Source organism: Corynebacterium neomassiliense (genome assembly GCF_900626215.1).
GTDB lineage: Bacteria > Actinomycetota > Actinomycetes > Mycobacteriales > Mycobacteriaceae > Corynebacterium > Corynebacterium neomassiliense.
Genome location: NZ_LR131106.1, coordinates 1051508 through 1108843 on the forward strand (window position 1 = coordinate 1051508; position 57336 = coordinate 1108843).

Consider the following 57336-nt stretch of genomic DNA (forward strand, 5'->3'; position numbering starts at 1 on the left):
TACGGCCTGGTGCCGGCGGGCCGGCTGGCGTTCAACAGTCTGCGGACGGAGAAAGGTTACCTGTCCTGGGGAAGCGACATGACCAGGGAGGACACTCCCGGGGACGCCGGGCTCGGCTTCGCGGTGAAGACCTCCCCCGAGGTGAAGCCGGACGGGTTCACGGGTCGTGACGCGCTCCTGGAACGTCCGACCCGGGGACGACGCCTCGTCACCTTCGTCTCGAGGCTCGACGCCGGTGTCCCGGAGGCCGGGGCACCGGTGTGGGCGGGTGAGGTTCCGGACGCAGGTGCGGGAGAAGCCGCGATCGGCCGGGTGACCGGAGCTGACTCCGGGTACGTCACCGGTCAGACGGTCGGTACCGCCTGGGTTCCCACGCAGTATTCGGAACCGGGGACTGTTCTGACGGTCGGCAGATTCGGCAGGGGCGTCAGCGCAGTCGTCGTCGAGGCACCGGTCTACGATCCCGGTGGGCTGAGGATCCGTCGCTGAGGGGCAGTCGCTGAGGGGCCGCTCCGTCACCTTCCCGGTCCGGACCCGCCCCAGGGATCCGGAGCAGGCCCGCCCGCCGGAGCCACGGTCACGCTCACAGTCCTGCGCTCTCGTCTGCGGCCTCCCTGAGAAGCTGCACCGTCTCACGGATCACAGGATGGGATCCGGATCCGCGCCGCAGCATGACCAGCACCCGGCGGCGCGGGGCCGAGGGTCCGTCGAGAGGTTTGCGCACGACCGGACTGTCGGAGCTGAGCTGGACGAGTCTCGGCACCAGTCCGACACCCAGCCCCCGTGAGACGATCTCGACGCTGGAGACCCAGTCAGCGACCTCGTGCACCACCCGTGGTGTCGCCCCTGCCGCGGTGAACGCCGTCGTGAACAACGCTCTGTACGTGGTACCGGGGTGGTCCGCGACCCAGGGGTCGTCCGCCAGTTCCTCCAGGCGTACCGAACTCCTGTCAGCCAGAGGATGATCGACGGGCAGCAGGACGTCGAGAGGGTCGTCGAGCAGCGGGAACTGTTCGATGCGTCGGTTGTCGGCGTCCGGTGCCGCCTGCATCGCCACAGTGACCGCGACGTCGAGCCTTTCGGCGGTCAACAGGTCGATGCACCGGTCAGGTTCCGCCTCCGTGATGGACACGTCCAGCCCGGGGTGGCTGCCGTGGAGACTGGCGGCGACGGAGGACAGCAGTGCACCTGTCGCCGAGGAGAATCCGCCGAGCCTGAGTGCCGCAGGCTCCCTGCCCGGGGCGGCGTCCTCAGCTTCGCCGTGGATACGTTCCCACAGGGTCACCAGTTCATCCGATTTCTCCACCAGGATCCGGCCGGCCGCGGTGAGCCGCAGTCCCCTGCCGTCCCTCTCGACCAGGGCAATTCCCACCGCCCGCTGGTACTCCCGGATCTGGGAGGAGACGGCCGAGGGGGAGTACCCGAGCGCCGACGCGGCCTCGGTGACGGTACCGCAGGTGGCGAAAGTCCTGAGCACGGTGAGGCGGTGATCGATCATGCGGAAATCATACACGATATTGTCTGATTATCTGCGATTTATTTTCATCACCCGGCGATATACATTTGCGCCATGACACTCGCACAGTCCGCTCCGGGCCCCGGCGGCACGTCCACGACCGCACCCCGTACCTCACGCTCATCCACCGCCGACGTGCGGCAGAACATGCTCGAACTGCTCCGGCAACGTCCTCCCCGGACCTCCCTGGAAGCCCCCCTGTACACCGACCCCGCAATGTTCAGCCTCGACATCGAGGGGATCTTCACCACCCAGTGGCTCTTCGCCACCACCGAAGCCGAGATCCCCGACCCCGGCGACTACGTCACCGTCGACTTCGGACCGGTCTCCCTGATCATCGTCCGTGGCGATGACGGGCAGATCAACGCGATGCACAACGTCTGCCGGCACCGCGGCGCCAGGTTCCTCACCGACCGTCACGGCAGTACTGCCCGCCTGACCTGCGCATACCACTCATGGACCTATGCCACCGACGGCACACTCATCCACGCGTCCTCCCCCGGCGAAACCTTCGACCGCACCTGTTTCGCACTGCGCAGGGTACACACCCGGTCAGTCTGCGGCCTCATCTTCGTCTGCGCCGCCGCCGAGCCCCCCACCGACATCGACGACCTCGAGGACACGGTGAAGCCGTACCTCGCCGGCTTCGACATCGCCTCGGCCAAGGTGGCCACCCGCATCGACCTCATGGAGGAGGGCAACTGGAAACTCACGATGGAGAACAACCGGGAGTGCTACCACTGCGGCGGTCACCCCGAGCTCGCCTGCTCCCTCTTCGCGACATGGGGTCTCACCGAGGACACCGTCCCACCGGAACTCTCGGCGGACTGGGACCGGTCCCTGGTCGCCGACGCCACCCTCCAGCAGCGGTGCGACCGCTACGGACTGCCCTGGCAGATCGTCGAACACCTCACCGACCGTGACGTCGGCTACCGCATCTCCAGGGAGGCCCTCGACAAAGCCGGGGAATCCTTCTCCGTCACCGGGCAGCGACTGTCCCAGAAGCTCATGGGCGACCTCCCCGACTTCCGGCTGGGCCGCACCTCACTGCACGTCCAGCCGAACGCCTGGTTCCACGGCCTGTCGGACCACGTCATCACCTTCGCCGCCTTCCCCGTCAGCGCGGAACGGACCCTGGTGCGCACCACCTGGCTCGTCGCCGAGGATGCCGTGGCAGGAGAAGACTACGACGTCGACGAGCTCACCTACGTCTGGCGTCACACCAACGCGCAGGACGCCGACTTCGTCCAGCTCGCCCAGCAGGGGGTCTCCTCACCCGGGTACGTCCCCGGCCCCTACATGCGCAGCGAGGACCAGGTCGAGGCCTTCGTCACCTGGTACACCGCCCACATGGTCGACCACCTCGCCGGAGCAGAGAGCAGGAGGCAGAGTTGAGCAGCGTCATCGTCGAACAGTTCACCCCGGAACCCACCGCCGCACCCCGGAGGCCCCGACGCAGGCTCGACGCCACCGGTCTGGTCATGCCCTGGGCCCGCGACGCCGCCACCGGACACCGCGCCGAAATCCTCGACCGTGACTTCTCCGGCATCGCGCCGCCGGCCCGGCACTCCGAGTTCACCGTCGAAGTCACCGGCATCCGTGACGAGACCCTCACCATGCACACCCTCGTCCTGCGTCGCACGGACGGACTGCCGTTCACCCACAGGGCCGGCCAGTTCGTCCGCCTCAGCGTCCCCGTCGACGGTCCCGGCACCGACCCGGTGGCCCGGTGCTACTCGGTGTCCTCGTCACCGGTGCTGTCGGTCTACGGCGACCCGGCGACCTTCACCGTCTGCGTGAAGAAGGTCCCCGGAGGGAGGGTGTCGACCTGGATCCATGATTCCCTGACCACCGGCACGGTCCTGGAGGCACAGGGGCCGCTGGGTAACTTCCACCTGCCTGACGTCGACCGGCGGGCCCGCTACCTCCTGCTCGCCGGCGGCGCCGGGATCACCCCTGTGCTGTCGATGGTCCGCACCCTCGCCGCACTGCCCGGACCGGTGGACACCGTGGTCATCTACCACTGCAGGCACCCCCGGGAGTTCGCCTTCGCCGAAGAGCTCCTCGACCTCGACGCCCGCACCCCGGGTCTCACAGTCTGCCTGTCACTCGGTTCCCTGACCTCCGGCACCCCGGGATGGAGGGGAGCCACCGGACGCCTCTGCCCCGAAGCTGTCGCGGCCATCGTCGACAACGCCTGCGGACGCCGCGTCTTCGCCTGCGGCCCGCCCGGTTACCTGCAGACAGCCCGGGAGGTCTCCGCCGCAGTCGGCGTCCCTCTCAACGCCTACCGCGAGGAGTCCTTCGACGAGACCACGACCTCGGTGGACACCCGCCCCTGCCTCTCTTCCGTCACCCCGCCTGCCGTCACCCCGACTGTGACTGTCGTACCGGACTGCACCGCCCCGGACCGGGAGCCCCCGGCCGGCACCACCGCCGCCACTGCCACTGCCACCGCCGCCACTGCGGCCCCCGGGACGACGACGGTGACCTTCCTCCGCTCAGGCAGTGTCATCTCCGTCGCCCCCGGGGAAACCCTGCTCGACGCCGGACGCCGTGCCGGGGTACCCCTGCGCTCCAACTGCGGTGCCGGGTTCTGCGGGTCGTGCGCGGTACGGAAAATCTCCGGCACCGTCGACATGTCCGACAACGGGGGCCTCCGGCAGCGGGACATCGACGCCGGCAGGATCCTTCTGTGCTGTTCACGGCCCGCCGGAGACCCGGTGGAACTCGACTGCTGAGAGCACCGGATCCACCGGGTACCCTCGTCACCATGATTCTCATCAACGTCCGATTCCGTCCCCTCCCCGAATACCTCGAGAACTTCCGGGAAGTTGTCCGCGAGTTCACCGACGCCACCCGCGCAGAGGAAGGCAACCTCCTGTTCGAGTGGTACCGCAACACCGACGATCCCTCCGAGTACCTGCTGGTCGAAGCTTTTGCCGACGGTGCCGACGTCGCCCACGTCCAGTCCGACCATTTCAAGGCGTCCTGCGAGCTCTTCCCCACAGTTCTCCGGGAGACCCCGCAGATCATCAACCACAGTCTCCCCGGCAAGACCGGGTGGGACCGGATGGCGGAGTTCCAGGTGCCCGCCACCGACTGACCCCCGAAAGAACATGAGGTGTGAACCGTGACCGTCAGTGTCTTCGACCTGTTCCGTATCGGTGTGGGACCGTCGAGCTCCCACACCGTAGGACCGATGCTGGCGGGCCTGCGGTTCGCCAGGGCCCTGCGTGAACGGCGCCTCTCCGCCTCCTTACCGGTCGCCGTACCTGCCGGAGTGCAGACCGCCGTACCTGCCGGCGTGCAGCCCGGCGTGCAGACCGACTCCGGCGTGACAGCGGACACCACAGTCGCTGCCGGCGGCGAGGACACCGCCGGTATCGCCGGCGGCGCCGTGTCACGTGGCCCGGGCATCACCGTCATCCTCTACGGTTCCCTGGCCGCCACCGGCGCCGGCCACGGTACCCTCGGCGCCTGCCTGCTCGGACTCGACGGCTGCGATCCTGCGACTGTCAGCCCGGACCACATGGTCTCCCGGCTCCGGGAGATCCGCAGCTCCCGCACCATCTCTCTGGCCGGCGACGCGGATTTCCCGGTGACCTGTGGCTTCGAGGACATCATCCTCCGCCCGTCCGTGGTGCGCACCATCCACACCAACGCCGTGACCTTCAGTTTCCTCGACAACTCCGGCGAGACCTTCTCCGAGACCTACTACTCGGTCGGCGGCGGGTTCATCAGGACCGCCGACGAGACCGTGGGAGACAGCCGCCTCACCGGAGAGGGGACCTTCACCTCCGCCGCCGAGCTGACGGCCCTGGCGGAGTCCGCGGGCGGGATTGCCGCCGCCCAACGCAGATGCGAGCGTCTTCGCAGGACAGACAGGGAGATAGATATCCGGCTGGACTCCCTCGTCCAGGCCATGGACGCCTGCGCGGAACGGGGTACGGGCACTGAAGGCGTCCTGCCGGGTGGACTGCTCGTCCGGCGAAGGGCACACCGGTGGTACAACCAGCTGTCCCGCGAGGACCCTGACTGTACCGCCGAATTCTCCGAAGACTGGGTGAATCTCGTCGCACTGGCGGTCAACGAGGAGAACGCCGCCGGCGGCCGCGTCGTGACCGCACCCACCAACGGTGCCGCAGGGATCATCCCCGCGGTCCTCTTCTACGCCCGGACCTGGACCCGCGCCGGACGGACCGACCAGCGCGACACCTGGCGCCGCTTCCTCCTCGCTGCCGGCGCTGTCGGTTCGCTCTACAAGGAACGGGCGTCGATCTCGGGGGCCGAGGTCGGATGCCAGGGCGAGGTCGGGTCCGCCGCCTCCATGGCCGCCGCAGGGCTCGCCGAGGTCCTCGGCGGCACCCCCGCCCAGGTGTGCAATGCCGCAGAGATCGCCATGGAGCATTCACTCGGCCTCACCTGCGACCCGGTGGCCGGACTCGTCCAGGTCCCCTGCATCGAACGCAACGCCATTTCGGCAGGCAAGGCCATCAACGCCGCCAAGATGGCCATGCGCGGGGACGGGAACCACCGGGTGAGCCTCGACGAGGTCATCGAGACGATGCGCCGGACCGGTGCCGACATGTCGGACAGGTACAAGGAGACCGCCGGTGGCGGACTGGCGACCACCGTCGCCGTCAACATCCCGGAGTGCTGACCCCCCTGACCCCGCCGATTCCGTCGCCCCGTCACCCCCTGCTGTCGTTGCCGCCGATCTCCTTCTCCGGCCCCTGGTTCTGCATGGCCGCGGCCAGTTCATCACGCAACCGGTCAACTTCGGCGTCCGAGTAGTTCGCCCCCACAACCGCCGCGAGACCGTCGACGACCGACGCACCGTAGTTGTGCCCGTGGCCGTCAGGGACCTTCGCCGCTCGGGGGAGATCGAGAGTGACCTGCCAGAAGGTGACGAACGGCATCCAGTTCATCGCCGGTGTCCGGTCGAATCCCGGGGGCTCCCTGAGCCAGTCCGGTCTGCGGAAGATCAGGTCCGGTGACCACCACACCACCGGGTCAGAGGGATGCTGGACATAGAGCACCCGGGGACTGCGCCACTCGTCGGCGGAGTCCGGGTCGGACAGTTCGTGCCTCCACCGGGTGATGTCATCCGCATTTTCGGCGAAGCGCACCATCATTCCCCCGGAGTACTCCGGGCTCACCTCGGTGGTCCCCGGGTCTCGGCGCGTGACAAGGTCCCGGTGGAGTTCATTGCTGTTCGGCGGCCCGACGAGCAGCATCCCGTCCACGGCGCCGGCAATGTCCCGGACCCCGGAGAACGCGCCCTCGGCGGCGGTTGTCCCCAGGGACTCCCCGTAGATGTACAGTTTCGGCCGGTGGTCGGCGGGCAGGGTGTGCCACCAGTCGACCACGGTGGACACCAGCGCACGACCGTACTCTGCGACACGGTCCCGGTCTGTGACGAACTGCACGGCACTGGGGACGTCCGAGTACTGGGCGGAGGCGATGGCGGTGTCGCCGTCGAACATCAGCTCGAAGGCCTGGGCGGTGGTGGGGTTGACCCAGCCCGTCCCGGTCGCCGGGGTCACCAGGAGTGCCTTCCGTTCGGACGCCCCGGTCCTTTCGAGCTCACTGACGACATGGCGGGCGCGCTCCACATCGTCGGCACCGTCGTCGATTCCCGCGTAGGCCCGGATAGGTTCCTTCGCGGGGCGTCCGGTGAGTTTCTCCAGGTCCTCCCGGTACAGGCCCAGTGCGGTGAACCGGGTCCCGTATGCACCGAGGTCCTCCCACCTGGTCGGTGACCCCGGTCCCCCGGATCGTTCACTGACATGGGGGCGTACCAGGTCGGGCCTGATCGGTTCCCTGCTCACCGAGAAGAACTGCTCGGTCGCCCTGCGTACGGTACCGGGCAGGACGAAGTCGACGAGGAGCACCGTGACCACCGCTACCGCACCCCAGGACACCATCAGCCGCAGCCCGTACCTTGTACTTCTGCCGGGAACGGCGTCAGCCAGCAGCCCGGCGATCGCGGACACCGCCCGACCGACCGTGTCGAGCAGCACCCACACCGCCAGTCCGGTGGGCAGCACGAGGAGGAACTGGGCCGCCGTATAGGACCTGGCCCCCATGAGGTCGGCGAGTTCACGCTGCCACCTCACCGCCACCAGCACCCACAGCAGCAGGGCCACCGGGATGAGGACGACCAGGGCACGACGGCCCCGGGTCACCCACAGTTCAGGAACCCTGCGTCCCCGGACGGCACTGCGCCACACGGGTTCCACGGTGTCGCGCAGCCACATCCGCCAGTTCCACATCAGCATCAGCCCGATGAGGTGGCCGGTGGCAGCGGACAATCCGCAGGACAGTCCCTGGTAGAGCCAGGTCCTGGGGATCAGCGACGGGGTGAGGGACAGGGCGAACATCACCCCGCCGCAGATCAGTCCCCAGACGTTGGGAGGGGTGGGACGCCGGAACCCGAAGAAGTGGACGAACCGACGGGGCGCGCCGGTCCTGTCCGCCGTGCCGGTGACTGCTGCACCGGTGTTCTCAGACATGCCCCTGCTCCCGGGTCTCCGCCACTTCCAGCCACTGCATCTCGCAGTCCCCGTGCTCCGCCCTGACCTCCTGCAGTTCCCTGTCCAGTGAACTGAGAAGCCCGGTGTCGATCTGTCCGTCGGCGGGGGAAGCCGCAGCAGCGAGTTTCGCGGTGAGGTCGTCGATCTTCCGGCTGAGCTTCTCCATACGGCGTTCGAGTGAATTGAGGGTCTTCTTCAGTTCCCTGTCCTCGCGTGCGGACAGCCCGGACGTTCCGGCGTCCCCGGCGTCCCCGGGGTTCCCGGCGGATGACGCCGCCCCGCCCTTCCCTGCCGCTGTCGTGGACCGCCGGCCGGTTCCGGAGATGCCGGCGAGAAGCTCCCGGCGCCGTTCCAGGTACTGGGCGATACCGCCGGGCAGGTTGGTCAACGTGCCGTCACCGAACAGTGCCCAGGTCGAGTCACATATCCGCTCGATGAGGTACCGGTCGTGGGAGATGACCACCAGCGTCCCCGCCCAACCGTCGAGCAGATTCTCCAGCTCCTGCAGGGTGTCGATGTCGAGGTCGTTGGTCGGTTCGTCGAGCAGCAGCACATTCGGCTCCGCCATGAGCACGCGCGTCAGCTGCAGGCGGCGACGTTCACCGCCGGAGAGGTCCCGGACCGGGGTCCTCTGACGTCGGGCGGAGAATCCGAGGCGTTCCGCCAGCTGGGACGCCGTGAGTTCCTTACCGCCGATCTCGACCCTGGTGGCGACATCCTCCACGGCCTCGATCAGGCGCAGGTCACCGTCAAGGTCCTCAAGTTCCTGTCGCAGCCAGCCGATCTCCACGGTGCGGCCCTGTGTCCTACGTCCCGCAGCCAGGGGATACTCGCCGGCGAGGGCGCGCAGCAGTGTGGTCTTGCCGGATCCGTTGACGCCGACCAGGCCGATGCGCTCACCCGGGGCGAGACGCCAGGTGAGGTCCTCGACCAGGACCCTGGACTCGGGTGGTGGGGTGGTGACCGTGGCGTCCTCCAGTTCGATCACCTTCCTGCCGAGCCGCTTCGCGGCGAACCGCATCAGCTCCACCTGGTCCCGGGGGGCGGGCACATCCCTGATCAGGGCTTCGGCGGCTTCGATGCGGTAGCGGGGCTTGGAGGTGCGGGCCGGGGCCCCCCGACGGAGCCAGGCGAGTTCCCGGCGTGCGAGATTCGCCCGGCGCTGTTCCTCGGCGTCCGCCTGGCGGCTGCGCTCCGCGCGGGCGAAGACCCAGTCGTTGTATCCGCCCTCGTAGACGTCCACGGTACCGTCGTGGACCTCCCATGTCGTGGTGGCGACGGTGTCGAGGAACCACCGGTCGTGGGTGACGACGACGAGCGCGCACCGTCGGGCCAGCAGGTGTGCGGCGAGCCATTCGACACCTTCGACGTCGAGGTGGTTCGTCGGCTCGTCGAGGATGACCAGGTCGACGTCACGCACCAGCGCCGCGGCAATGCCGACCCGCCGGCGTTCACCGCCGGACAGTCCCTCCAGCGGGGTGTCCATTCCCGCGCCGTCGCCGAGACTGTTGACACCGATTCCTTCGAGGACATCCCTGATCCTCGGCACGGACGCCCACTCGTGGGTCTCCAGGGTGCCGTCGTTGTCCCCGGTGAGTCCGGACAGAACCGCTTCACCGACCGTGTCCCCTGTCAGACCACTGTCCTGGGAGACCACCGCCATGCGCAGGCCGTTGTTCCGGGACACCCGACCGGAGTCCGGGGTGTCCGTTCCCGCGAGAATGCGGACCAGTGTCGACTTCCCACCGCCGTTGAGCCCGACAACTCCGATCCGGTCACCGCTGTTGACCCCGAGGCTGACACCGTCGAGAAGTGTACGCAGTCCGTAGGACTTCTCGACGTTCTCCAGGTTGATGAGGTTGTCTGCCGCCCTGGTGCCGGTCGCGGTGCTGGTGCTGCTGCTCATGTCGTGTTCCTGCTTCGTGTCTCGTGTCAGAGGTGGGTGCGGTTCGGGGTGGGGTACGGGAAAGTGGTGTCAGGGGACGGAGCGGACGCCGTGGGGGCTGGACGAGGCGACCAGGGTGGGACCGGCGTGCCCCGACCCCGCGACAGCGGCGGCCACCTCGACCGCGTGGTCACGGTCGGCGCAGAGAACCGCGAGGGTCGGTTCGGCCCCGGACACCACCACCCCCAGAGCTTCCGCCTCCACGGCGACGTTCATGGACAGGCGTAGACCGGGCCGGAAACTGCACACCAGTGCGTGCAGGTCGTTGTCCAGGAACCCTCCCACGACGGTGGGGTCCTCGTCCAGCAGAGCGCGCTGGATATGTGTGACGCTGCCTGCCAGGATGTAGTACACGCGCTCGCCCCGGTTCGCAGCCTCCCTCAGGCTGTCCAGTCCGGCGACGAGCTTCTCCACGGACAGGGGCTCCGCGGCCAGGGACCTGTCGTCGGTGGCGAATGCCCAGTGACGTACGCCCCGGGTCATCACCGGAACCGGGCCGCTTCCCTTGTCCAGTACCGTCCCACCGATGAAACGTGCAGGGACGCCGGGGCCGACCAGGGACGCCAGGCTTCTGAGCTCACTGTCGTCGGGCCCGGGGACCGGGGCGAGTCCGTGGTCGACGGCGTCCCTGCCGTGGAGGATGTCACGCATCGCCGCCAGTGTGGCCGCGGCATCAGCGTCGGCGCAGGCCAGAACGCCTGCGGGTATCTCCCGGCCGATCCGGATCTCCAACTGCGGCAGCAGAGAGTCCGGTGCGAGCTTCCGGTAGCGGTCGACAATGACGGTCACCGCCCGGACCACGGGGCCGACAGAAGGGTCGTCCGGCTGCTCCGGATCGTGGGACCGGACCGTGCCCCGCGCCCGGTCGACCACGGTGACCGAGATGACCGGACCGGTGGACCGGCCGGTCCGGTCCGGGGGGACTGTCCCGGTCGCGGTGACTGTGACGGTCTCAGTCAGGTCGAGCGACTGGGTGACCGTGACTATTTCCCTGGTGCCGGAGCTCTGCGGTTCCCCGATGCTGGTGAACAGGCACACTGCTCCCTGCGCGGTGGCGGACGCCTGCCACGGTGAGGTGTCTGCGGGCCCGCCGGCTGCCGTGTTCACTGCCGGTCCCGCAGGGTCGTCGGGGTGTCGCCGTCGCCACCTGACCGTGCCGCCAGCGAGGCGACCGCCAGGGTCACGAAATCGACTGTCCCGAGTTTCTCACCGCGCTGACGTGGGTCGATTCCGGCGGCGGTGAGGACTTCCTCTGCCGACTGCGGTGATCCGAAATAGCCGGCCAGAGCCGCGCGGAGCGTCTTGCGCCGCTGCAGGAAGGCTGCGTCCGTGAGAGCGAAGACCTCACCCTGGAGTGCCTGCCGGTCCGGAGGTGACAGTGTGGTGAGGACGTTCTGCCAGGGTCGGTCACCGTCGGTCCACCGGTCGATCCTGACCAGTCCCGAGTCGATTTTCGGGGCGGGCCAGAAGACGTTCCTGCCGACGGTGCCCGCCCGGGTGACCGCCCCGTGGAAACCTGCCTTGACACTGGGGACGCCGTAGATCTTCGACCCGGGGGCGGCGGCCAGTCTCTCGGCGACCTCAGCCTGGACCATCACGAGGACTCTGCGGATCGAGGGGAACTCGGACAGCAGGTGGAGCAGAACAGGTACGGAGACGTTGTAGGGCAGGTTGGCGACCAGGGCGGTCGGAGGGTGGACACCGGCACGGTCGAGGTCCGGGGCGGTGAGGGTCAGAGCGTCGGCGCTGAGTACGGTCACGTCGGTCTCCCGGTGCGGGGCGTGCTCAGAGACAGTGCGCGGGAGCCTGTCCGCCAGGCGCCGGTCGATTTCCACGGCAGTGACGTCTCCGACCCGGTCGAGCAGTGCCAGGGTGAGTGACCCGAGCCCCGGGCCGACCTCGATGACGTGATCTCCGGGTCCCAGTTCAGCCGCCGAGACGATCCGACGCACGGTGTTCGGGTCAAGGACGAAGTTCTGGCCCAGCTTCTTCGTCGGGGTGATGCCGAGTTCTGCGGCCAGGCTCCTGATTTCGCCGGGGCCCAGCAGCCGGACGCCCCCGGGGCCGGCCGTGCTCTTGTCTTCACTGTCCGTCACAGCTCGAGGATACAGCCCCGCGGCAGTTCCCCGGCCACCGGCGGTGCTGCGCTGTTGCGCTGTCGCGTCCTTCCCCCCGCGATCCCGGGGCTTCCGGCCCCGGCCCCGCGGGATGCTATCCGATTCCGAGCTTGGAGGTGCAGGCGGGCCATGCTCCCCAGCCCTGGGACGCCTGGACCTTCTCAGCCACAGCGATCTGCTGCTCCCGGGTGGCCATGTGCGCTTCGGGGGCGTACGCGGTTCCACCGTAGGCAGCCCAGGTGGACGGGGTGAACTGCAGTCCGCCGGAGAAGCCGTTGCCGGTGTTGGTGGCCCAGTTCCCGCCCGCCTCGCACTGGGCCAGGCTGTCCCAGACTGAACCACCGGCGACGGACGGGGCGGAGGCCGAGGACGCCACGGGCGCGACGCGGGTACCGCGACGGACGACCCGCTCGGAAGCCGGGGTGATCTCCTCACTCCTGAGGACATCCCGGGCCGTCTCGACACCGTTGAGCTTCTGGATTCTGACGGTGACCCGGGCGGAGCCGACGGTGCCCTCGGAGATGACCTGTTCGGTGCCCTGGTCGAGCTCCGGGTCCTCCTCGACCCTCACGGCAGGTTCGACCGGCTGTTCCTCGGTGACCTCTTCGGAGGTGAACCGGGATACGTCGATGTGCATTCCCTCGGTCACCGGAGTGTCCGCGGACGGGGTGACAACGTCGTCCTTGCCGAGCGGGGTTCCCCTCATCTCGAGAACGTCGGCCACGGTGCGGGCGGCCATGGTGAGGCGGGCGGGAGCCTCCCAGGGATTGCCGTCGTTGAGGGTGAAGCTCTTCGGGGAGGTGATGGTCAGTTCCATGCCGTCGAGCGGAATTCCTGACGCTCCGGCGGTGGTCGCCGTTCCGGAATAGCCGAGCTCGTTGAGCAGGTCGGAGACTGTGGTGGAGGTTGTCGCGACGGTCTTAGACTGGCCGTCGACGACAAGGGCGACCTGCCGTGCGGAGCGGACGGTGACACGCGAGCCGTCGGAGACGGACTCCCCGAGCCCGGGGGTGATGAGGTCTGCGTCGGAGTACCGGACCTTCTCGGAGTCCAGGATCTCCCGGACGTCACCGGAGACGGTGCTGGCCTTGATGATCCGGCCGTTGACGTCGAGGGTGACATCCTTGTGGTTGGTGGCGACGACGGCACCGCCGACCACGAGGGTGGCGAGCATACCGCCGGTGGCGACGCGCAACGGGACGGAACTGGTGTGGTTGATGCGGTGCAGCGTCGACTTGTTCTTCGGGGACACTCGGTGATCTTCCTCCGTCGGTGATGTTGGACTCAGATCACGATACGGTAACAATCCCGATCCGGCAAAGTTTTCGGACGTGTTTTTCCGATTTCTGAAGCGCAGGTCACACCAGGTCGTACAGTTCCCGGGCGTTGGACGTCACCTGCGCCCCGAGCGCCTCAGGAGTCACATTTCTCACCTCGGCGACACATCTGGCGGTGTAGCCGACGTACGCCGGTTCGTTACGCGCACCCCTGAACGGTTCGGGTGTCATGAACGGTGCATCGGTCTCCACGAGCAGGCGGTCGTCCGGACAGTACGCCGCCACCTCCCGCAGTTCACTGTTTCTCCGGAAGGTCACGTTGCCGCTGAAGCTGAGCCAGCAGCCACGGTCCAGCGCCCGCCGTGCCATGTCCAGCGGAGAGGAGAAGCAGTGCAGCATGACCTTCAGGCCTTCCGGAGCATCGGAGAGCACGTCCATGAGTTCTCTGTCAGCCTCCCGGTTGTGGACCATCAGCGGCCGGCCGCTCTGCACCGCCAGATCCATGTGCCAGCGCAGTGCCTCCACCTGCACGTCCAGAGGTGCGGTGCGCTCCGGTTCATGCCGGATCCAGTACGTGTCCAGTCCCGTCTCCCCCACCGCGACACACCGCGGGTCCGACACCAGCTCCCTCAGCTTCTCCTGCACTCCGTCAGTGAAAAGCTCCCGGGCCCGGGTCGGGTGGATCGCGCAGGCGGCGAAGACCCTGTCATCTGAGTGTGCCGCCTCCAGTGCGAGGACCGATTCCGCCAGGTCGTCGCCGACCGTGCACACCTGCCCGACGCCGACCGCCGACGCCCTGTCCATGAATTCCCTGACCTGCGCCGCCGTCACCGCACCGCAGGACGCCAGGTGCGTGTGCGCGTCAAAGAGCTCGGGAAGCGGCTGAGGAGGGACCGGGGAAGGACGCTTCTTCGACATGCGGCCCAGACTACCGGGGCGGCCTCCCCGTCCCCCGGGTGTGTCCCCCGTGCCCGGGGTCCCGGTCCGCATGCCCGTCGAAGAACTGCAGCTCCAGGTCCACTGTGCGGGCGAAGAACTCTCTGGCACTGCGGGCGTCCTCCGGTGTCCGGTCACCGACACGGTCCATCTCCGAGCGCAGGAAAGCGACCAGTTCATGGAAGTCCGGGTAGTCGTGCAGCCGTACCCATTCCGCGTGGACGGGCCTGGCAGGGTATCCGTCCGGACCGGTCCCGTACGCGCGGTTCTCCGGGCGCGTCGCCCAGTCGAGGTACAGCCATTCGCACACCAGGATCACCGCGATGACGGCCGGGTAGCTGCCTGAGGCCGCGGCGTCCGCGAAGAGCTGCCTGAATCCGGTGGTGGCCTCCGTGTCCGGGACACCGTCACCGTCCGCGGAACCTGCAGAGTACCCTGCCGAGTTCTCTGCCCAGCTCTCTGCCGAACTCTCTGCCGAGCTCTCTGAGAGCTCCTCGACCGCCTCCCGGAAGTACGTGTCCTCGTCCCCCGCGACCTCCCCGATGAAACGGGCGAAACGGTGACGGGACGGGTAGTTGTCCGCCGTGGCTACTGCCGCGCCGATCAGGGCCATGAACCCGTCAGCGAAACGGTAGTCCTGGACAAGATAGGCGGCCAGGTCCCGGTCCGGCAGTGTTCCGGCGAACAGGGAGGTCACGAACGGATGGGTGACCGCGGTCTCCCAGGTAGTTCGGTTCTCCGCCCTCAGTACGTCGCTGAACCTGGTGCCTCCCCCGACACCGCTGCCCGGCCTGTCCGGTTCCGGTGTGGCGGCCCGCCCGGCCGACGTGTCTTCTGCAGCATGAACTGGTCTGTGATCTGCCATGACAATTCCTCCGCGGGTGTGAACCCGGTCAGGTTCGACGGGTCTCATCTCAGCCCGGGCCTGTCCCGGACACCCCGTGTCACCGGTCGAGGATACCGTCATGCCGGTGGCACCCGGGCCCGGGGCACCCCCGCCGTCCCCTACCCCTTCAGCGTCACCGGTGCGGTCACCGGCGACTACCCCGGTCGGCCCGGTCTACTTGTCGGTGTCCTGCTCAGGGGCCCCTTCAGCGACCTCTTCCGCGGTCTCGTCGGGGCTGATGCGCGCCCACTCCGGGCCTGTGACCCCCAGCTCGGGGTCGAGGCGGGTGAACAGCGGGACCGGCTTCACCAGTGGTGTACCCGGGGTGAGGTCCGTGCGTGCCCAGGTGGCCTGCTGGTCGGTGTAGTCACCCATGATCACCGGGTAGGCGCGTCCTGCCTCGGGCAGTCCGACCCCCACAGGGGTGAGAGGTGAATCGTCGGTGACCTCGACCACCTTCGGCTGCGCCGCCCAGACCCCGGTACCGCCCAGGGTCTCGAAGACCTGCTGTGCGGAGAAGGGGAGGTAGGGGGTGAGCAGTGTATTGGCGTCAGCGATAACCTGAAGGGCCGTGTACAGGACCGTGGCCAGCCGCTCGCGACTGTCGTCATCCTTCGCCAGCTTCCAGGGCTCCTGCGCGGCAAGGTAGCCGTTGGCCCGGCCTACTATGCGCATGGCCTCGGCAATGCCCGCCTTGAACCGCGAATGGGCGATGTTGTCGCCGACCACGTCGAAGGCCGCTGCCGCGTCGTCGAGCAGGTCGCGGTCCGCGTCAGTGAACTCGCCCGGGGTCGGGATCTCCCCGAAGTTCTTCACCGCCATCGACACGGTACGGCTGACCAGGTTGCCCCACTCGTTTGCCAGCTCGGTGTTCACCCTGCGGACGAACTCGTCCCAGGTGAAGTCGGTGTCCATGTTCTCCGGCCCGGCGACGGCGATGAAATAGCGCAGCGCGTCCGGTCCGAACTCCCGGAGGAAGTCACGGACGTAGATCACCACTCCCTTGGAGGAGGAGAACTTCGACCCCGACATGGTCAGGAACTCGGAGGAGACGACTTCGGTGGGGAGGTTGAGCACCCCCAGTTCACCGGGCTCGCCGCCCTTGTCACCCTTGCCCGCATATCCGAGCAGCTCGGCAGGCCAGATCTGGGAGTGGAAGGTGATGTTGTCCTTGCCCATGAAGTAGTAGGACAGGGCCTCGGGATCGCTCCACCACTTCTTCCACGCCTCCGGGTCTCCGGTGCGCCACGCCCACTCGATCGAAGCGGACAGGTAGCCGACGACGGCGTCGAACCACACGTACAACTTCTTGGCACTGTTGTCCTGCCAGCCCTCGATCGGCACCGGCACTCCCCAGTCAATGTCTCGGCTCATCGCCCGGGGACGCATGTCCTTGAGCAGGTTGAGGGAGAACTTCAGGACGTTGGGACGCCAACCTGTCCTCGTCTTCAGCCACTCTTCCAGGGCTCCGGCGAACGCCGGAAGGTCCAGCATGAAGTGCTCGGTCTCCACAAATTCCGGGGTCGCACCGTCGATCTTGGAGCGCGGGTCGATCAGGTCCACCGGGTCAAGCTGGTTACCGCAGTTGTCGCACTGGTCCCCGCGGGCGTCGGGTGCCCCGCAGATCGGACAGGTTCCCTCGATGAAACGGTCGGGAAGGGTCCTGCCGGTGCGGGGGTCGATCGCCCCGGTGGTGGTCTGCCTGACCATGTACCCGTTGTCGTTCAGCCCGCGGAACAGTTCCTGGACGACCGCGTAGTGGTTCCTGGTCGTCGTCCTGGTGAACAGGTCGTAGGACAGGCCCAGTCCGGCGAGATCCTCGACGATGATGCGGTTATACCGGTCTGCCAGCTCCTGGACCGGCACTCCTTCCTTCTCCGCCTGCACCAGCAGGGGCGTCCCGTGCTCGTCGGTGCCTGAGACCATCAGCACGTCACTGCCACGCATCCGCTGGTAGCGGGCGAACACGTCCGAGGGGACGCCGAAGCCTGCGACGTGTCCGATGTGGCGGGGTCCGTTGGCGTACGGCCAGGCGACGGAGGTGAGGACATGTTTCGACATGCTCCCCAGCATAAGACATCACCTCCGGGCGGCCAGCACCGCCTCATAGAGTTCCCGCCGGGACGCCCCGTGCCCGGCGGCCACCTCCCGGCAGGCATCCTTCAGCCGCATCCCGGACGCCACCTTCTGTTCCACGACCGTCACCAGTGAGGCAGGGTCCACGGGTCCCCGTTCCGGTGCCCCGGAGATCACGACGGTGATCTCCCCCCGCACCCCGGGCCCATGACCGTCGGAGGCGGCGTCGTCGACGGCGGCGACGCGGCCCGCCAGCTCACCGAGGGGGGCGCGGAGGACTTCCTCGTGGGTTTTCGTCAGTTCCCGGCACACGGCCGCCTCCCGGTCCGCCCCGAGGATCTCCACGGCGACATCCAGGGTCTTCCTCAGCCGGTGCGGCGACTCGAAGAACGCCACAGCCCGACGTTCGTCGCGGAGGGTCTCCAGCCACCGGCGGCGGTCACCGTCACGTCGCGGTGCAAATCCGTCGAACGCGAAGTGCCCCACCCCGACGCCCGACAGGGCCAGGGCGGTGGGCACCGCGGACGGGCCGGGCAGACACGTCACCGGTACACCCGCCTCCTGCGCCGCCCGGACCAGCGGAAAACCGGGGTCCGAGACGGCCGGCATTCCCGCGTCGGTGACCACCAGGACCCTCGCTCCTGACGCCGCGGCGGTGACGAGGCCTGCGGCACGGTCGGATTCGTTGTGGTCGAAGTTGGACACCATCCGGCCCGTGATCTCCACACCCAGGGCGTCCGCCAGAGCACGGGTACGCCGGGTGTCCTCCGCTGCGACGATGTCCGCACTGCCCAGTGCGTCGATGAGGCGGACCGAGGCGTCCAGTGCCGTCCCCAGGGGGGTGGCGGCCAGAATCACGCCCCCGTGGGGACAGGGCCGGTCGACGGCGGCACGCAGCCCCAGGGACCCCGCAGGTGAGGACGCCGTGATCCCGGCGGACGCGGCAGGTCCGGTGGGTCCGGCAGGTCCGGTGGGCGCAGGGCTCTCAGAGTGCTCAGAAGGTTCGGTCGGCTCGGCGGGCACGGCAGGTTCCATAACTGCCGACTCTATCCTGCCCACTCGTGCTCTCCCCTGCCCTGCCCAGTTCTGCCCTGCCCAGTCCTGCCCTGCCCAGTCCTGCCCTGTCGCGTCCTGTCCTTCTGACCCTGCCCTTCCCTGACGCGATACTATGACGCCCTGTGAAGCAATCTGCCACCGTAGCCCACCGGCCGGGCACCGGAACGACCCGGCGGGCCTCCCCTTTCCGGGGCGCCGCCCTCCGGGCCGTCACCCGCTGGAACATCATCCTGTGCGTCCTGGCCCTGCTCGGAGCAGTCACGCGACTGACGGAGCTGGGCTACCCCACAGATGACGGCACACCCGTCTTCGACGAGAAGCACTACGTCCCGCAGGCATGGCAGATTCTGCGGGGCGCCGACAATCCCGTCGTCGGAGGTATCGAGGACAACCCGGCCTATGGACTGGTCGTCCACCCCCCGCTGGCCAAGCAGCTCGAGGCACTGGGCATGGCGGTCTTCGGAGACACCGCATTCGGATGGCGCGTCGTCGCCGCTCTGCTGGGCATCGGAGTGATCCTGCTCACGGCGTCCACAGCGCGGCGTATCGCCCGCTCCACGGGTCACGGGGACTGGGTCGGACTGTCGGCGGGGCTGATCGCCCTGTGCGACGGCATCCTGTTCGTCACCGGACGCTCTGCGATGCTCGACCAGTTCCAGACCTTCTTCGTCATTCTCGCCGCCTATCTGCTGGTCCGGGACCACGAACAGATGGAGGGCCTGTTCCGACGGGTCTTCACCGAAGGCCGCGTCTCCGACAGTCCCCTGGGCCCACGCGCCGGGTACCGGTGGTGGCGTTTCGCTGCAGGGGTCTCACTGGGGTGCGCGCTGGCCGTGAAGTGGTCCGGCCTGTACTACATGGCATTCTTCGGCCTCGCCGTTGTCGGGGTCGACTGGTGGAGACGCCGCCGTTTCGGGGTGCAGCGTCCACTGGCGGGTGTGTTCGCCCTGGACTGTGTACCGGCCTTCGCCTCCCTTGTCCTGCTGCCCGCAGTGGTCTACGTGCTGGACTGGCGTGCCTGGTTCGCCTCCGAGACCGGTGTCTTCCGCCACGAGGCGGAGTCCGGTAATGAGCGCATCGCGTCCTGGGGCCTCGGATGGCTGCCCGACTCCTGGCTGAACTTCATCTACTACCACGTGTCCGTGCTGGACTTCCACGAGGAACTCACCAACTCCAACGGTCACCACCACCCGTGGGAGTCGAAACCCTGGGACTGGTTGGCCAGTACCCGCGGGCTCCTGTACTTCAGTGAGACAGACACCGGCGGGATGAAACATGTCGTGCTGCTGACCGGCACCCCGGCGGTGTGGTTCCTCGCTGTACCGGTGATGCTGTGGGGACTGTGGTCCCTCCTGCGCCGCCGTGACATGCGGTGGCTGGTTCCGGTGGTGGGATATCTGGCGGGCTTCCTGCCCTGGCTGGTCAACACCGACCGGCAGATGTACCTGTTCTACGCGACAAACCTCGCCCCTTTCCTCATCATCGGGCTGGCTCTGGCACTGGGGCAGCTCGCCGGCCGGTCACTGGTGAAGGACCGGGACGCTGCACCGCAGGCGGGGATGGTGGCGGGGATCCGTCATCTCTTCCTCACCAGGACCGGGCTGATGGTCGGGGTGGTCTACCTCGTCATCGTGGTGTGGATGTTCCTGTTCTTCCTCCCGGTGTTCTCCGGGCTGCCGCTCACCGAGACCCAGTGGCGGTGGAGGATGTGGCTGCCGGGCTGGACCTGACAGGCTCCGTCAGTCACCGTCAGCCACTGTCCCCGGGGCGCCAGGTGGAGTTGCGTTCGGCGTCCCGGGGACTGTACGCCACCGGTCTGGCCCCCAGCGCCCGCAGTGAGTCGCGGAGCGGCGAGACCGCGTGGTGCCTGGCCAGCCACACCCCTCCGACCGCAGCGCAGGACGCCAGGTGCAGCAGCAGCCCGACGACGGTCGGCGGCTCAAGGTAGCCGAGCACCAGGTCGCGGGTGGAGAACCCCGCCCCGAACCCCCAGAGTGCGAGGAACACGGGCAACAGACCCGGGGCCGCGCGAGGTCTCCAGGCGCCCCAGATGAGCCCGGCGGCCAGCGCGAGACGCACTGTCGCGGCGTCCACCGACAGTCTCGCGAGCTCCGGGTCACCCGAGTTCGCGACCTCTCCTCCTGCACCGTCCCCTGGTGCTGTGAATTCCGGCGCGTCCGGAACTCCCGTGGCCTGCACGAGCAGGATCACGGACCAGGTGATGTACGCCAGTGCCAGAACCACCATCGCGACCCTGCAGAGCACCAACGGCAGGGACCTGCTGCGCAGCTGGTGCGACAGACCCGGAGACTGCTCGGCCAGGTCCGCCATCTGGCGGGCCAGTGCCGCGGCGTCACCGGGGCCGGTGGAATCTGCCGTGGCGGGGTCCACGGCCACGCTCAACCGCAGACGCCGGTTCAGCTCGGCGGCTTCGGCGAACCATTCCCGGCATTCCTGGCAGGCGTCAAGGTGTGCGTCCACGGCGTCCGGGTCGGTGCCCGCCGGTTCCGGTTCCCCGTCCAGCCGGGCCGACAGTGCGGCCCGCGCCTCATCGTGTTCCACGGGGCGTCCCTCAGGCGAACCGTGACAGGGCCCGGTCCAGGCTGGCCCTGCCTGAACCGAACACCACGAGGGTCACGCACGCCGCGCAGAGGACGAGGACCAGCTCGCTGCCTCCCTCGGAGACGAAGAGACCGTTGTCGAGGTGGACGAAGTAGAATGCGGCGACCATGTCGAGAGCCAGCACGCCGGCCGCAGCCGGGGTGAGCAGGCCGAGGACGAGCATGATTCCACCGAGTATCTCGACGACCGACACGACCCACGCTGACAGGGTGGGCTGCGGTATGTGGAGTCCCTCCCACTGCGCGGCGGTGGCGTCGATTCCTGTGCCGAAGGCCTTGTCCCAGCCGTGTGCGACGAATATGACACCGACCACCAGCCGCAGCAGGAACAGGGCGGCGTCTCGGAGAGCGGGGTTGTTCATGATGGTGTCAGACTACCCGACGCCTCCCCGTCAGCGGCGGCCGACAGACCGGAGCGCAGGACTGTGGTGCCGTGAGCGGGCGAGCGCACGACCGGATGCACGCTCCTAGACGACACGCACGGACAACAACCCGTCTGTCCCGGCACCTGCAGTCCTGATCACGGCACTGTCAGCTCCGTCCCTGCCGTCCCATTCGGACGTGTTGGCGAAGGTCACGTCGGCGTACCCGAGCTCGGCCAGCTCCGGGTCACTGTCGTCAGTCTCGATGATGACGGCGCCCGGACGCCTCAGACGGTCCGGCACCCCGAGCTCCGGGTCCTCCGCGTTGCGCACGCCCAACCGGGCACGGCGCATACGGGCGAGCCGGCGACGTTCGAGGGAGCGTTCCGCGACGGTCTGTCTGCGCAGCGAGTACAGGTACACGCCGGTCAAGGTGACCGTCGCGACAACCACCGTCCACAGGGCACCACTGACAACCACAGCGCCGACGAGGGAAAGGAGGGTGACCACGGCCAGTCCGACGAGCACCGCCCTGCGCCGTCGTCCCCGCTGTTCCGCGAGTTCGCGGGAGGCGACAGGATCGTAGATTCCCCTGCCACGGCGGGACGCCACGAAGTCGAGGTCGTCCTCCGTGAGTTCCTCGGCACCGAGTTCGTCATCCGGTCCGCCGTACAGTTCTTCGTCGGAGACGTCGCCTGAACCGTGGACTCGACCGGTGTCCGCGGCCCCGGAGTCACCGCCGACCCCGGTGCGATCCCGGTGGTCCCCGTCGCTGCCGACGGGCAGGGGATCGTCGTCCGTACCCACGGAGACGTCGATGTCGCCGCCGCGGATGTAGGCGACGTCGATGCTGCTGAACCTCGCGCCACTGCCGGCGGATGCTGCGGCCCGGTCCGTCACCTCCGGGACTTCCACGGTGTAGTCGGCACCTTCGACGTCACCGTCGACGACAGCGGCACCGTCGGTGTCCCGGACGTCAGCGCCGTCCGGTTCCGCGACAACGACGGTCTCGTCGGGGGCGGCCCCGTCGACTTCAGTCCCGGCCGTGACATTGTCGCCGGCAACGGCGTCCTCACCCTCACCCCGGAACGAGACTTCACGGTCCTCCGCGACTGTGGTGTCCGGCACAGAGCCCGCGCGTACCGGGGCGAACTCCCCGGTGTCGTGATCGTCCAGGGAACGGTAGGTGACGACGTCACCGTCGATGACTGCGGGTACCGCCTCATCGCGGGTGTCGTCGATGACGACCTGCTCAGGTTCAGCCTCGACCAGCTCCACCGTGGCATCCTGGTCGGAGTGGTACAGGCTCTCCGCCGGCAACGGCCGTCGCCGTGGACGGGTGATCCCCGTGCCCCCCTCGTGCACCACCCTCGTCTCTGACAACGCCTTCGAAGTTCGCCGCACAGGGGTCTGACGACGGACGAACAGCGTGGTGACGATGAGGAGCCACACCACGCCGATCAGGATCACGGAACTGAGGGAGCTGGACACGGGGGACGTATTCCTCTCACCGGGGGCACTGGGACAGCATGCTGCACCGGATCTGACCCGGCGCGGCAACGCGGTGCCACTGAGCGTACGTGCATCTTCGACGCACCGTGTCAGGCGCGCCGGAAGATCTGCCGATCAGTGTGACTGACGGTGCCGGAGAGGCGGCCGGGGAAGGCGGCGGGCAGGCTGCCACCACCGGGCGCGCACCACCGGGCCCACACCACCGGACACTGTCACGGTGCAGGCAGGACTCCGGATCTCTGGAGTCCCGCCAGAACGCCCCCGGCAGTCTCCTCGACCGTCTGCGCGACGAGGATGTGGTCACGCCACTGCCCGTTGATGTGAAGGTTGCGCCGGAGACGCCCCTCCTCCCGGTAGCCGGTGCGCGCGAGGACGGCACGCGAGGCAGCGTTGTCCTCCATGACCGTGGCCTCCACCCGGTGCATACCGACATGCTTCATGGCGTGGTCGGTGCCCAGTGCCACGGCCGCTGTCGCCACACCCCTGCCGGAGTAGCCCGAATAGACCCAGTACCCGATCCAGCAGCTGCACACCACACCGTGCTGGACGTTACCGAGGGTCAACTGTCCGGCGAACTCCCCGTCGACGTCGACAGCGAACGGCAGGACCGTGCCCTGGCGGGCCATCTTCAGCAGCCCCCGTACGGTGGCCCGCCAGGCCTGGTCCGTGTGGGAGTCCCGCCACTGGCCGGGCACCGTCGGTTCCACCGGACGCAGCAGCCTCTCGTCTGCGACCCGGTACCGTGACCAGAGTTCCCCGTCCCTGCGGTGCAGAGGGCGCAGCTGAACAGCCCCCGCAGCCGTCGCCGCCCGGGGGGTGCGGGCCGGCCAACCGGGATGACGGTCAATCATCGCCGGTCACGCACGGTTGGAAAGAAACATGACGTCAACCACTTCACCGGGTTCAACGTAGCTTCGGTCACCCGGAAGAACAACCAGACAGTTCGCCTGCCCGTGACTGCCCAGCAGATGTGTCGGCTCTCCACCGCCACCGGCACCGAGCGGATCGACGAGGAACTCCCGTGTCCCCCGGTCCCGCATCAGCTGTCCCCGCAGGTAACCGGTGCGTCCCGGCGCCGACTCGATCGCAGCCACTGTTCTGGCGGTCACCTTGCGCCGGAAGACCTCCCGACGACCGCGGAGAATCTGGATCAGAGGCCGGACCAGAACCTCGAAGGAGACCAGAGCAGCACTGGGGTTCCCCGGCAACAGGAAAGTCGGTATACGGTCCGCACCCAGGGTCCCGAAGCCCTGCACCGAACCGGGGTGCATCGCGACCCGGGAGATCTCCAGGTCCCCCAGCTCGCCGAGGACATCCCGCAGCCGGTCGCTGGCGGCTCCCCCCACACCACCGGCGATGACCACGATCTCAGACCGGATGAGCTGGCCCTCGACAGTGTCCCGCAACCTCCGCGGTTCACCGCTGAGAATCCCGACCCGGTTGACGTCAGCCCCCGCTTCACGGCCGGCGGCCGCCAGGGCATAGGAGTTCACGTCATAGATCTGGCCGAGACCCGGATCACGGTCGATGTCAACAAGTTCAGGACCGAAGGACAGGACGGAAACCCGGGGGCGGGGGTACACCAGCACCTTCGCACGACCGATCCCGGCGAGCAGTCCCACCTGGGCGGCACCGATCACCGCCCCCTCCTCCACGACAACGTCACCGGGCTGGACATCGGACCCTGCCCGGTGGACGAACTGGCCGGGCCTCAGAGGCTCGAGAGGGCTGATCCTGCGCCCCACGGTCTCCGCCCAGTCCAGGGGAAGCACAGCATCCGCAAGTGTCGGCAGCGGGGCACCCGTCTGCACCCGTACCGCCTGCCTCGGCTGCAGCCTCACCGGACGGTGGGACCCTGCGGTCACCTCACCGACGACAGGCAGGGCCACCGGCACGGGCTGCCCGGCGTCCCCGCCCTCCGCTTCCCCGGCGGCCGAACCTCCTGCACCGGGAACTGAGTCGCCACCGGCACGGGAGTGACGGACGTCAACCGCGCGCACCGCGTAACCGTCGACGGCCGCCTGGTTGAAACCGGGCAGACTCGTCTCCGACTCGACGCGTTCGGCACAACGGAGACCCAGAGCCTCGGACACCGCCGTACGAACCGGTTCCGGGGTCACCGCGGCGGCTGTCACCGCAGCCAACTGCTCCTCAACGGTCTTCACTGTCCTCAAACTTTCTCCGGGAGCCACCGACGGAAACTCCCTGGGGAAGCCTCCGGCCGGGTCATCCGCGGCCGTCACCGACTGTCAGCGGACGTCGGGGTCCGCCTGTGAACCCATCCTAGAGAGAAGCCCCGTCAGTCCGTGACGCCGGCATAGGACACGGCGTCCTCCGACAGTCGCGAGGTCAGCCACTCCTGCAGGGACGGTCCGTACGCCGGGTCGTTGAGTGCGAAGTCCACACACGCCCTGATGAACCCACCCGGGTTGCCGAGGTCGTGGCGGCCGCCCCGGTGGATGTAGACGTGCACCGGATGCCCCTCCCCGATGAGCAGGGCGATGGCGTCAGTGATCTGGATCTCTCCGCCCTTACCGGGCTCGGTGCGCCTCAGGGCGTCGAAGATCGAGCGGTCCAGCAGGTAACGGCCGGTGGCGACAATGTTCGACGGTGCGTCGGCAACGTCCGGCTTCTCGACCATTCCGGTGACCCTGCGGACAGTGGGGTCCCCGTCCCCGGCGTCCGCGATCTCGAACACGCCGTAGTTGGAGACGTCCTCCTCAGGCACCTCGAACCCGCACAGGACCGTGCCCCCGTAACGTCGCCTGATCCGGGCCATCTCGTTCATCACACCGAACGGGAGGACAAGGTCGTCGGGCAGCATCACGGCGAAGCAGTCCTCGTCATCGTCGAGGGTGCTCTCGGCACATGCGATGGCGTGGCCCAGGCCCAGAGGACGTTCCTGGTTCACCGACACCGCGTTGATCATCCCGTTGACCGCCCTGACCTTCTCCAGCTGGTCGGTCTTCCCCCTGGCCTCCAGCGTCTCCTCGAGGAGCTCGTCCCTGTCGAAGAACGCCATCACACCCTGTTTGCGGGGGGCGGTGACCACTGCCAGACGGGTGGCTCCGGCCTGCGCGGCTTCACGGGCGATCAGTTCGATCCCGGGGGTGTCGACCACCGGGAGCAGCTCCTTGGGGACGGTCTTGGTCGCGGGGAGGAACCTGGTACCCAGGCCGGCCGCCGGAACGACGACGGTCCTCAGGGCCACGGCCGGGGCTTCCCCGACCGGAGCGGACGCCGTCGGAGCTTGGAGAGTTTCATCAGCAGTCATGTGTCTGAAGAGTACCGGTCCGGACGACCACGGGTGTGACCGATACTGTCTGAACCCCCTGTTTCCAGGATTCTCCCACCGTCATGCTTCGTTTTCAACAGGTGGGACACCCCCGTCCGGGGTTCATCCGCGCGTCGCCCCCACCGGTGGGGGCGACGTCCGCATTCGCCGGGGACAGGCCGGCAGAGGCCACCGACGATCCCTGACCGTCTATGGTCGGAGACATGGAGAACACCGCCGAGGTCGCCGCAGCCAAGTCGGCCCTGCGGACCCGTGTACGCCGGCTCCGGAACCTCCGCGTCCGTTCCGGGGGGCACCCGGGGGAGCCGGTCCCTCGAAGGGTCCGCGATGACGCCATCGTCTCGCACCTCATTGAAGAGCTTGACCGTCGGGATCCGGCGCGTACCGGCGCCGTGGGCGCGTACTCCCCCCTCCCCGGCGAGCCCGGGGGATCAGACCTTCCGGAACAGCTGGCCCGTACCGGGCGGGAAGTGTGGCTTCCTGTCGTCGACGCACCCGGAGAAGAGCTGAGGTGGGCCCGCTGGCGGGGGGACGCCGCCAGCCGTACCGGCGCGTACGGTATCCGGGAGCCTGCCCCGGGCAGCGACGACGCCGCCGGCCCCGCAGGAGGCTGGGCAGCTGACATCTCCGCAGCTGCCGATGTCACTGCCCGGTCACTGCTCCCCGGACTGGTATGCCTTCTCATTCCCTGTCTTGCGGTCGGACCGGACGGGGTCCGCCTTGGTCAGGGTGGAGGATTCTATGACCGTTCTCTTGTTTCAATCCCACCGGACGGCTCAGAACATGGCAAACTGTTGGCCTGCGTGGACCATGAGGAGTTCGGGATCCCCGTCCCAGGGACGGACCTCGACGTCACAGTCCCCGCGGTGGTCACCGACACGGGCGTGTTCCCCACCGGTCGACCGGCCGACCACCGGCACCCCTGATTTCCACCGATCCGAGGAGGATCCCATGCTCAAAGGTTTCAAAGACTTCATCATGCGTGGCAACGTCATCGAACTTGCCACCGGTGTCATCATCGGTTCCGCGTTCACCGCGATCGTCACGGCGCTGACGAACAACCTGATCCAGCCGATCATCAACGTCTTCGGCGGTGGCGGAGACGTCGAGGGACTCGCCTGGAGGCTGAAGGCCGGCGACGCCTCGACGACGATCGATCTCGGCGCGATCATCACCGCGGTAATCAACTTCCTCATCATCGCCGCCGTCGTGTACTTCATCATCGTCATGCCGATCAACCGCATGGCCGAGCTCTCGGCGAAGCGTAAGGGCCAGGACACTGAGGAGGCCACCACCCTCTCCGAAGCCGATCTGCTCATCGAGATCCGCGACCTTCTGGCCGCCCAGAACGGCATTCCCACCCGCTCCAACGATGTCGACGGCACCGGCGAATCCGGCACCGCCGAGACAGGACGCCACTCAGCGCAGTAGGCGGTACCACGGGAGCGACGCTCAGGTCACTGACTCCCCGCCCCGAGCTCCCGCACCCACGGCCGTGGACACGGCAAGCTCCTTTCACCAGTGGGGCGGGCGCTGCTCCTGCCAGAACCTGTCAGTGAAATGCCCGTCCTCGACGCCACCCCCGGCACCCCTCCTCAGGGAGGCCCGGGGGTTCTGTGTGTCGTGATGGGCTTTCCCGAGGACGCCGGTTCCACGCCTGCGACGCCGGCCACGTAGCCTGTCCACGGACAACTGCCTCCCGGAATCCGTCGGGGTTCCTGTCCCTCGCTCCCCGGTCACGCCTGGTTCAGCTCGCCGATGACGTACCGGGCGAGAGGACAGAGAGTGGCCATGCCGTCACGGATGGCAGACCGGGAAGAGGCCAGGTTCACCACCACAGTTGACCCGGACACTCCCGCGACCCCCCGGGACAGTCCACCGTCGATGGCGTTACATGCCAGGGCCGAGGCCCGCAGCGCCTGAGAAAGACCCGGAATCCTCTTGTCGAGGACCTTCTTCGTCGCCTCCGGCGTCATGTCCCGGGGACCCGCACCTGTACCCCCTACCGTGATCACCAGGTCTGCTCCCCCCACGACCGCGGTCTCCAGTGCCTGACGCACACTGGCCTGCGAGGACTCGACAGTCAGGACCGCGTCCACCATGAAATCTTCTTCGGCGAGGAGTTCCGCCACCAGCTCACCGGACTGGTCGCCCGGGGCGATCTGGTCGCTGACCAGGACGACCAACGCATGCAGCAGGGAATGCCGGGTTGCTCTGGCGTCCCGCCGGTCCTCCTGCTCGTCCAGGCTGAGGAAGACTTCGTCCCCGGGTTCGGTGACCTCGGCGTCCAACCTGTCGTAGGACGCCTGCTCGTCAGGCGCCAGGTCCTCGACCCCCCGGACCCGCAGGATGTCGTCCACCCGCTTCCCGGATTCGTCGGTGTGCTCTGCCCGGGCTGAGGTACCCAGGAATCCCTCTGTCATCTCGACCTTCCTCGCCGATGTCCGGTGCCGCCGGAACGGCCCAACGACCGACCGTGCGACCTTTCATGGAACTTGATATATCTGACCATACTATTCAGAGGCGGAAAGAGTGACCTTGATCTCGTGACTGCCTTGTCCCTGTGCATCCGTGACCGTGAGAGTCACCTCGTCCCCGACCTTGTGGGACCGGATCGCGGCGATGAGACTCACTCCGCTGTCGACCACCCTGTCGTCCACACGGGTGACCACGTCGCCGGACTTCAGACCCGCCTTCTCCGCAGGTCCGCCGGGAGTGACGTCGGCGATGGAGGCACCGGTGCCGGTCGTCTCCCTGGTGTCGACCTGCGCGCCGATCATCGGGTGGGTGGCCTTGCCGTTGTCGATGAGCTGCTGTGCGGTGTCCATCGCCTGATCAGCGGGAATGGCGAAGCCGAGGCCGATGGAGCCAGACTCTCCCTGGGAACCTCCCAGAGTCGCGATGACCGAGGGAATACCAACCAGTTGGCCGTCGAGGTTGACGAGGGCACCACCGGAGTTGCCCGGGTTGATCGCGGCGTCCGTCTGGATGGCGTCGATGAGGGACGCCTCACCCCCGGACTCTCCACCGGCCTGGACCGGACGGTCTTTGGCGGAGACGATGCCGGAGGTGACAGTCGACGACAGGCCCAGCGGCGAGCCGACCGCCACGACCGACTGTCCGACCTGGAGCGAATCCGGGTCACCGACCGTGATCGGGGTGAGGTCCGAAGCTCCCTCAGCCTTGATCACGGCGATGTCGGTCTGCGGATCAGTGGCCACCACGGTCGCCGGGAACTGCTTGCCGTCGTTCGTGGCCACGGTGATCTGGGAACGCCCGGAGTCCGATCCGGAAACCACATGGTTGTTCGTAAGAATGAGACCGTCCGAGCTGATCACCGACCCGGATCCCTCCGCGCCGCTCTGACCGCTGAGTACCTGGATCGACACCACACTGGGCAGGACCTTCTGCGCGACAGCCTCGACCGTGCCCTCCGCCGGGGCAGCGGACGCCTGCTGCCGGTCTCCGACGACCGTGGTGCTGAAAGCCGGGGAAGCGGAGCTGCCTGAATCTGTTCCCCGGACAACCAGTCCGGTCGTCAGACCGGACACGAGTCCGACCGCCACGACCATGCCGACCACCGATGCGGTGGAGAACCGCCGCGGTCCACGGGTGGAAGCTGTCGTCTGAGGGTCCGCGGGCCCGGGTTGGCCCTGCTGGTCCGGCTGCCCGGGGTAACCGGGCCCTGAGGCCTGCCCCTCGGGGCCTGACGGATACCCGGGAAGACCCGGATACCCCTGCTGAGCCTGATAGGGAGACTGTCCGGGGAGAGGACGCTGACCCCACCCGTCATTGTTCCGGTTCTCGTCACCACTGCTGCCCGTCATCAGGGCCTCCGTTCATCGTTGTCATGTCAGGGCCGGACCGTAGGGCACTTCCGGCCTGTCCTGTACAAGGACCGCCGCCCCGGTGGGGATGCCCTTCCCGCCGTACAGGACCAATACTCACCCCTTGAACTGTGCCCTGTCTGCACCGAAGCTTCAAGAACCCGGTGAAACCACGGAGAAGTCGACGGGAGGAACCTCCGGGGACTGTCTGTGTCTCCTGCGGTGACCCCGCCCCCGTTGCGGGTCCTGCAGAGCAGATTCTGCGGTTCCACGGTCCCCCCCGACCGGACGTGGCCGGCACAGGCCGGCACAGGCCGGCACAGCAGAACAGGTCGCGGTGTCGCACGACATGCCGAGCGTGGGTGCACCCGGAAACCTGTCAGGGAGTGTTCTCACGCAGGGCGTATCCGACCCCGCGGACGGTGTGGATAAGACGGTCCTCTCCGTCGGCTTCGGTCTTGCGACGGAGGTAGCCGATGTACACCTCAAGCGCATTCCCCGAAGTAGGGAAATCGTAGCCCCAGACCTCTTCGAGAATTGTGTTACGGGAAAGTACTTTACGGGCGTTCCTCAGCAGCAGCTCGAGAAGTGCGAACTCAGTTCGCGTCAGACTGATCCGCCGGTCACCCCGGGTCACTTCCCGCGTCTCCGGATTCAACGTCAGATCCTGGAAACTCAGCGGCTTCGATTCTTTCGCCGCGGCGGCAGCGGTACGCCGTGAACGACGGTACAGCGACCTCACCCTGGCCAGAAGCTCCTCCAGTGCAAAAGGCTTGGCGAGGTAGTCGTCGGCACCCGCATCGAGACCCGCCACCCGGTCGGCGACCTCCGCCTTCCGTGAGAGCAGGAGAATGAGCACATCGCTGCCGCTGCCGCGGAGGTTGCGGCAGATCTCCAGTCCGTCCACCCCCGGCAGTACGCCGTCCATGATCACCAGGTCAGGGTTCTCCTTGCGGATCGCGGACAGTGCCTCTTCCCCGTCAGCAGCCTGGACCACGTCATAGCCGTTGAAGGTGAGCGACTGCCGGAGTGTGTCCCGCACGGTACGGTCCTCGTCGACAACAAGTATTTTCATAATGCCCATTGTGCACCACTACCGTCCGAAGCTCCTCCCCCGGTGACTTATTTTCAGGGAATCGACAGGATTGTCGTGCGCTATCGCACCGTCATCGCTGGTAATTAGGAGAATTTCCGCAACGTAAATTATCTGGCGGTAAAAAGACATCACCGCCGGAACCCGCTAAACGGGGTTCCGACGGTGATGTCCGGGCACTTCCGGCTGATTTCGCCGGAAGCAGCAGACTAGTCGAGGTCGACGAGTCCGAGCTGTGCGGCCTTGACGAGCCGACGCGGAATCTGGACCTCGCGACCCTGAATCCTCACGCTCTGCAGAGCGGTGTTGTCCGCCTTCCACTGCGAACGACGCGCGTGGGTGTTCGCACGGGACATGCGACGCTTCGGAACTGCCATTGTTCTCTACCTCCCCTACGCGTTCTTCTTGGACGGACGGACACGGGTGCCGAAACGGCGCTGGAACTTCTCGACCCGGCCGGCGGTGTCCATGACACGCTGGGCACCGGTCCAGAACGGGTGCGACTCGCTGGTGACGTCGACGACGATCAGCGGGTACTCGTTTCCGTCCTCCCATTCGACCTTACGGTCGGATGTGACGGTCGAACGCGTCAGGAACTGATGTCCCGTACTCGCGTCCTTGAAGACCACCGGATGGTAGTCAGGGTGGATATCGCTCTTCATTCTCAATCCCTCAGGGTCGGGCACCAGGTCGGTCCCGCGGGCCGGCCGGCACAGTACGCTGGGAACTGTGGTCCGGAGGGCCGTAGGTCGTGCCTGGGTCGGGTTTGGAGTGTGGGCCCTCCACTACGCGTGGAGGCAGCACGGACAACCACCCTAACCCGAGTCCCCCCGCCCAGGGAAATCGCCTGTCACCGCATGACGTGACCACCTGCGATTATGTACGTACGCCGGCGTGGGGTAAAGTACCGCACCGCTGTTGTCTAAGTAAACGTCATCGCCCGAACCGCCATGTCCGCACAGCGTCCCGGCCGTCCCGCTTCCTGTCTAGTCGCGGGCATCTTTCCCGCCGGTGTGACGCACGGATCTGAGGAGCGGGCGGAAGGAGAAAATACCCATGTCGGCATATTGCCAGGTCACGGGTCGGAAGCCGGGGTTCGGCAAGTCCGTCTCGCACTCGCACCGCCGCACGAACCGTCGCTGGAACCCGAACATCCAGCGTCGCTCGTTCTACCTGCCCTCTGAGGGACGGACCATCACCCTGAACGTCTCCACCAAGGGCCTCAAGACCATCGACCGGGACGGCATCGAGTCTGTCGTCGCCAAGATCCGCGCTCGTGGGGAGAAGATCTAATGGCACGTAACGACATCCGCCCCATCATCAAGCTGAAGTCCACCGCGGGCACCGGTTACACCTATGTGACCCGCAAGAACAAGCGGAACAACCCCGACCGGATCACCCTGAAGAAGTTCGATCCGATCGCTCGCAAGCACGTCGAGTTCCGCGAGGAGCGTTAATCCATGGCGAAAAAGTCAAAGATCGCGAAGAACGAGCAGCGCAAGGAGATCGTCGCGCGCTACGCAGAGCGTCGCAACGAGCTCAAGGCCATCATCAAGAACCCGAACTCCTCCGACCAGGAGCGCACGGACGCACAGTTCGAACTGAACCGTCAGCCGCGCGACGCTTCCCCGGTCCGCGTCCGTAACCGTGACGCCGCCGACGGTCGCCCCCGCGGATACCTCCGCAAGTTCGGCCTGTCCCGCGTCCGCGTCCGCGAAATGGCTCACCGCGGTGAGCTCCCGGGCGTCCGTAAGTCCAGCTGGTAAAGGGGAGCCCACATCATGAAGCGCACCAATCACAAGAAGGCGCGGATCGAGCAGTCCCGCCGCCCGAAGAAGAATCCGCTCAAGGCCGAGGGCATCGAGACCGTCGACTACAAGGATTACGCCCTGCTGCGGAAGTTCATTTCCGACCGTGGGAAGATCCGTGGCCGTCGCGTCACCGGTCTGACCCCCCAGCAGCAGCGTCAGGTCGCCACAGCGATCAAGAACGCACGGGAGATGGCTCTTCTCCCGTTCCACAGCCGCTGATCCGCCGCAGTGCACCCCCGGCTCCGCGTCGGGAGCGCACCGTCACGGTGACTTCAGCAGCACCGTGGTCCGTACAGACCCGGACCACAGCTCTCCTCTGACAGAGCGTTTACACAGACACCTGAACCCCGCCCCGGCCGTCCCCGGAGCGGGGTTCAGTCATTTCCCGGCGTCACCTGCGATCCCCGTCGCCCACGGTGACGTCTCAGCCGACAGCTGCCGGACCAGCCGGTTCCTACCCGTCCCCGGCTGTCCCCTCGCCTCCCCTCCCCACCACCCCCTCAGGTACCGTTGGGGAACAGAAACACCCTCCGAGATAATCGACGAAAGGCCTCACGTCCTCATGTCCAACCCATACGGTCCTCCCGACAACCCGTTCGACGGTGAGGACCGCACCGCCGGCCGCGACAACACAGGATCCCAACTGCCTTCCTACGGCGACTACGCCGGCGGAGGGCCGGCCGCGGGGCCCGGTGACGGTTTCGCGCCGGCCGGTGGCGGAGCGGTACTCGCCGGAGGAATGTACGCCGGCGCCGGCAAGCGGCTGGGCGCCTACCTCATCGACAGTGTGCTGCTGGGAGTGGTGGGGGTGATCCTGCTGTACATCTTCGCCTCCCAGGATATTTCGGAGTACTCCGACCAGCTCACGGCATGGGCGGACGCCGGCAGCCCCGAAGGTGACACCCCCACCATGAAGCTGGCCGGAGTGCTCACCGCCTCCCTGATCACACTGGTGCTCTGGTACATCTACCGTGTGGTCTCGGAGGTCCGCTGGGGTCAGACACTGGGCAAGAAGCTGCTGGGAATCCGGGTGGTTGACGCCGACGGGCAGCTGGTCCGGGCCAAGGCGTCCTTCCTGAGGAATTCCTGGTACATCGTTGTCTTTCTGCTGGTCACCTTCGTCGGTCTCATCGGTCAGATCGTGTCCCTGATCCTGATGGCCATCCTCGGTTTCACCATCGCCCGCAGCTCGCAGGGGCAGCACACCTTCGACCAGTGGGCCAGGACCTACGTCGTCAACGTGCACTGACCGTTCTCCGGTAGACCGCACCCCACCACTCAGTCAGGAGTCACCGTGTCCTACCCGTACCCCCCGATGCCGCCGGCAGGTTACCCCGTCGTATCCCCGTACCCCGGACCGGGCGCGCGGCTTGCCGCCTACGTGATCGACTCGCTCGTCGTCGGCTTCCTGGGTGCGGTGGTCGGTTTCTTCCTCGTCCGTGACGACGTCGTCCGTTGGTTCGACGAAATTGAGGCGTGGAACCCCGAGACTTCTCCTGCCCCGGAGCCGGGCATGTCCGACCTGTACATTCTCAGCGCCGTCACACTGCTGATCTGGTTCGCCTACCGGATCATCATGGAGACTTCCCGGGGGCAGACGCTCGGCAAAATGGCCCTGAAGATGAAGGTCGTCGACTTTGACGGCAGGACTCCGGACTTCGGGGCTTCCTTCCTGAGGAACAGCTGGTATCTCGTCAACTTTCTCGCGGGAACCGTTCCTCTGCTCGGTACCCTGGTCAGCTTCGGCATCTACATCGCCCTGGGGACCACCATCTCACGCAGCCCGTACAACCAGTCCTTCGCTGACAGGTGGGGTAAGACTTACGTGGTCAGCACACGATGACAGTCACTGTGCAGTCAGCTCTGGCGGTGGGCCGGACGGCGACAGAGGTCGCGGGGGCGGATTCCCGGCAGGATTCTCACCGGGCACATGCTTGACGTTCTCAGCGGATTCCTGGTCGTCATCACCGTCATCGCCGTCGGTTTCGTTGTCGGACGTCAGCAGCTTCTCGGCCCGAACGCCGTCTACGCGCTCAACATGTTCGTCTTCTGGCTGGCCACCCCGGCACTGCTGGTCAACTTCCTCGCCACCGCCGATCTCGCCGACGTTTTCGGGGAGAACCTCGCCGTCGTGGTCCTCAGCTCGGTTCTCGCCGGTGCAGTGGGATTCTTCGGCGCGCACTTTCTGGCACGACGTGATGTCCCCGACAGTCTCGCCACACTGCTCGCCTGCTCGTACTGCAACGGTTCCAATCTCGGCGTCCCCCTGGTCACCCACGTCCTGGGGGATCCCACCGCGTCACTTCCGGTGATCATCTTCCAGACGGCTGTCTACGGTCCGGCGGTTGTCCTCATGCTCGACGTCTCCACCCGGAGAAGACGGCGCCGAGAAGACGGGCCCGGGCAGGTCAGGTCACCGGCGCCACGTCTGGTGCGGGAGCTGCTCACCGGGGTTGTCGGTAACCCGCTGATCATCGCGGCGGCGACCGGGGTGATTCTCGCGGTCGTGCACGCCCGCACCGGATGGGCCCTGCCCGCACCGGTCGCCGAGCCGGTGGCGACCCTGGCCGGCGCTGCCGTCCCTGTGGCTCTCGTCGCCTTCGGAATGTCCATGGCCCAGGTCAGGGTGCTCGGACCGTCCAGTCCCGGCCGAAGTGTATGGGCCGCCGCGGTGGTGAAGACGGTCGTCCACCCTGCCCTCGCCTGGGTACTGGCCCGGGTGCTCTTCGACGCCGACGGCCCTGCCCTGCTCGCTTTCGTGGTGGTGGCGGCCCTGCCCACCGCACAGAATGTGTTCACCTACGCCCAACGGTTCGGGACGAACACCGTCCTGGCCAGGGACGCCGGAGTGGTCAGTACCCTGCTCTCCGTGCCTTCGGTCACGGTCATCGCCCTGCTGCTGGGGTAATTGGGGACGGCCTCCGGCGGCAGGTCAGCGCCAGAGCAGCAGGGCGTCACCCTGTCCTCCGCCGCCGCACAGAGACACTGCCGCCCTCCCCGTTCCGCGGCGCAGAAGTTCATGTGCTGCAGTGACGACCAGCCGTGCCCCGGACGCCCCGATCGGGTGGCCCAGAGAGAGCCCTCCACCGTGGATGTTGGTCCTGTCCAGGGGGTAGTCCAGGTCCCTGAGGGACTGGACCACCACGGCGGCGAAGGCCTCGTTGATCTCCAGGAAGTCGAGGTCGTCGACTGTCCATCCTGCCCTGGTCAAAGCTGACGTGACCGCCTGTGAGGGCTGGGAGTGCAGGAACGTGTCCGGCCCTGCTGTCTCCCCGTAGGCACCCAGTGCCGCCAGAACCGGCAGTCCGAGCTCTTCCGCGTGGGCGCGGGTGGTCAGCACGAGTGCGGCGGCTCCGTCGGAGATCTGCGAGGAGGACGCCGCAGTGACCGTGCCGTCGGCACGGAATGCAGGGCGCAGTCCGGCGAGTCCTTCCTCCGTGGTTCCGGGTCTTATCCCCTCGTCGGTGTCGACGCTGACTGTCGTCCGCCGGAAGGTGACCTCCACGGGGACGATCTCGTCGGCGAAGGTTCCGTCAGCCCGCGCAGCCTCCGCCCGCTGATGTGACAGCGCGGCGACGTGGTCCTGCTCCTCCCGGGTGATTCCCCGGGTCGCATTGCCCTCCTCCGTCTCCAGACCCATGGCTGTACCGTGCACCGGGTCGGTCAGTCCGTCCCGCTCCAGGGCGTCCTGGAATGCAAGGGAGCCGAACTTCACCCCGGCGCGGACACCAGCGGCGACGTGGGGCGCACCCGACATGGACTCCTGTCCACCAGCCACGACAATGCGGGCGTCCCCGACCCGCAGCATGCGGGAGGCGGAGATCACGGCGTCCAGTCCTGACAGGCACACCTTGTTGACTGTGACGGCAGGGGTCTGCATCGGCAGTCCGGCGGCAACGGCCGCCTGTCTGGCTGGGTTCTGGCCCGCACCTGCCTGGACGACCTGGCCCATGAACACGTAGTCGATGTCACCGCCGTCGAGACCTGCCCTGTGAAGCGCCCCGACGATGGCGGCGGCTCCGAGATCGACGGCGGACTTCGTCGCCAGTGCGCCGAGGATCTTCCCCTGCGCGGTCCGGGCTGCCCCGACTATGACGATGTCATCCGGCGCCGGGGTGGGCACCGGGGTGGGTACGCGGTTCTGGGCGGGGTTGGAGCTCATGTCGGTTCCTCGTACTTTCGTGGACTTTCGTGTACTTTCGCAGGAGAACGTGGTAGAAATCTGTGTGGGTCGCAGAGCTGTATGCCGCTCTGTTCGGACACGGGTCGGGGTCTTCCTTCCCCGGCACGTCTGTGCAACCCCCTCATTATGATGCGGATCCCCTGTCCGGTCAGCCGGATCGCAGAATCGGTACGGACGTGCGCGAAAGCCGTGCCCGAAAGCCGGGCGCCGGAAGGCCCCGTCAGTGACCGTCGGCACCTGAAATCGCCCCGACCGGACCGTCTACCGTCCCTCCCCGTCCGCGTAGAGACCGAGGATACCGATGGCCTTCTCCCTCATCTCGACCTTACGGACCTTGCCGGAGATGGTCATCGGGAACTCGTCGGTGACGTGGACGTACTTCGGGATCTTGTAGCGGGCCAGTGTGCCCTCGCAGAACTCACGGATGTCCCGGGCGGTCAGCGGTGCGGCAGGGTTGCCCTCGGCGTCCTCCGCCATGATGATCCACGCCATGAGCTCTTCCCCGTACTTCTCGTCGGGGACGCCGATGACCTGGACATCAGCGACGGCCGGATGCTCGTGGAGGTACTCCTCGATCTCCCGGGGGTAGATGTTCTCCCCTCCCCTGATCACCATGTCCTTGATTCTGCCGGTGATCCGCACATATCCGTCCTCGTCCATCATCCCGAGGTCCCCGGTGTGCATCCACCCCCGGGAGTCCACGGCCTCGGCGGTCTTCTCCGGCATGTCCCAGTATCCCTGCATCACCGAGTAGCCTCGGACCAGCAGCTCCCCCTGGGTTCCCCGGGGCACGGTACCGCCTGAGGCGTCGACGATCTTCACCTCGAGGTGCGGTCCCACACGGCCGACGGTCTCCACCCTCTTCTCCACCGGGTCGTCCGGCAGGGTCTGGTGGTTGACCGGTGAAGTCTCCGTCATCCCGTAACAGATGCCGATCTCGGTGATCCCGAGAATGTCGATGACCTCCCGCATGGTCTTCGTCGGGCAGGAGGTCCCCGCCATCACCCCGGTCCGCAGGGTGGAGAGATCGAGCCGGCGTCCGGAGCTTTCCATCTGCTCGAGCAGCTGCAGTTCCGCCATGAACATTGTCGGCACTCCGAGCAGACTGGTGGCCTGGCCGTGGTGCACGGCCTCCAGGGTGGACGCCGGTGTGAACACCGGGCCTGCGATGATGCAGGCTGCACCGTGGGTGACTGCGGCGAGGACGCCGATGACCATGCCGAAGCAGTGGAAGAAGGGGACGGGGATGACGACCCTGTCGGAGTCCGTGTAGTTGAGCCGTTCCCCGATGAGGAAGCCGTTGTTGAGGATGTTGTGGTGGGTCAGGGTCGCCCCCTTCGCCATGCCTGTGGTGCCGGAGGTGTACTGGATGTTGATCGGATCGTGGGGGCTGAGGGACTCCCGGACCGGGCCGAGGTCGACGATGGCGTGATTCGACAGTTCCTCCCACCGTTCGGAGCCGAAGAAGACCGTCTCCCGGTAGGTCTGGTCGAAGGTGTGCTCGACGGTGCCGATCATCGCCCGGTAGTTCGAGTCCTTGAAGCGTCCGGCCGAGAACAGGGCACGCACACCCGCCTGGTTCATGACATAGGTGAGTTCCCGGGTCCGGTAGGTGGGGTTGATGCACACGAGGATCGCCCCGATCTCCGCGGTCGCGAACTGGAGGACCGTCCACTCCCAACGGTTCGGGGACCACACCCCGATCCGGTCACCTCTGCGGTAGCCCGCGTTGTGCAGTCCGGAGGCGAGCCGCAGGACCTTCCGGTGGAACTCCTGGTAGCTCATGTGGATGTCACCGTAGAAGTCGACGAGGGCGTCGTGGTCGGGGTAGGCGGCGACGGTGCGGGCGAGGGCCTGACCGACGGTCTCCTCGAGAAGCGGTACATCGCTCGGCCCGACCAGGTGGGACAGTGCGGGGTCGGTGTCGGAGGGGTCGGTGAGGGTGATGTCGCGGGCGTGCCGCAGGGTGGAAGTCACGGTGGATCAGCTCCTTGAGAGAATCAGTTCGGCCTGGAGGCGGAGGGGGGCGTCGACCATCTGTCCGTCGACGCTGAGGGCACCGGAGTTGTCGGCTGCTGCGGCGACGACCCGCCGGGCCCAGTCGACCTGCTCCGGCCGGGGACGGTAGGCGTCACGGATGCACGGGACGAGGCCCGGGTGCACGGCCACGGTGGCCGCGAAGCCTGAGGCTGCGGCGTCGACAGCCTCCGCCGACGCGCCCCCGACGTCCGCGGTGTCGGCGTGGATCGAGTCCAGTGCAGGTATCCCCGCCGCCGCGGCGTGAAGCAGGACCAGTGAGCGGGTCAGACGGGGGACCTCCCGGTAGCCGCCCGGGTGGCCGGAGATTCCCCCGCCCGGGGTGGGCGACTCCGTCGCCCCGTAACGTGACGACGTTCCGCCGAGGGCTGCGGTGAGGTCCTCAGCCCCCCAGAACAGGGCGTCCACCTGACGGTGGGCCGCGACCGTCGCTAGGTTGAGGACGCCACGGGGGGTCTCCACCAGGGCGATGACCCGCCACCCGGAGGCCTCCGGGAGTGTCGCCGCCAGGGCGTCGACGCATGCGGCGTCCCCGGTCTTCGGCAGCATCACGGTGGTGAAACCGGAGTCGGCGAGGGCACGGACGTCGTCGGGGAAGTCGGGGGATCCCGGCGCGTTGACCCGGACGACGGTGCGTCGCGGGTCGAGTGTGTCTGCGGCCGCGATGATGTTGCGCCGCGCCGTGGCACGGTTCTCTGCCCTGCAGCCGTCCTCGAGGTCGAGGATGACTGCGTCCGCGCGGCCGGCGGCTTTGCCGAAGCGGTCCGGACGGTCGGCGGGGGTGAACAGGATGGCGGGCCCCGGCGGGGTCCAGTGCGGTGCGGTCATGATCCACCTCCGGTGGGACGGCACTGCACCAGCGTGGAGCGCACGGCGGTACAGACGACTGTGCCGTCCTGGTTACGGCCGGTGTGCCTGAGCTCGACGATGCCCTGGCCCGGCCGGGACGAGGAGAGACGTGTCGACACGCACAGGGTTTCGGCGTAGAGGGTGTCTCCGTGGAACATGGGTGCGGGGAAGGTGACGGAGGTGAACCCGAGGTTGGCGACGATGGTTCCGAGGGTGAGCTGGGACACGGACAGTCCGACGACGGTTGAGAGGGTGAACATGGAGTTGACCAGTCGTTCGCCCCGGAATCCGGGCTGCTCAGCCGCCCAGGCCGCGTCGAGGTGCAGCGGCTGGGTGTTCATCGTCTGGGTGGTGAACATCGTGTTGTCCGCTTCGGTGACGGTACGTCCGGGCCGGTGAAGGTAGGTCGTCCCTTCCTCGAACTCCTCGAACCACAGGCCGCGCTGCTCCACTGTCGGCACGGTGCTCACCCCGGCAGTCCGAGGGAGCGGGCGATGAGCATGAGCTGGACCTCGGTGGTCCCCTCCCCGATCTCGAGGATCTTCGAGTCCCGGTAGTGCCTGGCGACCCGGGTCTCGTTCATGAAACCCGCTCCGCCGAAGATCTGGGTGGCGTCCCGGGCGTTGTCCATGGCAGCGTCGGACGCCGTCATCTTGGCGATCGACGCCTCCCTGCTGAAGTCGGCACCGGTGAGCATCTTCGCCGCCGCCGCCCGCCATGCCTGGCGGGCGGTCCAGGCCCGGGCCTCCATGCGCGCGATCGTGAACGACACCGCCTGGTACTCGGCGATGGGCCGTCCGAACGACCTGCGTTGCCGCGCATAGGTCACCGCCTCATCGACACAGCCCTGTGCTGCGCCGGTGGCCAGGGCGGCGATGGCGATGCGCCCCTCCGCGAGGATCGAGAGGAACTGGGCGAAGCCTCTCCCCCGCTCCCCCAGCAGGTTGTCCTCGGGGACGCGTACGTCGTCGTAGCTCAGCGGGTGGGTGTCGGAACAGTTCCATCCGACTTTGTCGTAGGCGGGTTCGGCGGTGAAACCGGGGGTGTCGGTCGGCACGATGATCGCCGAGATCTCCCGGCGTCCGTCCGGTCTGGTACCGGTCACCGCTGTGGTGGTGACCAGGGAGGTGATTCTGGTTCCGGAGTTCGTGATGAACTGTTTGGACCCGTTGATCACCCAGTGGCCGTCGGTCAGTCTGGCGGTGGTCTTCGTGCCACCGGCGTCCGATCCTGCCTCCGGTTCGGTGAGCCCGAACCCTGCCAGGGCGCGTCCGGTGGTCAGGTCGGGAAGGTAGCGCATTTTCTGCTCCTCCGTGCCGAAGCGGTGGATCGGCATGGCGCCCAGCGAGCAACCCGCTTCCAGGGTTATGGCGACCGACTGGTCGACCCTGGCCAGTTCTTCGAGGGCGACTCCGAGGGCGAGATAGTCCCCGCCCATGCCGCCGTACTCTTCGGGGAAGGGCAGTCCGAACAGTCCGAGGTCCGCCATCTGCGACTGGATGTCGTAGTCGAAGACGTGGTCACGGTAGTTGTCGGAGGTCTTCGGGTCGACGACCTCGTTGGCGAACTCTTCGACGGTACGTCGGAGTTCGACGAGTTCCGGGCTCAGCCCGTCGTCTGCCGGGCACTGCCGGCGGGAGGGGGTGGGGTGTGCGGGACGGGTGGAGGTGGTCACTGGTCCTGGTCCTTTCATCTGGTGGTGTGCACGGCGGGTCCGCCGTTCACGGGTAGGTCTGCTGTGCCGGCCCTGTTCAGGTGGTCACCGAGGCGAGAACCTGTCCCGCCGGCACTTTGTCGCCGGTGGCGCACCGGATCCGGACGACACCGTCATGGGCGGCGGTCAGGGAGTGCTCCATCTTCATGGCCTCCAGGACCACGAGCGGCTGACCGACGGTGACCGCCTCTCCGTCGACGACCCTGACGGAGACGACGGTTCCCGGCATCGGGCTGGTGACCTCGTCGTCGTCCGGCGTCGCGGCGGATGCTCCCCGTCTCCTTTCCGCGAGCGGGACCACCCAGGTCCCGGCGCGACCGGAGACCGCCACGCCGACTCCTGCCGGCCCAGGGGCAGGGGGGAAGGACGCCGTTGAACCGGGTCCCGCGCGGGTCACGGGGACAGGCCTGGTCAGCCAGCGTTCCTGCACTGTCGGCGCCGGGGCGTCCGATGCGGCGAGTGACCACACCGTGTCTTCGCCGGACCGGGAGGCCCGGACAGTGAAGGTGCGGGGTCCGGGCGTCCGGGCGTCCGGGTCGGTGGGCAGGATCTCGACTGTGACGGTGCCGGTGAACCGGGGGGCATCCGGGGTCGGGAACGGGGGCTCCGACGGTGGGACGCAGGTCAGGGTGACGTCCGCGGGACCGGTGCCGGGCACGTCGAGGGGCACCCGGTAGGTCGCACCGGCGACACCGGCGCGCCAGCCGTCGGCGGCCGCCCAGGCCCCGTTGTATCCGGAGGCTCTGGCAGTGTCCGCACTGAGTTCACGGAACCCGAGGGCGACGGCGGTGAGCGCCTCCACCGGCGGGGCGTGCGTGGCACCACCTGTACCGGCACCGCCGGTGAGTTCCGCGGCGATGCGGTCGAGGAGCCCGGTGTCCAGGTCACCGTCCTGCACCCGGGGGTCGGCCAGCAGGGCGCGGCAGAAGTTGATGTTGGTGCCGGTCCCACCGGTCCCGGGTCCTGTGAGCAGTGTGGCGGCCAGGGCTGCGTCGAGGCGTTCGAGGGCCTGGCGGCGGTCTGTGCCGTGGGCGATGATCTTGGCCAGCATCGGGTCGTAGTCTGTCCCGATCTCCTGGCCGACGATGATTCCGGCGTCCACCCGTATGCCCGGCCCGGTCGGCCACCTCAGGGCGGTGACGGTTCCCCCGGTCGGCAGGAACCCGGTGGTGGCGTCCTCGGCGTAGATCCGCGCCTCCACCGCGTGCCCGGTGACACGGACGTCCTCCGCGTCGAGCGGCAGGGGTTCGCCGCGGGCGACCCGGATCTGCAGTTCCACCAGGTCGGTCCCGGTGATCATCTCGGTGACGGGGTGTTCGACCTGAAGGCGGGTGTTCATCTCCATGAAGTAGAAGTGGTCAGGTCGGTCGGCCGGGACGATGAACTCCACGGTGCCGGCGCCACGGTAGCCGCACGCCCGGGCTGCGTCACAGGCGGCCCGGCCGATCCTCTCCCTGGTGGCTTCGTCGAGCAACGGCGAGGGGGCCTCCTCGATGACCTTCTGGTGCCGTCGCTGCAGGGAGCATTCGCGTTCACCGAGGTGGATCACGGTGCCGTGGGTGTCGGCGAGCACCTGGACCTCGATGTGGCGGGGGGTGTCGACGTAGTGCTCGATGAAGAGGGTGTCGTCACCGAAGGCGGACGCCGCCTCCCGGCGTGCGGTGGCCAGTGCCTCGGGCAGGTCCGACGCGTCCTCGACGACATGCATCCCCTTGCCCCCTCCTCCGGCGGAGGGTTTGATGAGGACGGGGAATTCCACCCCCGGCCCTCCGTCGGTGCCGGTGACCCCTGCGATGAGTTCCGCGTCACCCAGGCCCGGGCGGGATATACCGGGGACGGTGGGCACTCCGCGTGCCTCCACCGTGGCCCGGGCGGTGATCTTGTCGCCCATGGTCTCGACGGCCGTGGCGGGCGGTCCGATGAAGACGATCCCGGCGTCGGCGCAGGCGCGGACGAAGTCCGCGTTCTCGGAGAGGAAGCCGTAGCCGGGGTGGACGGCTCCGGCGCCGGAGGCACGGGCGGCGGAGATGACGCGGTCGATGTCGAGGTAGGAGGCGGCTGCCCCGGCCGGGCCGAGGTGTACCGCGGTATCGGCGAGGGTGACGTGCGGGGCGTCGTGGTCGGCGTCGGAGTAGACGGCGACCGAGCGCAGCCCCATGTGTCGCAGGGTCCGGATGACCCGGCAGGCGATCTCTCCCCGGTTGGCGACGAGAACGGTGTCGAACATGGTTGCTCCTCTCACATCCGGAAGACGCCGAAGCCGGCGTCCCGGTCAGGGTCACGGGGGGTGCGGGCACAGATTTCAAGGGCCATGGCGAGGACCCGGCGTGTGTCGGCGGGGTCGATGACGCCGTCGTCCCACAGTCGTGCGGTGCCGTACCAGCAGCTCGACTTCTCCTCGAAGAGCTCCCGGACGGGGGCCTCGTATCTCTCCCGGTCGGTCGGGGTCCACTCCCCTCCTTCCCGGGTGACTTTCGCGCCACGCACGGTGGACAGGGTCATCGCCGCCTGGGGTCCTCCCATGACCGCGACTTTCGCATTCGGCCAGGTCCACAGGAACCTGGGGGAGAACGCCCTGCCGCACATGGCGTAGTTGCCGGCCCCGAATCCGCCGCCGGTGATGACGGTGAGCTTCGGCACGGTCGCGGTGGCTACGGCGGTGACCATCTTTGCGCCGTGCCGGGCGATCCCGGCCCGTTCGTAGTCCCGGCCGACCATGAAACCGGTGGTGTTCTGGAGGAACAGGAGGGGGACGCCGCGTTGTTCGCACAGTTCGATGAAGTGGGCGGCCTTGACGGCGCCGTCACCGAAGATCACACCGTTGTTCGCGATGATTCCGATGCGGTGACCTTCGACGGCGGCGAAGCTGGTGACGACCGAGGTCCCGAACTCCGCCTTGAACTCGTGGACGGAACCGGCGTCGGTGACCACGGTGATGACCTCCCGTGGATCACAGGGGGTTCGCAGGTCGGTGGGGACGATGTCGTAGAGGTCTGTCTGGGGACGCCCCGGAGCGACCGTCGCGTGGGCGGATGTCGAGGGTGTGTCCTCCGGCAGGGTCCCGACGATGTCACGGATGATGCCGACGGCGTCGGCGTCATCGACGGCGAGGTGGTCGGTGACACCGGATATGCGGGAGTGCATGGCCCCGCCCCCGAGTTCCTCGGCGCTGACGTCTTCTCCGGTCGCCGCCTTCACCAGGGGCGGTCCTGCGAGGAAGATGGTTCCCTGACCTTCGACGATGACGGTCTCGTCCGAGATGGCCGGGACGTAGGCGCCTCCGGCGGTGCAGGAGCCCATCACCGCGGAGATCTGCGCTATTCCGGAGGCGGACATGCGTGCCTGGTTGAAGAAGATCCGGCCGAAGTGGTCCCGGTCGGGGAAGACCTCGTCCTGTCTGGTGAGCATCGCTCCACCGGAGTCCACCAGGTAGATGCAGGGCAGTCGGTTGGCCAGGGCTATTTCCTGGGCACGGAGGTGCTTCTTCACCGTCATCGGGTAGTAGGTCCCTCCGGAGACGGTGGCGTCGTTGGCGGCGATGAGGCAGAGACGGCCCCGGACCAGCCCGACCCCTGCGACGATTCCGGCTCCGGGGACCCGACCGTCGTACATGTCCTCGGCTGCCAGGGGGGCGATCTCGAGGAAGGGACTGCCGGGGTCGAGCAGGGCGTTGACCCGGTCGCGGGGAAGCATTTTTCCGCGGGCGAGGTGGCGTTCGCGGGCCTTCTCTCCACCGCCGAGCCTGGCCCGGGCGAGTCGGGCGTGGAGTTCCGCGGTGAGCTCCCGGAAACTTTTCCTGCGGTCCTGCCCTGTCGTGGCTGTGGTCAGCACGGTCACTGCGGCCGTCCTCTCCTCGGGCCCGCGTACTTTTGCGGGCTAACTGTTTTGAGATTGAGAACGACTGTATATGGCGTAGATCACACGGTAAAGCAATCACTACTGATTGTTTTTGAGTTGACCAGTGTTCAATGGATTACACTGCGCCGATGTCGGTGATGTACCCCACTTTCGGGGGTGGCTTCTGTTCGTTCTATACTCGTCTGAGCAAGCAGAACTGCCGGTGACTGACGCCCCGAGGAGAATCCGTGAGCCCCACCCCGAGCCCCCAGCAGCAACGCAGCCGGGAAACCCGGCGCTCCCTGCTCGACGCAGCACTGACGATCCTCACCCGCGAAGGGCTGCGCGGCACCAGTGTGAGTGCCGTCGCGGCCGAAGCCGGGGTTTCCCGCGGCGCAGCCCAGCACCACTTCCCCACCCGGGACGCCCTCATCGAGGCGACGGTCACCCAGTTCTACGCCGACCTCACCCAGCAGCTGCGCACCGCCGTCGCACAGCTTCCCCCCGGCCCCGGAGGCGCTCCGGTCAGCGACGTCGTGACGCTGGTCGTGGAGTCGTTCAGCAGCGGCTCCTTCCGCGCCGCCCTCCACGTCTGGTCCGCGGCCGCCGGCCCCGAAGGAGAACTCCGCGACCTCATCGTCGCCGCCGACACCCGCTTCGCCCGTGAGGTCTACCAGCTCCTGGCGATCACCCTCGACGCCGACCTCACCGACCGCCACACCCGGCGACTGCTGCGCACCACCATCGATCTCGCCCGCGGCCTGGGCCTCGGCGCCGTACTGGTCGACAACACCGAACACCGTGTGACCACCACCGCCACCTGGACGGCGATCCTCGACGCCGGAATCACCAGGAACGGATGACCGTGCACCCCTGCAACCCGGGCCGTGGACCCGGTCGTCCTCCCCGCACCGCGACCGTCGTCGGCTCCGGCCCCAACGGACTGGCCGCCGCACTCGTGCTCGCCCGGGCAGGAGTGGAGGTCACCGTCGTCGAGGCCGCCTCCGGTGCAGGAGGAGGCCTGCGCAGCACCACGGACAGTTCCGGCGTCCTCCACGACCGGTGTGCCACCACATTCCCCCTGGCACAGCCGTCACCGTTCCTCCGGCTCTTCGGTCCTTCCCTCACCGGCCGGGGACTCCGGTTCGCCACCGCACCGCTCGACGCCGTCCATGTCCTCGACAACCGACGCAGTGCCGCCCTGCACACCTCGGTGACGCAGACGGCGTCCGGACTGCCGGGGCGCGACGGGGCGGTCTGGAAGGCCACCTTCGGCCCGCTCGCGGAGAGAGCGGGCACGGTCACCGGGGAGTTCCTCCGACCGGTGGTCCATCTGCCCCGTCATCCCCCGGTCTTCGTCGGATTCGGTGTGCAGGCAGGTCTCCCTGCGACCCTGTCCGCCCGCCGGTTCCGCTCCCCCGAGGCCCGCGCCCTGTTCACCGGCGTCGCCGCGCACGCCTTCACCCCGCTGGACATGCCGGCGGCATGATGCTCACCGTCGCCGGACACTCGGCCGGCTGGCCGGTCGCCGTCGGAGGGTCACAGACCGTCGCAGACGCCCTCGTCCGTCAGCTGCGGGCACTGGGCGGAACCGTGGTCACGGACACCCCGGTCACCGACCTCGGCCAGGTGGCCGACGCCGACATCGTCATGCTGGACACTTCCCCGGAGGCGGCGGCGAAGATCCTCGGCGACCGGCTTCCCGGCCATGTCGCCCGCACCTGGCGGCGGTTCCGGCGCGGCCCGGCCGTCGCCGTCGTCAACTGTGTCGTCGAGGGTGGTGTGCCGTGGAGCGGCCACCCGGCCGAAACCGCCGGACAGGCCGTCACCGTCCACCTCGGGGGGACCGCGGAACAGGTCGCCGTCGCCGAACGCGAGTGCTGGTCAGGTCGACTGCCGGAACACCCGTTCACCCTCGTCGGACAGCCGTGGCTGGCCGACCCGTCCCGAAGCGTGGTCCGCGACGGTCGTGCGCTCCACCCGGTGTGGGCCTACTCCCACGTCCCCGCAGGATGGGAGGGTACTCCCCGGCAGACTTTCGACCTGGTGACCGAACAGATCGAACGGGCGGCGCCGGGATTCCGTGACCGTGTCACCGCCTGGACCGCCTCTCCCCCGTCGGCGGTCGCGTCCCACAACCCCAACAACGCCGACGGCGACATCGCCGGCGGAGCCTCCCACCTGCCTCAGCTGGTCGCCCGCCCCCGGCTGCTGCACCCCTACGACACCGGCGTGCCGGGGGTGTACCTCTGCTCGTCCTCGACCGCCCCCGGCGGTGGGGTGCACTTCATGTGCGGCATGAACGCCGCGGAACGCGCACTGCGCGGCCCCGTCAGTGGGCGAAGTGCCGCTCACCGGTGAGGTACATGGTGACGCCGGCCTTGACCGCGGCGTCGATGACCTCCTGGTCACGCACCGACCCGCCGGGCTGGACGACAGCCTTCACACCCGCCTGCGCGAGCGCCTCGAAACCGTCAGCGAAGGGGAAGAAGGCGTCGGACGCCGCGACCGCGCCCTCGGAGCGCTTCTCGTCCCCGGCCAGGGTGTTGGCCCGCTCGACGGCGATCTTCGCGGAATCCACCCGGTTGACCTGACCCATGCCCACCCCGACAGTGGCTCCGTCCTTCGCGAGCAGGATCGCATTCGACTTCACCGCACGCACGGTACGCCAGGCGAACTCCAGGTCCGCCAACGTCGCCTCGTCGGCGGCCTCACCGGCGGCGAGGGTCCAGTTCGACGGATCGTCGCCGGCAGCGTCGACCAGGTCGGTCTCCTGGACGAGCAGGCCTCCGGACACCTGCCTGTGGTCCAGAGACCCTTCGCGCACCGGGGCGTCGGTGCGCAGGATCCTGATGTTCTTCTTCCTGCTCAGCACCTCCACAGCCCCGTCCTCGTAGTCCGGTGCCACGATGACCTCGGTGAAGATTCCCGCGACCTGCTCCGCCATCTCCACGGAGACCGGACGGTTGACGGCGATGACTCCGCCGTACGCGGACACGGGGTCACAGGCGTGGGCTGCCCGGTGGGCGGCGGCGACATCCGCGGCGACGGCGATCCCGCAGGGGTTCGCGTGCTTGATGATCGCCACACAGGGGTCCCGGTGGTCCCAGGCGGCACGCCAGGCGGCGTCCGCGTCCGTGTAGTTGTTGTAGCTCATCGCCTTGCCGTGGAACTGCTCGGCGTTCGCGAGCCCGCCGGTCTCACCCGGGGTGGTGTACACCGCCGCGGCCTGGTGGGGATTCTCGCCGTAGCGCAGGGTGTGGGCCCGCTCATGGACCTCACCGATCCACTCCGGGAACTTCCCGAACTCGCCCTCAGCGGTCTGAGAGGTCAGCCAGGTGGCCACGGCGACATCGTAGGACGCCGTGTGCCGGAACGCCTGGGTGGCCAGCAGGGTGCGCTCACGACGCGTGTACCCGCCGGCCCCGGCCGCGGCAAGGACGTTGGCGTACTCCGCAGGGTCGGTCACGACCGCGACCGAGGGGTGGTTCTTCGCCGCGGCGCGGACCATCGACGGTCCTCCGATGTCGATCTGCTCGACACAGGCGTCGAAGTCCGCACCGGAGGCGACCGTCTCCGTGAACGGGTAGAGGTTGACGACGACAAGATCGAACGGCTCCACACCCAGTTCCTTCAGCTGCGCGAGGTGCTCGGGCTTGCGGGTGTCAGCGAGGATTCCCGCGTGGACGCGCGGGTGGAGGGTCTTGACCCTGCCTTCCAGACACTCGGGGAATCCGGTGAGCTCCTCGACCGGGGTCACCGGCACACCGGCGTCCGCGATGCGCGCGGCCGTGGATCCGGTGGAGACGATCTGCACCCCCGCTGCGTGAAGTCCTCTGGCGAGATCCTCCAGGCCTGTCTTGTCGTAGACGCTGACCAGGGCCCTTCTGATCGGTCGGCGTCCGGCGTCCTGCCCGGGGTCGGTGGTGTTGTCAGTCATTGATCCAGACCTTTCGTCCGTCGATGGTGTAGCCGTGTCGGGCCGTACGGTGCAGGACGTCAACGATCAGCTGCCGTTCCACCGTCTTGATCCGTTCGTGGAGGGTCGCCCGAGTGTCGGTACGCAGCACAGGTACGGGCTGCTGCGCGATGATCGGTCCGGTGTCCACCCCGTCGTCGACGAGGTGCACGGTGGATCCGGTGAGTGTGACCCCGTAGGCGAGTGCCTCTTCCACGGCATGGGCCCCCGGGAACGCCGGAAGCAGTGCGGGGTGGGTGTTGATGATCCTCCCCCGGAACCGGTCGATGAACTCTGACCCGAGAATGCGCATGAAACCGGCGCTGACGATGATGTCAGGCCGGCGGGACGCAGTCTCCCCGGCGAGACGCCGGTTCCAGGCGTCACGGTCGACCGTGGCGGTACCCGCCCGGCTGCTCCGGCCACGCAGTCCGGACTGTCCGGACGGGTCGAAAGCCACCAGGAATGTGTCGAGACCGGCCTGTTCCGCCCGCCGGAGGGCCCGGCAGGGGCGGTCTGCGCCGACCGCGACGATCTCGACGGAGTCGTCGAGACGGTCGATCATCGACTGGAGCAGTGTGCCCTCACCGGAGGGCAGGACGACCAGCCGCAGGGCCCTGCCCGAGGCGGGCGGCACGTGTGTCTGTGACTCTTCCGTCGTCTCCGGGGGTGTGGACTCACTCACGTTCCCCTACTCTACGGCGTGCAGCAGTACCCCGGACCGTCAGGGCACACTGACAGCAGGTTCACCGGCCCGTCGCGGCCCCGCCGGCCCCGCCGTCCTCGCCGGCCCCGCCGTCCTCGCCGGCCCCGCCGGAATCCCCGGCCTCGCCGGATTCCCCGTCACCGTCCGAGACGTCCCCGGCAGACTCCGTGACCTTCCTCCCTTTCAGGGTCACCCACCCGAACACCACCAGGGACGGCAGCAGAAGCCACAGCAGGAACAGCAGAGGTGCCAGCCACAGCAGGGGTCCGGTCGAACCGTAGTACCCCAGGTCGCCGCCCGCGACCCAGGACAGCACAGTTCCGGCGACCGAAGCGCAGATCCCCGCACCGACGGCGGTGAACAGCGGAGACTCGATGAACCGACGGCCGGCGAACCACCGGTAGACGGTGACGGCGGAGAGGACAGCGGGCACGATCAGAAGCACCGGGCCCAGCGGGACAGGGTCGTTGGGCACCGCCGCGAGGACCGGCAGCGGCGGCAGAGTCGTGTTCGTCACCGCGAACAGCGAGGTACTCCCCTCCCCGATGTGCATTTCCCCGCCCATGAGCACCGACGCGCCCCCCACTGCAAGGTTAGGGAAGTAGAGGATGCTCAGGACGGTGAGGCCGAGGACGCCACCGAACCCGCCGGCAATGTCGTAGGCCCTCCCCACCGCCGTATGGTTGACGAGGAGCCCGACGCCCACAGCCACGGCGCCGGCGGCGACCATGACCGTGACAAATCGACCCGCCAGCATCGCGGACTCGACCGGCCACGTCGGCAGCCCGCGCCGCAGCAGAAGTGCACGCCAGATCTTCGGCCCCAGCCCTGCACCGACAGCTCCTGCATTGACCAGCACCGTCGTGACCAGCGCGTGGAAGAGGTTGGGCGGGGCAACATCGAATACATGGGAAGCGTCCCAGACCATCAGCCACGCGATGACGGTGAGCACGGCGGGGATCCCCACGCCCAGGGCTGCCAGCGTCCGTATGCCCCGCACCGTCACCGTCGACCCGCAGGCGGACCGTATCCGACGGGAGTGAGCGTAGAGGACCACCACGGCGGGCAGCAGCGGCACCACCCCCAGATCAGCTCCGCTGACCGTCAACGGCGCCAGGTTGGCCACCAGCCACAGTGAACCGATGTACGCCGGGACCGCCCTGAACGTCGTGCCCACGGCCAGGATGACGGCCACCGCGACAGCCAGGGCGACAGTCACGCCGTGGTTGGCGAGAAGTCCGGGGGCGAACCGACGGATGTGGGGACCCCAGACCTCGGTGAAGGTGTTCCACCTGCCGGTGCGTGACGCGGCGGGACGGGACGCCTGTGCCGAACCGACACGGCCGCGCAGTTCGCTGCCGTGTGCGCCGTCGACAAAGGCCGCCGCGCTGTCCCTGGCACTCTCCCTGGCACGGTCCCCGCCGTTGCCCCTGCCACTGTCACCACTGTTGTGCTCCGGAGGTTGGTGACGCTCCAGTCTCCGGAAACCGGCGGGCGTGACCGGCGTGCCGGAGCCGGACGACCCGGCCCGTCGGCGCCGGTCCTCCGGCCCACGCCCGGCTCGACGGGACCGGGGACTGGGGCGGTGGCTCTCACTGTTCACCTGTCCCATTGTGCATGCTGACCGGTCCTGGACGTCTGCACCGGGTACCGCGTGTCCCCTGGCAGGTTCCGTTCCCGGCACCCCCGGTCCGATACCGAAACGTGACTTTTTTCCTGGAACGGGTTGCCTCCGGGCCCCCGTCCGGTTACAGTTCATCTTCGTCAGATAACGATCCGGTCACGAAATGGTGGTCGGAATGTCACAGGACGCAGGGTGGACGGCCCTGGATCAACAGTTACGGAGACAGTGCAGACGATGACTGAAGCGCAGCGGCCCGCAGGCCACCGGAAGATGGATACCTCGGCCAAGCGTCGGATGGCTTTCGCAGCTGTCGCCGTCACCGGAGTCGCCACCGCCGGCGCTGCCGGAGCCGGCGCCGCCACCGTCCAGTCCGCGGAGCAGGGGGACGCCACCGTCACCCTCGCCGCGGATTCCCGCGTTCTGGCCCAGGGTTCCTCCACGACGCCTTCCCGCGAGTCCGCAGCCCAGATCCTGGCCGTGCCCCCGGTGCAGAAGATCCAGGATCTCAGCGCCCAGCTGTCGAGCACCCTCGACTTCAACGCCGCCAGAATCGCCTCCGACCTTCTCTCCCGAACCCCGCAGACCGTGAAGCCGACCGACGGTACCTTCACCTCCGGTTTCGAGGTGCGGTGGGGGACGATGCACAAGGGCATCGATCTCGCTGCCCCTCTGGGTACCCCGATCGTCGCAGCCCAGGCCGGTGAGGTCATCAGCGCCGGCCCGGCATCCGGATTCGGTAACTGGGTCCGCATCCGTCACGACGACGGCACCATCACCGTCTACGGTCACATGCAGACCATCGATGTGACAGTGGGTCAGCAGGTCGTCGCCGGCCAGAAGATCGCCGGAGTCGGGAACCTCGGCTTCTCCACCGGCCCCCACTGCCACTTCGAGGTCTACCCCGACGGTGTCAACGCTGTGGACCCGAAGACCTGGCTGGCCGAGCGCGGCGTGGAGGTCTGACCACCGGACCCGCGGTCGTCCTCTGCAGTCAGCCCCGTTGCCGTCGGTGACCGACGGACGTTGTGTCGCAGAGTTTCAGCGCCGCACCCCGTTCTCGCGGGGTGCGGCGCTGACGTCGTCCGGGAGTGCCCCGGAACGGTGCGGACCCGCTCAGATCTTCTCCATCGGTACTCCGCCGATGAGCATCAGCCTGACCGTTCCGCTGGCCCCGAAGTCGATCGTGGCAGTGGCACGGACCCCTGAGCCGTCGACGGTCTTCACAGTCCCCAGACCGTACTTGTCGTGGTTGACACGGTCGCCGACAGCCAGTTCCAGCGGAGTGCCGCCACCCAGCGGTGAGGTCCCCTGACGCCGACGCGTTTTTTCCGTACCGGTTCCCCGTGATGAGGGGGTACCACGGAAACCCTGACCGGTCCCGTCCCTTCCCCAGTTTCCGGCAGAGGCCGCTCCGACGCGGAAACCTGTTCCTCCGGAGAAATCCGACCCCCAGGAGGGGACCGGCTCCTCACGGATCCAGTCGATGAGCTCACCTGGGATCTCGGAGAGGAAACGTGAGGGAGGATTGGTCGTGGGTGTCCCCCAGGCGGACCTGGTCATCGCCCTGGACAGGTACAGACGTCTGCGGGCCCGTGTGATCCCCACGTAGGCGAGTCTGCGTTCCTCGGACAGTTCTTCCGGGTCGCCGAGGGCACGCTGGTGGGGGAACTGGCCGTCCTCCCACCCGGTGAGGAAGACGACGGGGAACTCCAGTCCCTTCGCGGTGTGGAGCGTCATCAGGGTGACCAGGTCCTGTTCCTCTCCCGGGATCTGGTCCGCATCCGCCACCAGGCTCACCCTCTCGAGGAAGGCCTGCAGACTGCCCGGTTCCGCCTCTCCTTCGGCGAGCACGGCGTCCACCGAGCCGGCGGTACCGGCAGCCCCGTCACCGTCAGTTCGGTCGCCGGCGCCGGGGACACCTGCGGCGGTGCCCCCGGCACTGTCGGGCATGGCCTCGTATGCGGCGAGGTTCGCCGCTTCCTGGGAGAACTCATGTCCCACGGAGACCAGTTCGTGGAGGTTGTCCAGCCGCGAACCGTCCTGCGGATCGTTCGACTTCTCAAGCTCCTCCGTGTAACCCGTCCGGTCGAGCACGTCCCTGATCACCGCTCCGAGATCCGGTATTCCCAGTGACATCCCGTCGGAGGCCTCCATGAGGTGACCGGGAAGGGCGTCACGCAGCCCGTCCATGAGTTCGAGGAATCCCGCGATCGCGTTACGCCCCCTGCCGCTGAGACCGGGCACCTCGCCGGCAGCGGCGGCACGCAGACCGTCGGCGAAACTGACGCCCGTGTTCTCGGCGTGGACGCTGACACGGGACAGCGCACGGTCTCCGATACCCCTGCGCGGTGTGTTGATGATTCGACGGAGGGCCATGGCGTCCTCCGGATTGTCGAGGGCCTTCAGGTAGGCGACGACATCCCGGATCTCCCGGCGTTCGTAGAACCGGGTACCCCCCACCACCCGGTAAGGAATTCCTGACCGGATGAGCATGTCCTCGATGACGCGGGAGGCGCTGTTCGTCCGGTACATCACCGCGATGTCACGGTAGGTAGCGTCACCGTCGTCGACGAGCTGGTCGACGGTCCTGGCGATGAACCGTGCCTCATCATGTTCGTTGTCGGCGACGTAGCCGCCGATGAGCGGCCCGTCGCCGGCATCGGTCCACAGTTTCTTCTCCCGGCGTCCCTGGTTGCGCGCGATGACCGCATTCGCCGCCGAGAGGATGTTCTGCGTGGAGCGGTAGTTCTGCTCGAGCATGACCGTCTCGGCGTGCGGGTAGTCACGCTCGAACTCCTCGATGTTGCGGATCGTCGCACCCCGGAAGGCGTAGATCGACTGGTCGGCGTCACCGACGACACACAGTTCCCCGGCGTCCTGTCCGTCACCGACGAGTGTGGACACCAGCACGTACTGGGCGTGGTTGGTGTCCTGGTACTCGTCGACGAGGATGTGGCGGAACCGCCGCCGGTAGTGTTCGGCGACGGCGGGACGGGTCCTCAGTATGGTGACGACCTCGCCGATGAGATCGTCGAAGTCCACCGCATTCGATTCGCGCAGCCGCGACTGGTAGTCGCGGTACACCAGCGCTATCTGCTCCCGATGGCGGTTGCTGTCCTCCTGCGCCTCCCGCAGGGCCTCGGCCGGGCCCTGGAGTTCGTTCTTCCAGTTGGAGATCACGGTCAGAACGCCCCGGGGCGCGAACTCCTTGAGGTCACAGTCATGCTCCTTGAGCACGACCGTGATGAGCCTCTTCTGGTCGTCGGAGTCGTAGATGGTGAAGTTCGAGTTGAGCCCGTCGACCAGCTGGGCGTTCGCCCGCAGAATCCGGACGCACAGGGAGTGGAAGGTGGAGATCCACATGCGCTCGGCGACCGGACCCACCAGGTCTGTGACCCGCTCACGCATCTCGGCGGCGGCCTTGTTGGTGAAGGTGATCGCCAGGATCTGCCACGGAGCGACACCGTGTGCCAGCAGCCAGGCGATGCGCCGGGTCAGCACACTCGTCTTCCCTGAACCGGCCCCGGCGACGATGAGCAGAGGAGAGCCGGTGTGTACGACCGCCGACCGCTGAGCGGGATTGAGGCCCCGGAGCAGCAGCTCCTCCCGTGCCGCACCGGGGCGTCCTGCCGGTGCACTTTCCGGGGTGCGGTGGCCGGCGTCCCGGGAGCCGGCACCGACGTCCGGGGACGACGGCGAAACGTGGAAGGGAGACGCCCGGAAGTCCGTCGCCGGGGTCTCGGGCAGCGGGGCGAGATGCGCGACCGAGTCCACGAAATCCTCCGCGAAGCTGTCCAGCAGGGCTCCGGCGTCCTCCGGGGGCAGGTCCTCCTCCGGTGGGGGGGCGTCGTAACCGGCGTCCCCGCCGAAGAGGTCCTCCGGTACGTCTGGCACGGGGATCTGCCCGTCAGCGGAGTGGTCGGACGTGCCCGGATTCACGGTGGGGTGCTCCTCGAAAGTGTCTGTGGGATCTTCTGTGGGACTGTCTGTCGACAGTGGTCTGTGCATAGGCTCTGTCCACCCTACAACCCGCCCGGACGTCATTTCCCCGTGCTGGTCACGGGGTCGGGTGAGGGGCCGGTGGCAAGCCGGGTGAGGAACGCCAGCAGGCACGGGGCCTTTCGTGAATATCAGTGCATCGTCAGCACCCTGTCAGTGACAACGTCGCGGCAACGCTAGAATTACCGGTCATGAGCGACCCCCGGAACGTGGACCCCCGGAACGAGGCGGCGAACGCCTCCGTCAACGAGACCCTGAGCAGCGGCACCGATGACCCGCTGTCGGACGCCGAGATCCAGGAGTACCGCCGGGAGATCAACCGGCTCGACCGGTCGATCATAGACGCGGTGAAGCGGCGTTCCGAGATCTCCCGGCGCATCGGACAGACCAGGAAAGCCTCCGGCGGGACCAGACTCGTCTACGCGCGCGAGACGGCGATCCTCAACCAGTTCCGTGACGAGCTGGGGCCCGAGGGTGTGCCGATCGCCAATGCACTGCTGCAGCTGGGTCGGGGTCACCTCGGCAGATAGTCCCGGCCGGTTCCCAGCCGGCCACAGCCGGCCACAGCCGGTCCCCACACACCCTCACCGTGACTGTTCTTGACCGGTCGTGACTGTCCATGACCATTTTCGGCCGCAGTGTCCCAAATTTTCCTTGACTATCCACGCATTTCCACAGATAATCACTTCTGAGAGCTTTTCACGAGGCAAGGAAGTGACCACGGATGTACGCCGAGCTGAGGCAGGACGCCATCGCCGAGGAGATCCTCTCCAGCGGCGGTATGTCCGTCACCGACCTCGCCGCACACCACGGCGTCTCCGTCGAAACCGTTCGCCGGGACCTGGTCGCACTGGAGAACGCCTGCCGGATCTCCAGGGTGCACGGCGGGGCGGTCCCTTACCGCAGGTCCGGGGGCAGGAGCGACACGGAGAACTCCGTCACCGAGCGTGAACAGCACTCCCGCGGTGCGAAGTCCCGGATCGCCGCCGCCGCCGCCGAACTTCTGCCCTCCACAGGATCGGTCATCGTGGACTCCGGGACGACCACCGCACTGCTGGCCGAACCGATCCTCGCCCTCCCCGAACTCGCCGTGGTCACCAACTCCCTGGTCCTCGCACACAACCTGTCCAGCGCCGACCACCGTCTCCTGCGCACGGTCGGAGGCCGGGTCCGGGGTGTCACCCAGGCCGTCGTCGGGGCGGACGCCGTCTCCGACCTCAGCCGGTTGCGCGCCGACGTCGCCTTCCTCGGTGCCAACGGTCTCACCGTGGAGTTCGGACTGTCCACACCCGACCCCTCGGAGGGGCAGACCAAAGCGGCCATGGTGCACTCCGCACGCACGAGAGTCGCACTGGTGGACGCCACGAAACTCGGCGAGGAACTGCTGTACTCCTTCGCCCGGCCGGCGGAGGTTGACATCCTCGTCACCGACGCTCCCGCCGAGCACCCTGTCATCCGGTCCCTCACCAGTCTCGGAATGGACGTGATCCACGCATGATCGTCACCGTCACCCCCAACCCCAGTATCGACCGCACCAGGGTCCTCGCCGGCCCCCTGACC

At 67.8% G+C, this 57336-nt stretch carries 54 protein-coding genes and 1 riboswitch (2 of these 55 only partly in view); of the genes, 22 read left to right on the plus strand and 32 right to left on the minus strand.

All coding sequences use genetic code 11. The features are described from left to right. Positions 1-489 carry the final stretch of a GcvT family protein gene (locus E0E18_RS04625; protein WP_130839480.1) on the plus strand. Its footprint begins 2163 nt before the window's first position, so 489 of the gene's 2652 nt are visible here — the last part of the coding sequence; the start codon falls outside the window, past its left edge; its stop codon occupies positions 487-489. A 94-nt stretch (positions 490-583) separates the two neighbouring features. Here E0E18_RS04625 and E0E18_RS04630 read toward each other — a convergent pair whose 3' ends face one another. Then, positions 584-1498, minus strand: coding sequence for a LysR family transcriptional regulator (locus tag E0E18_RS04630; protein ID WP_066585820.1), 915 nt, complete (start codon positions 1496-1498; stop codon positions 584-586). A 72-nt stretch (positions 1499-1570) separates the two neighbouring features. Here E0E18_RS04630 and E0E18_RS04635 point away from each other — a divergent pair, with 72 nt between their 5' ends. The 4 genes from E0E18_RS04635 to E0E18_RS04650 are packed head-to-tail and all read left to right on the plus strand — an operon-like array spanning position 1571 to position 6179. Continuing rightward, positions 1571-2911, plus strand: a complete 1341-nt coding sequence (locus E0E18_RS04635) for an aromatic ring-hydroxylating oxygenase subunit alpha (protein ID WP_237559632.1) — start codon at positions 1571-1573, stop codon at positions 2909-2911. Beyond that, the gene (locus E0E18_RS04640) at positions 2908-4257 is read left to right on the plus strand and encodes a flavin reductase family protein (protein WP_130839483.1); all 1350 of its coding nucleotides are present in this window, start codon (positions 2908-2910) and stop codon (positions 4255-4257) included. The genes E0E18_RS04635 and E0E18_RS04640 overlap by 4 nt, the downstream gene beginning before the upstream one ends. 32 nt (positions 4258-4289) lie before the next feature. After that, a complete protein-coding gene (locus E0E18_RS04645) occupies positions 4290-4622 on the plus strand; it encodes a putative quinol monooxygenase (RefSeq protein ID WP_066583480.1) in 333 nt (110 codons plus the stop codon). Between the two features lie 27 nt (positions 4623-4649). Beyond that, positions 4650-6179, plus strand: a complete 1530-nt coding sequence (locus E0E18_RS04650) for an L-serine ammonia-lyase (protein WP_130839485.1) — start codon at positions 4650-4652, stop codon at positions 6177-6179. Between the two features lie 31 nt (positions 6180-6210). On the opposite strand, the gene E0E18_RS04655 is transcribed toward E0E18_RS04650, so the two are convergent. The 9 genes from E0E18_RS04655 to rsmI form a co-directional block, all read right to left on the minus strand. After that, on the minus strand, positions 6211-8034 hold the full coding sequence (locus E0E18_RS04655) for an alpha/beta hydrolase (RefSeq protein WP_130839487.1): 1824 nt from the start codon (positions 8032-8034) through the stop codon (positions 6211-6213). Next, positions 8027-9961, minus strand: a complete 1935-nt coding sequence (locus E0E18_RS04660) for an ABC-F family ATP-binding cassette domain-containing protein (protein ID WP_130839489.1) — start codon at positions 9959-9961, stop codon at positions 8027-8029. Before E0E18_RS04660 ends, E0E18_RS04655 begins: the two co-directional genes overlap by 8 nt. 69 nt (positions 9962-10030) lie before the next feature. Next, complete coding sequence (locus E0E18_RS04665) at positions 10031-11107, minus strand: 4-diphosphocytidyl-2C-methyl-D-erythritol kinase (protein ID WP_130839492.1); 1077 nt, start codon at positions 11105-11107, stop codon at positions 10031-10033. Further along, positions 11104-12096, minus strand: a complete 993-nt coding sequence (gene rsmA, locus E0E18_RS04670; RefSeq protein WP_110481161.1) for a 16S rRNA (adenine(1518)-N(6)/adenine(1519)-N(6))-dimethyltransferase RsmA — start codon at positions 12094-12096, stop codon at positions 11104-11106. The genes E0E18_RS04665 and rsmA overlap by 4 nt, the downstream gene beginning before the upstream one ends. Before the next feature lie 115 nt (positions 12097-12211). Then, entirely contained in the window at positions 12212-13369 is a 1158-nt protein-coding gene (locus E0E18_RS04675; RefSeq protein ID WP_130839494.1) for a resuscitation-promoting factor, read from the minus strand. 106 nt (positions 13370-13475) lie between these two features. Continuing rightward, positions 13476-14312 carry a TatD family hydrolase gene (locus E0E18_RS04680; protein WP_066585825.1) on the minus strand — a complete coding sequence of 279 codons (837 nt, stop codon included), beginning with the start codon at positions 14310-14312 and terminating at the stop codon, positions 13476-13478. Positions 14313-14322: 10 nt separating this feature from the next. Next, positions 14323-15195 carry a TenA family protein gene (locus E0E18_RS04685; protein WP_130839496.1) on the minus strand — a complete coding sequence of 291 codons (873 nt, stop codon included), beginning with the start codon at positions 15193-15195 and terminating at the stop codon, positions 14323-14325. After that, positions 15183-15282, minus strand: a riboswitch (TPP riboswitch). (Overlaps the previous gene by 13 nt.) Positions 15283-15390: 108 nt before the next feature. After that, positions 15391-17277, minus strand: coding sequence for a methionine--tRNA ligase (metG, locus tag E0E18_RS04690; RefSeq protein WP_066585831.1), 1887 nt, complete (start codon positions 17275-17277; stop codon positions 15391-15393). Between the two features lie 18 nt (positions 17278-17295). Beyond that, on the minus strand, positions 17296-18327 hold the full coding sequence (gene rsmI / locus E0E18_RS04695) for a 16S rRNA (cytidine(1402)-2'-O)-methyltransferase (protein WP_130839498.1): 1032 nt from the start codon (positions 18325-18327) through the stop codon (positions 17296-17298). Between the two features lie 143 nt (positions 18328-18470). Between rsmI and E0E18_RS04700 the strand changes: the two genes are divergently transcribed. Then, entirely contained in the window at positions 18471-20078 is a 1608-nt protein-coding gene (locus E0E18_RS04700; protein WP_078057042.1) for a dolichyl-phosphate-mannose--protein mannosyltransferase, read from the plus strand. Positions 20079-20097: 19 nt separating this feature from the next. Here E0E18_RS04700 and E0E18_RS04705 read toward each other — a convergent pair whose 3' ends face one another. The 6 genes from E0E18_RS04705 to E0E18_RS04730 all read right to left on the minus strand — a co-directional run bounded on the left by E0E18_RS04705 (position 20098) and on the right by E0E18_RS04730 (position 26117). Beyond that, positions 20098-20910 carry a zf-HC2 domain-containing protein gene (locus E0E18_RS04705; protein ID WP_130839501.1) on the minus strand — a complete coding sequence of 271 codons (813 nt, stop codon included), beginning with the start codon at positions 20908-20910 and terminating at the stop codon, positions 20098-20100. Between the two features lie 10 nt (positions 20911-20920). After that, the gene (locus E0E18_RS04710; RefSeq protein ID WP_130839503.1) at positions 20921-21331 is read right to left on the minus strand and encodes a DoxX family protein; all 411 of its coding nucleotides are present in this window, start codon (positions 21329-21331) and stop codon (positions 20921-20923) included. Positions 21332-21436: 105 nt separating this feature from the next. Further along, entirely contained in the window at positions 21437-22822 is a 1386-nt protein-coding gene (gene sepX / locus E0E18_RS04715; protein ID WP_130839505.1) for a divisome protein SepX/GlpR, read from the minus strand. Between the two features lie 233 nt (positions 22823-23055). After that, positions 23056-23694: a GNAT family N-acetyltransferase gene (locus E0E18_RS04720; protein ID WP_130839507.1), complete on the minus strand. Its 639-nt coding sequence runs from the start codon at positions 23692-23694 to the stop codon at positions 23056-23058. Positions 23695-23700: 6 nt separating this feature from the next. Continuing rightward, positions 23701-25008: a molybdotransferase-like divisome protein Glp gene (gene glp / locus E0E18_RS04725; protein ID WP_066583519.1), complete on the minus strand. Its 1308-nt coding sequence runs from the start codon at positions 25006-25008 to the stop codon at positions 23701-23703. Positions 25009-25142: 134 nt separating this feature from the next. Continuing rightward, a complete protein-coding gene (locus tag E0E18_RS04730) occupies positions 25143-26117 on the minus strand; it encodes a UTP--glucose-1-phosphate uridylyltransferase (protein WP_066583521.1) in 975 nt (324 codons plus the stop codon). A gap of 224 nt (positions 26118-26341) precedes the next feature. Here E0E18_RS04730 and E0E18_RS04735 point away from each other — a divergent pair, with 224 nt between their 5' ends. Together E0E18_RS04735 and mscL are read left to right on the plus strand one after the other, a co-directional pair. Further along, on the plus strand, positions 26342-27064 hold the full coding sequence (locus E0E18_RS04735; protein WP_130839509.1) for a 5-formyltetrahydrofolate cyclo-ligase: 723 nt from the start codon (positions 26342-26344) through the stop codon (positions 27062-27064). 25 nt (positions 27065-27089) lie between these two features. Then, entirely contained in the window at positions 27090-27569 is a 480-nt protein-coding gene (gene mscL / locus E0E18_RS04740; RefSeq protein WP_110481157.1) for a large-conductance mechanosensitive channel protein MscL, read from the plus strand. Positions 27570-27874: 305 nt separating this feature from the next. Here the strand turns inward: mscL and E0E18_RS04745 are convergent, their stop codons facing one another. From E0E18_RS04745 to E0E18_RS04765, 5 genes are all read right to left on the minus strand, one after another. Continuing rightward, positions 27875-28561 carry a MogA/MoaB family molybdenum cofactor biosynthesis protein gene (locus E0E18_RS04745; protein WP_110481156.1) on the minus strand — a complete coding sequence of 229 codons (687 nt, stop codon included), beginning with the start codon at positions 28559-28561 and terminating at the stop codon, positions 27875-27877. 90 nt (positions 28562-28651) lie between these two features. Further along, entirely contained in the window at positions 28652-29965 is a 1314-nt protein-coding gene (locus E0E18_RS04750) for a S1C family serine protease (RefSeq protein ID WP_130839511.1), read from the minus strand. A gap of 379 nt (positions 29966-30344) precedes the next feature. Beyond that, on the minus strand, positions 30345-31040 hold the full coding sequence (locus E0E18_RS04755) for a response regulator transcription factor (protein ID WP_110481154.1): 696 nt from the start codon (positions 31038-31040) through the stop codon (positions 30345-30347). A gap of 227 nt (positions 31041-31267) precedes the next feature. Then, a complete protein-coding gene (gene rpmF, locus E0E18_RS04760; protein WP_066583532.1) occupies positions 31268-31435 on the minus strand; it encodes a 50S ribosomal protein L32 in 168 nt (55 codons plus the stop codon). A 15-nt stretch (positions 31436-31450) separates the two neighbouring features. After that, positions 31451-31720, minus strand: coding sequence for a type B 50S ribosomal protein L31 (locus E0E18_RS04765; RefSeq protein WP_066583534.1), 270 nt, complete (start codon positions 31718-31720; stop codon positions 31451-31453). Positions 31721-32114: 394 nt separating this feature from the next. On the opposite strand from E0E18_RS04765, the gene rpmB reads away from it, so the two are divergent. The 7 genes from rpmB to E0E18_RS04800 all read left to right on the plus strand — a co-directional run bounded on the left by rpmB (position 32115) and on the right by E0E18_RS04800 (position 35777). Continuing rightward, entirely contained in the window at positions 32115-32351 is a 237-nt protein-coding gene (rpmB, locus tag E0E18_RS04770) for a 50S ribosomal protein L28 (protein ID WP_130839513.1), read from the plus strand. Next, on the plus strand, positions 32351-32515 hold the full coding sequence (gene rpmG, locus E0E18_RS04775) for a 50S ribosomal protein L33 (protein ID WP_005279910.1): 165 nt from the start codon (positions 32351-32353) through the stop codon (positions 32513-32515). Before rpmB ends, rpmG begins: the two co-directional genes overlap by 1 nt. A 3-nt stretch (positions 32516-32518) precedes the next feature. After that, positions 32519-32824 (plus strand): 30S ribosomal protein S14, encoded by a 306-nt coding sequence (gene rpsN, locus E0E18_RS04780; protein ID WP_066583537.1) that lies wholly within the window; start codon positions 32519-32521, stop codon positions 32822-32824. A gap of 15 nt (positions 32825-32839) precedes the next feature. Further along, positions 32840-33088, plus strand: coding sequence for a 30S ribosomal protein S18 (rpsR, locus tag E0E18_RS04785; protein ID WP_010119548.1), 249 nt, complete (start codon positions 32840-32842; stop codon positions 33086-33088). 343 nt (positions 33089-33431) lie between these two features. Next, positions 33432-34118: an RDD family protein gene (locus tag E0E18_RS04790; protein ID WP_066585856.1), complete on the plus strand. Its 687-nt coding sequence runs from the start codon at positions 33432-33434 to the stop codon at positions 34116-34118. A gap of 45 nt (positions 34119-34163) precedes the next feature. Next, positions 34164-34712: an RDD family protein gene (locus E0E18_RS04795; RefSeq protein ID WP_130839515.1), complete on the plus strand. Its 549-nt coding sequence runs from the start codon at positions 34164-34166 to the stop codon at positions 34710-34712. Between the two features lie 87 nt (positions 34713-34799). Next, complete coding sequence (locus tag E0E18_RS04800) at positions 34800-35777, plus strand: AEC family transporter (protein WP_130839517.1); 978 nt, start codon at positions 34800-34802, stop codon at positions 35775-35777. Positions 35778-35801: 24 nt separating this feature from the next. Here the strand turns inward: E0E18_RS04800 and E0E18_RS04805 are convergent, their stop codons facing one another. The 7 genes from E0E18_RS04805 to E0E18_RS04835 form a co-directional block, all read right to left on the minus strand. Continuing rightward, entirely contained in the window at positions 35802-37031 is a 1230-nt protein-coding gene (locus E0E18_RS04805; RefSeq protein ID WP_202616694.1) for an acetyl-CoA C-acetyltransferase, read from the minus strand. Positions 37032-37313: 282 nt separating this feature from the next. Beyond that, positions 37314-39029 (minus strand): AMP-binding protein, encoded by a 1716-nt coding sequence (locus tag E0E18_RS04810; RefSeq protein ID WP_066583546.1) that lies wholly within the window; start codon positions 39027-39029, stop codon positions 37314-37316. 6 nt (positions 39030-39035) lie between these two features. Next, positions 39036-39917 carry an HpcH/HpaI aldolase/citrate lyase family protein gene (locus E0E18_RS04815; RefSeq protein ID WP_066583549.1) on the minus strand — a complete coding sequence of 294 codons (882 nt, stop codon included), beginning with the start codon at positions 39915-39917 and terminating at the stop codon, positions 39036-39038. Further along, positions 39914-40408 (minus strand): MaoC family dehydratase, encoded by a 495-nt coding sequence (locus tag E0E18_RS04820; protein ID WP_066583550.1) that lies wholly within the window; start codon positions 40406-40408, stop codon positions 39914-39916. The genes E0E18_RS04815 and E0E18_RS04820 overlap by 4 nt, the downstream gene beginning before the upstream one ends. Then, positions 40405-41547, minus strand: coding sequence for an acyl-CoA dehydrogenase family protein (locus E0E18_RS04825; RefSeq protein WP_066585859.1), 1143 nt, complete (start codon positions 41545-41547; stop codon positions 40405-40407). Before E0E18_RS04825 ends, E0E18_RS04820 begins: the two co-directional genes overlap by 4 nt. 142 nt (positions 41548-41689) lie before the next feature. Beyond that, a complete protein-coding gene (locus E0E18_RS04830) occupies positions 41690-43879 on the minus strand; it encodes an ATP-binding protein (RefSeq protein WP_130839519.1) in 2190 nt (729 codons plus the stop codon). Positions 43880-43890: 11 nt separating this feature from the next. Beyond that, positions 43891-45489, minus strand: a complete 1599-nt coding sequence (locus E0E18_RS04835; RefSeq protein ID WP_404827186.1) for a carboxyl transferase domain-containing protein — start codon at positions 45487-45489, stop codon at positions 43891-43893. A gap of 248 nt (positions 45490-45737) precedes the next feature. Here E0E18_RS04835 and E0E18_RS04840 point away from each other — a divergent pair, with 248 nt between their 5' ends. Genes E0E18_RS04840 through E0E18_RS14390 form a run of 3 tightly spaced genes read left to right on the plus strand, consistent with a single transcriptional unit; the run spans position 45738 to position 47850 of the window. Beyond that, positions 45738-46352 (plus strand): TetR/AcrR family transcriptional regulator, encoded by a 615-nt coding sequence (locus E0E18_RS04840; protein WP_130839521.1) that lies wholly within the window; start codon positions 45738-45740, stop codon positions 46350-46352. Further along, positions 46349-46978, plus strand: a complete 630-nt coding sequence (locus E0E18_RS14385; RefSeq protein WP_337189530.1) for an FAD-dependent oxidoreductase — start codon at positions 46349-46351, stop codon at positions 46976-46978. Before E0E18_RS04840 ends, E0E18_RS14385 begins: the two co-directional genes overlap by 4 nt. Next, the gene (locus E0E18_RS14390; RefSeq protein ID WP_337189531.1) at positions 46975-47850 is read left to right on the plus strand and encodes a phytoene desaturase family protein; all 876 of its coding nucleotides are present in this window, start codon (positions 46975-46977) and stop codon (positions 47848-47850) included. The genes E0E18_RS14385 and E0E18_RS14390 overlap by 4 nt, the downstream gene beginning before the upstream one ends. Here E0E18_RS14390 and purH read toward each other — a convergent pair. From purH to E0E18_RS04860, 3 genes are all read right to left on the minus strand, one after another. Beyond that, positions 47822-49429: a bifunctional phosphoribosylaminoimidazolecarboxamide formyltransferase/IMP cyclohydrolase gene (gene purH, locus E0E18_RS04850; RefSeq protein ID WP_066583556.1), complete on the minus strand. Its 1608-nt coding sequence runs from the start codon at positions 49427-49429 to the stop codon at positions 47822-47824. The genes E0E18_RS14390 and purH overlap by 29 nt on opposite strands. Next, positions 49422-50012: a phosphoribosylglycinamide formyltransferase gene (gene purN / locus E0E18_RS04855; RefSeq protein ID WP_237559792.1), complete on the minus strand. Its 591-nt coding sequence runs from the start codon at positions 50010-50012 to the stop codon at positions 49422-49424. The genes purH and purN overlap by 8 nt, the downstream gene beginning before the upstream one ends. A 181-nt stretch (positions 50013-50193) precedes the next feature. Further along, on the minus strand, positions 50194-51765 hold the full coding sequence (locus E0E18_RS04860; protein ID WP_237559633.1) for a cell division protein PerM: 1572 nt from the start codon (positions 51763-51765) through the stop codon (positions 50194-50196). Positions 51766-52011: 246 nt separating this feature from the next. Between E0E18_RS04860 and E0E18_RS04865 the strand changes: the two genes are divergently transcribed. After that, on the plus strand, positions 52012-52740 hold the full coding sequence (locus tag E0E18_RS04865) for a M23 family metallopeptidase (RefSeq protein ID WP_110481144.1): 729 nt from the start codon (positions 52012-52014) through the stop codon (positions 52738-52740). A 150-nt stretch (positions 52741-52890) separates the two neighbouring features. Here the strand turns inward: E0E18_RS04865 and E0E18_RS04870 are convergent, their stop codons facing one another. Beyond that, positions 52891-55785: a UvrD-helicase domain-containing protein gene (locus E0E18_RS04870; protein ID WP_130839523.1), complete on the minus strand. Its 2895-nt coding sequence runs from the start codon at positions 55783-55785 to the stop codon at positions 52891-52893. A 182-nt stretch (positions 55786-55967) separates the two neighbouring features. On the opposite strand from E0E18_RS04870, the gene E0E18_RS04875 reads away from it, so the two are divergent. The 3 genes from E0E18_RS04875 to E0E18_RS04885 all read left to right on the plus strand — a co-directional run. Further along, positions 55968-56306 carry a chorismate mutase gene (locus tag E0E18_RS04875; RefSeq protein ID WP_078057046.1) on the plus strand — a complete coding sequence of 113 codons (339 nt, stop codon included), beginning with the start codon at positions 55968-55970 and terminating at the stop codon, positions 56304-56306. A 194-nt stretch (positions 56307-56500) separates the two neighbouring features. Continuing rightward, a complete protein-coding gene (locus E0E18_RS04880) occupies positions 56501-57274 on the plus strand; it encodes a DeoR/GlpR family DNA-binding transcription regulator (RefSeq protein ID WP_066583561.1) in 774 nt (257 codons plus the stop codon). After that, positions 57271-57336 carry the 5' end (the start) of a 1-phosphofructokinase family hexose kinase gene (locus E0E18_RS04885; protein ID WP_110481141.1) on the plus strand. 927 nt of this gene lie beyond the right edge of the window, so only the first 66 of its 993 coding nucleotides appear in the window; it begins with the start codon at positions 57271-57273; its stop codon lies beyond the right edge, outside the window. The genes E0E18_RS04880 and E0E18_RS04885 overlap by 4 nt, the downstream gene beginning before the upstream one ends.

Excerpts from the sequence above, each read along its gene's own strand:
- E0E18_RS04805 (WP_202616694.1), bottom strand. The coding sequence starts at position 37,031 with ATGAGCTCCAACCCCGCCCAGAACCGCGTACCCACCCCGGTGCCCACC.
- E0E18_RS04745 (WP_110481156.1), bottom strand. The coding sequence starts at position 28,561 with ATGACAGAGGGATTCCTGGGTACCTCAGCCCGGGCAGAGCACACCGAC.
- E0E18_RS04680 (WP_066585825.1), bottom strand. The coding sequence starts at position 14,312 with ATGTCGAAGAAGCGTCCTTCCCCGGTCCCTCCTCAGCCGCTTCCCGAG.
- E0E18_RS04755 (WP_110481154.1), bottom strand. The coding sequence starts at position 31,040 with ATGAAAATACTTGTTGTCGACGAGGACCGTACCGTGCGGGACACACTC.
- E0E18_RS04865 (WP_110481144.1), top strand. The coding sequence starts at position 52,012 with ATGACTGAAGCGCAGCGGCCCGCAGGCCACCGGAAGATGGATACCTCG.
- E0E18_RS04860 (WP_237559633.1), bottom strand. The coding sequence starts at position 51,765 with ATGGGACAGGTGAACAGTGAGAGCCACCGCCCCAGTCCCCGGTCCCGT.
- E0E18_RS04645 (WP_066583480.1), top strand. The coding sequence starts at position 4,290 with ATGATTCTCATCAACGTCCGATTCCGTCCCCTCCCCGAATACCTCGAG.
- purH (WP_066583556.1), bottom strand. The coding sequence starts at position 49,429 with ATGACTGACAACACCACCGACCCCGGGCAGGACGCCGGACGCCGACCG.
- E0E18_RS04750 (WP_130839511.1), bottom strand. The coding sequence starts at position 29,965 with ATGACGGGCAGCAGTGGTGACGAGAACCGGAACAATGACGGGTGGGGT.
- metG (WP_066585831.1), bottom strand. The coding sequence starts at position 17,277 with ATGTCGAAACATGTCCTCACCTCCGTCGCCTGGCCGTACGCCAACGGA.
- mscL (WP_110481157.1), top strand. The coding sequence starts at position 27,090 with ATGCTCAAAGGTTTCAAAGACTTCATCATGCGTGGCAACGTCATCGAA.
- E0E18_RS04685 (WP_130839496.1), bottom strand. The coding sequence starts at position 15,195 with ATGGCAGATCACAGACCAGTTCATGCTGCAGAAGACACGTCGGCCGGG.
- E0E18_RS04710 (WP_130839503.1), bottom strand. The coding sequence starts at position 21,331 with ATGAACAACCCCGCTCTCCGAGACGCCGCCCTGTTCCTGCTGCGGCTG.
- E0E18_RS04875 (WP_078057046.1), top strand. The coding sequence starts at position 55,968 with ATGAGCGACCCCCGGAACGTGGACCCCCGGAACGAGGCGGCGAACGCC.
- E0E18_RS04815 (WP_066583549.1), bottom strand. The coding sequence starts at position 39,917 with ATGACCGCACCGCACTGGACCCCGCCGGGGCCCGCCATCCTGTTCACC.
- rpmB (WP_130839513.1), top strand. The coding sequence starts at position 32,115 with ATGTCGGCATATTGCCAGGTCACGGGTCGGAAGCCGGGGTTCGGCAAG.
- rpmF (WP_066583532.1), bottom strand. The coding sequence starts at position 31,435 with ATGGCAGTTCCGAAGCGTCGCATGTCCCGTGCGAACACCCACGCGCGT.
- E0E18_RS04880 (WP_066583561.1), top strand. The coding sequence starts at position 56,501 with ATGTACGCCGAGCTGAGGCAGGACGCCATCGCCGAGGAGATCCTCTCC.
- E0E18_RS04630 (WP_066585820.1), bottom strand. The coding sequence starts at position 1,498 with ATGATCGATCACCGCCTCACCGTGCTCAGGACTTTCGCCACCTGCGGT.
- purN (WP_237559792.1), bottom strand. The coding sequence starts at position 50,012 with ATGATCGACCGTCTCGACGACTCCGTCGAGATCGTCGCGGTCGGCGCA.
- E0E18_RS04660 (WP_130839489.1), bottom strand. The coding sequence starts at position 9,961 with ATGAGCAGCAGCACCAGCACCGCGACCGGCACCAGGGCGGCAGACAAC.
- rpmG (WP_005279910.1), top strand. The coding sequence starts at position 32,351 with ATGGCACGTAACGACATCCGCCCCATCATCAAGCTGAAGTCCACCGCG.
- rpsN (WP_066583537.1), top strand. The coding sequence starts at position 32,519 with ATGGCGAAAAAGTCAAAGATCGCGAAGAACGAGCAGCGCAAGGAGATC.
- E0E18_RS04800 (WP_130839517.1), top strand. The coding sequence starts at position 34,800 with ATGCTTGACGTTCTCAGCGGATTCCTGGTCGTCATCACCGTCATCGCC.
- E0E18_RS04765 (WP_066583534.1), bottom strand. The coding sequence starts at position 31,720 with ATGAAGAGCGATATCCACCCTGACTACCATCCGGTGGTCTTCAAGGAC.
- E0E18_RS14390 (WP_337189531.1), top strand. The coding sequence starts at position 46,975 with ATGATGCTCACCGTCGCCGGACACTCGGCCGGCTGGCCGGTCGCCGTC.
- E0E18_RS04635 (WP_237559632.1), top strand. The coding sequence starts at position 1,571 with ATGACACTCGCACAGTCCGCTCCGGGCCCCGGCGGCACGTCCACGACC.
- E0E18_RS04730 (WP_066583521.1), bottom strand. The coding sequence starts at position 26,117 with ATGACTGCTGATGAAACTCTCCAAGCTCCGACGGCGTCCGCTCCGGTC.
- E0E18_RS04830 (WP_130839519.1), bottom strand. The coding sequence starts at position 43,879 with ATGTTCGACACCGTTCTCGTCGCCAACCGGGGAGAGATCGCCTGCCGG.
- E0E18_RS14385 (WP_337189530.1), top strand. The coding sequence starts at position 46,349 with ATGACCGTGCACCCCTGCAACCCGGGCCGTGGACCCGGTCGTCCTCCC.
- E0E18_RS04735 (WP_130839509.1), top strand. The coding sequence starts at position 26,342 with ATGGAGAACACCGCCGAGGTCGCCGCAGCCAAGTCGGCCCTGCGGACC.
- E0E18_RS04720 (WP_130839507.1), bottom strand. The coding sequence starts at position 23,694 with ATGATTGACCGTCATCCCGGTTGGCCGGCCCGCACCCCCCGGGCGGCG.
- rsmI (WP_130839498.1), bottom strand. The coding sequence starts at position 18,327 with ATGGAACCTGCCGTGCCCGCCGAGCCGACCGAACCTTCTGAGCACTCT.
- rpsR (WP_010119548.1), top strand. The coding sequence starts at position 32,840 with ATGAAGCGCACCAATCACAAGAAGGCGCGGATCGAGCAGTCCCGCCGC.
- E0E18_RS04655 (WP_130839487.1), bottom strand. The coding sequence starts at position 8,034 with ATGTCTGAGAACACCGGTGCAGCAGTCACCGGCACGGCGGACAGGACC.
- E0E18_RS04790 (WP_066585856.1), top strand. The coding sequence starts at position 33,432 with ATGTCCAACCCATACGGTCCTCCCGACAACCCGTTCGACGGTGAGGAC.
- E0E18_RS04870 (WP_130839523.1), bottom strand. The coding sequence starts at position 55,785 with ATGCACAGACCACTGTCGACAGACAGTCCCACAGAAGATCCCACAGAC.